Below are 57,671 nucleotides of genomic sequence, written 5' to 3' on the forward strand. Positions count from 1 at the left end.
CCATTTTCATTTTACGGCCGCAAGCTTCACGGACCGCTTTAATATGCTGCAAATGAAATCTTTTAACATCTCCACCAGTCATCTCTTCGATATGGTCTGTTACTGTGGGTTGCTTTTCTATTTTGATGATTGTATGTAGTTCCATTATTTATTTTTTATTTGGTTTGTAAAGTGTTATTCCTTTTGCTGCGGCAAATAAGGCCAAGTTCAACTTATCGGATTGTCCAGTTTTCTCACGAATATTCTGCAAATGCGTGGAAATGGTTTCCGGTGACCGGTTTAGCTTTTCAGCGATCGATTTATCAGGAAGGCGGATATATCTGAGAACTTCAAGCTCTGCTTTGGTTAGATAGCCATTCTTAACCTGAATAGAATCACAAATTTTGCCTTCAAATTTGCAGACACCTCGCCTTCCACAGTCATAAAACTCCGACCTATGAACTGTCCCGTCTTCGTCGAAATCGGGTGAATCGTCAAGGCCACCGAAGTTGCAAAGTGTGTACTGCTTTATCTGTTGGTCCTGTCTAAGGTTTGGCCACTTTGCCAGATGCTCCAATTTTTTAGGATTGTTAAGCATATCTTGCTTAATCATTTCCATTACATTACTTGGAAAATTAGGCCACATGGTTTGACGCATATCATGACTACAGTAAAGAATACGCGTTTCGATGTCTTCAAATATTTCGACTGTTTTGTCGATCATCCCTCCTATAATTCGCTGTTTACTCATTTGGTACTATTTTGGGATTGCCTGTTTTAAACTATTGTATTACCTTTGTTTTGTTCGTATGGTACAAATGTAAATATAATATTTACACTGTCAATATGTAATTTACTTACATTTATTTATTTTATTGTATATGCCTGATTATAAGGGAGAAAAATTTCAAAGATTTTTAAAACTTAAAGGTATTGGCGCGGGAAAAGCAGGAGAAACATTGGGTGTTAGCAGACAGACCGTGTACCAATATTTTAAATCTCAATCGTTAGAAAGAGAAACAGTAAATAATATACTTACAAAATTCTCAACTACAGAAGAGGAGGTTTTTGGAACGGGTTCAAATACTAAATCAATTTCAAACGCAAAGGATATTGGGAACCCGGAAATTTATGATGAAGATGGGGATCAAAAATTCACAGAAATTTCACCAGGTCGTTACCGCATGGGGACGGAACTAGTACCTGTCTATGCACAAGCTGGATATTTAACTGGATATGCCGATAAAGAATTTATAGAAGAGTTGCCGAAACATTATATAACCGTTGATAAGTACGTTCGAGGAAAATACAGATCATTTGAGATCAGTGGTCACAGCATGGATAATGGAGATGTTAAAGAGGCCATGCCGGATGGGACCATTGCTACAGGAAGAGAAGTAAAACGTGAGCTATGGAAAAGTAAGCTTCATAATCATCAATGGCCTAATTGGATTTTTGTGCACCGAACTGAAGGTATCGTCGCAAAACAGATCGCTCATCAGGATCTTGAAACGGGGCAACTAATTTTAAGATCTCTTAATCCTGATAAAGACAAGTACCCAGATATACAGGTATTCATGGACGAAATCGAGCAAATTTATAATGTTATAAAAAGGGAGCTCCGTTAATGCCTTATAATGCCGACTACTCCCCTGCTGAACTGAAGGTTTTCAAAATTATAAAGAAACATATTCTTGAAAGTTCTTTGTCAGAAAATGGAATATTAGCTGGCGGAATACATATTAAGCCAAAACCTAAAAATTTACGGCTTAAACTGATCGAGATGAATAGCTTTGGCACCAACAGGGCAAGGATCTTAAGTAAGATAGCAATGTGTGTAAACATAAATTATCAAGATGAAGATGAGAACCTGGTGCGAGAAGTGACAGATTTCATTTATGACCTTTTCGACCAGTCGTTTTTAAGTAATTTATATTTCAAGTCAACTTTAAAGCAAGTTGGCCGTTGCTCGCCCTACCTATGGTTAGGTAACAATTGTTTCGAAGTTTTACATAAAAATCTAAATAATAAAATAAAGATATATGGCTACACAGACTGAAAATAGAGATAGTAATTTAGCTTTGATCGGTCAAAGATTTAAACAATTCAGAAAAGAAAAAGGAATTACTCAAGAAGATTTGAAAGAAGTTGGCAATGCAGTAGTGATGTCCAGAATAGAAAACGGGCACCGATTTCCAAATCCTGAGATTCTAATCTATATGGCTAATAAATACTCAATGGATATCAATTGGCTTTTAACTGGCATAACAACGAAAAAGAGCACGTCAGAAAATTCCGAAATCTTAGCCAGATTAGGCTTGGCGGAAGCTCGATTATCAGAGCTAGAAAAAGCTGCAGGCATTAAGACGCAAAGCTAATTCTCACCGTATACTTAATCGTGGATGCCGGCTTCATCCTTGAGTAGATCCAGTACTGCACGCTGGATCTCGTCAATTTTGGACCAGTCTCGTGCTGTATATACAGCGGCCATAGTGTTTGTCTTTTGATTTAATGCGCGTTGGATATCAAAATCATCATAGCCACAAAATCCTGCTAAGGTTGCAAAGAAATGTCGAGCGTGATAATAGGTGAAATTTGGGATTCCAAATACATCTCCCAATCGAAGTTTGAAAGAATCCGAAAGCCTGTTGTTTATTGCCTTAGGCAGAGCATATCGTTCCTGCAGATAACCAGCATATTTTTCAACTAATGGCTTTGCTTCCTCTGTGACCTTAATGCTAATAAAAGCTTTATCTTTTCTCTTCCCTCTTGTTTTATTTCTGTTGTAGCCAAATCGTTCGATATTCTTGTCTAGTAAATAAGCATGAAAATCGTTAGCATTAGTCCCACACATATAAAAAGACAGCATAAATAAATCCCTAGCTATAGAATCTGCTGTATTTTCGATATGCACATCTCTAATAAATTTAATAGTATCGACAATCTCTTTTAGGTCGATTTCGACCATATTAGAAGAATTGGATTTTGCATGTGTGGAAATTTCCAATCCCTTTTTCCGACTTTCGGGAGATTCCGGAGGTGAATATTTAGAAAATGGCGAATTATGAATTCTAACAATACCTAATTCTTCATTGTTATAGACATCTTTTGCTTCATTGAAGATTGCTCTTATATCTGCCATCGTATTTCGAACAGTATTAACAGCATATTTATTATCGAATAAATATTTTTCAAACTCGCGAAGTAATTTAGAAGTAATAAGATCTACACTAAATTGAGTTTTATTTAAAAACCTTTTAAAGAACGTGACACTGGTTTTCCGTCTTAAGCCGGTACTCTTTCTATTACTTTGTATTAATCCCTGGACGTTTTCATCTGCAAACTTAATAAAATCGATAACCTCATCTTCCAATGAAAAATACTCTTTAATATCAGATGCTGACATGTAGTCAACTTTAGCCCCCAAGGCGTTTAATTTCTTCCGGTAATCATTCACTGTAGAAGTCAAGTATGTGTCGATAAATACCTTTTTTAATCGTATCTTTGTATCAACATCAGACTTGCCGGCGTAGATGTTTGTATCTATGTAAACAGTAGATCCTTTATGGGTAATTCTAATTTTTACATTAAAAGTGCCGTCTTGTTTTTTATGATGTTTAAGTATAACTGCTGCGACAGTAGCCATTGTTCTTTGTAAATGATTTGTAAATTATATGTTTCAAATATACACAAATATTATTGTACAATCGTGTACAGTACATCAAAAGAACTTCTTACTTTAACAACATAAAACACTGATAAACAGAATATTTACAATCAAAAATACAAAAAATTCATTGCTGAATGATTAATGTGTCAAATCTCTCCCTTCGTTTTGGTAAACGTGTACTATTCGAAGATGTCAATCTAAAATTCACACCTGGAAACTGTTACGGTATTATTGGCGCTAATGGAGCAGGTAAATCTACTTTCTTAAAAATTATCTCAGGGGAAGTTGATCCTTCGACAGGTTCAGTGGCATTCACGCCAGGCGAACGCATGTCTGTTTTAAGTCAGGATCACTATGCTTTCGACGAGTTTACTGTTCTTGAAACTGTCATGATGGGTAACCAAGAGCTTTACAAAATCATGAAAGAGAAAGATGCCATTTACATGAAAGAGGATTTCTCTGATGCCGACGGCGAACGTGCCGGCGAATTGGAAAGTCTTTTTGCTGAAATGGATGGATGGAATGCCGAATCAAATGCCGCAACTTTATTGAGCAGTTTGGGTATTAAAGAAGAACTACATTATAAGTTGGTTTCTGAAATCGACGGTAACCAAAAAGTGCGCGTACTTTTAGCGCAAGCATTATTCGGTAAACCCGATATTTTGATTCTCGATGAGCCTACCAATGATTTGGATATTAATACCATTGCATGGTTAGAGGATTTTTTAGCGAGTTACGAAGCAATCGTCCTCGTTGTATCCCACGACCGTCACTTCTTGGATGCTGTATGTACGCATACAGTGGATATTGATTTTGGTAAGATGACAATCTATACGGGTAACTACTCATTCTGGTACGAATCTTCTCAATTAGCGTTAAAGCAACGTTCTGATCAAAACAAGAAGATGGAAGATAAAGTAAAAGAACTCCAGGAATTTATCCGTCGGTTCTCTGCCAATGCTTCCAAATCCAAACAGGCTACGTCTCGTAAAAAAGCCTTGGATAAGATCAATATTGACGAGATTAAACCATCCAACCGAAAATATCCTGCCATCATGTTCAATACCATGAATCGTGAACCAGGAGATCAAACGCTACAAGTTGAAGGATTAAGCAAAACGGTCAATGGCGAGGTATTCTTTAAGGATATCACGTTTATGATTAATAAAGGCGATAAAATCGCTGTTCTAGGTCCAAATTCATTGGTTACCACAGCATTTTACGATATTATCACTGGTAGAGACACCGATTTCGGCGGCGAATTCAAATGGGGCGTTACCATCACTCCTGCCGATATGCCGATTGAAAATGCCGCGTTCTTTGAAGGAAAAAGTGATAATTTGGTTGAGTGGTTGAGAGAATATACAACTAACCCAGAAGCAGATGAACAGTTTATACGGGGATTTTTGGGGAAAATGTTATTTTCCGGTGAAGAGGTTATGAAGAAAGTATCTGTGCTTTCGGGAGGAGAAAAAATGCGCTGTATGTTCTCCCGTATGATGCTTCAAGGTGCCAACTTCCTGATCTTCGATGAACCAACCAATCACTTGGACTTGGAATCTATCACTGCATTGAACAATGGAATGTCTGATTTTAAAGGATCCATGTTGTTCACATCCCGTGACCACGAATTGACTGAAACTGTTGCCAATAGAATCATCGAATTGACGCCGAAAGGTATCATCGACAAATTGATGACTTACGATGAATACATTAATAGCGATGTAGTGAAAGCACAACGTGAAGAAATGTATAAATAAATAAGATAATTTATCCCAATTTAATAAAGGCTCCATAATTCATTTTATGGGGCTTTTTTGATGTCCATTAAAAAAGCACTGAGGGGTTCAGTGCTAATCGCGATTGATATGAAAGAATTGAGAAAGTTTTTATTTTACTGAACCGACGGTTTGACAATACGCCAGCCTAATTGTAAGGACACTGCACAATGATCGGATAAATCTTGGCCCTTTTCGTTTTGAAAAAGCTTTTTTTGAACCTGATAATTCTTTGCCTCAAATAGCAAATGATGATCGTTGCGATAGTAGATTTTATCAATACCTTCACAATCCTCTGTTAACTCCAACGCCGTTTTCGCTTCAAAGTTCGCTTGATGCGCAGGAATATCACCTTTGTTGCGTAAACTTACCCATGCATCTACCAAACCTAAGTCCTTCTGAAAAGAACCGATGTTATCCAGCTCGTAAGCATAATGTGCATTAAAGTCACCCATAATCAAAAGTGGTCTGCCAGCCGAATACTTTTTGATATAGGCTTTTAGCTGATTTATATTCTTCTGCCGGGCAATCGTTGCATTCTGATCATCCTGCGCTGTAGCATGTACATTATAAACATCAATAAATACTGCCTTGGCCAATTGAATTCGAGCATAAGAAAAGCCTTTAGGCGTCAGACAATCTGCACCATTGCAATCGGTCCAGCTTATTCGCTCAAACTCTACGATCGGATATTTTGAAAGTGTACTCAGCCCGTCCCCAAAAGGTACTCCACCCATATTTGCCGTTCGGTAGCTATGCTTATTTTCGCTGTAAAGAAACTTGTTGTAGTTAAAGTCCTCCTGTACATTGACAATATCAAACGCATTGATCCGATTGCCGATCGACGTAATACTGGAAGACCGCTCGGTTACAGCACTGGAAATCAATTCAGGAAGGCCAGCTATATTGTATGTTAACAAATTTAGCTTTCCGTATGTCGCCTCCGGCATAGCTGCATACACCGAATTACTAAACTTCGGCTGTTGTTTTGGCTTCAACTTAAAACCCAACATAACACCGGCAGACGCACAAATAAATAAGATGACAATCTTTCGAAAACCCTTGGGTCTAATTTTTTTTTCGAACAATAGATCTAATAGCATGGACTGAATATTTTGTTCACTCCAAAGGTACTCCACCAACATTAGCTCTATTATCATATTCAATTAATTCTACTTTTAATAATCATGCACAAATCATTAAAAACTAATAATTTATAAACACTATAATGACAAAAGGTTAATACCTGCATAGCATAGGGGTTACAGCTTTCAACTATTTTTATACAACCCCTAATAAGAATAACATGAGAAAGGTAGCCTTCTTTACAGAGATACTCGTCGAGGATTTTGACGGTGCATCACGGACAATGTTTCAGCTGATAAACCGTATAGACCAGCAGAAATTCAACTATTTCTTTATTTATGGCGGCGGCCCTACGCAATTTCGAACTTTCCATTCTTACAAGGTTCCCACATTCAAAATACCGGTCAATGACGATTATTGTCTCGCTATTCCACAGCTTATTAAAAAGAAACTTGAGCTCGCTTTAGATAAATTTGCTCCCGACATGATCCATATTGCGACTCCTTCCCTTTTAGGTTTTTTTGCATTGAATTATGCCAAACGGAAAGGTATTCCTGTCCTTACAATCTATCATACACACTTCATTTCATACATTGCCTATTATTTCAAAAACATATTACCCTTAGTCAAACCGACTGAACAATGGATGAAAAAAGCAATGAATAACTTTTACAACAAATGTGATATTGTCTATGTACCGACCAAATCCATTCTAAATGAATTACAGCAGATCGGCTTACAACAAGAAGGATTAAAACTGTGGCAAAGAGGAATAGACACAGCTCTGTTTAACCCCCAAAAAAAGAATCTATCTCAACTGCAGACCATCACAAAGAATGACAAACCAACAATCCTTTTTGTCAGTCGTATCGTCTGGGAAAAAAATATTAAAACGCTTATTGAAATCTATCAACAGATACAGGCTCAAAACCTCGACTATAATTTCATTGTTGTCGGTGAAGGAACAGCCAAAATAATTGCGATGCAAGAGATGCCTAAAGCTATTTTCTTAGGAAAGAAAAGCCATGATGAGCTCGCAATTTTATATGCTTCGGCCGATGCCTTTGTTTTTCCGTCGGTCTCAGAAACGTATGGAAACGTCGTCGTCGAAGCATTAGCATCCGGACTTCCTTGTGTTATCGCCAACGGCGGAGGCTCGGCCTCCTTGATTCAGCACGGAAAAAATGGATTTAAGTGTCAACCTGAAAATGCGGCTGGATATGTTTACTACCTCAAAAAAATTCTCTCCGACGCAAGCTTAAAAAAGAATCTCGTCATTGAAGGTCTATCCTATGTTGGGCAACTGGATTGGAATAGACTAGCTGGACGCTATTTTAATGACATTGAACTATTGATAGACAAAACACAGGAAGTCGATTTGGCATGGGCAAATTAACAAACCCAAGCCAACTCATCAAAGGTGTTTTTTTACTTTTGATTCTGGCGTCCATCACGATCTTTTTAGCGAAAAGCGATTTAAATGCGTTGAAAAAAGAGCTCTCCTCTGTTGGTTATCGCTTCATCGTTATTTTGTTTACAACTTGCGCGGCCTATTTTTTAGGTACATTAGCTTGGTGGATATGTTTAGGCCCTGCAAAAAAGAAGGTCAATCTGCTCGAACTCTTTGCCGTCCGTCAAATCGGGGAAACCGTTGGACTATTCAATCCCACCAGCATTATCGGTGGCGATTTATTAAAGGCACAATTGATAACCCGTTATGACATTCCTTTAAAAGAAGGATTGAATTCGGTTGCAATATCCCGTATTACTGCCGTACTGTCTCAATTGACACTCTTTTTGATTGCTATGATTTGGTTGATATTTTCTCCTTTAAAAAATGAAATTATACGCTACGCAGGCCCAGTAATTTATATGATCTGTATGTTCTTATTTCTTTTGATGATCTTGATACTTTACTGGTTAATAGCTGCAAAAAGTCCCTCACAAACCAAGGCTTCAACAGCAACACCTTTTGGAAAAACACAAGCGCATGTTCAGTCACTACTTTGGAGTGTAAAAGACTTTTATAAACATCAAAATAAGGTTTTTTGGTATTCTTACTTACTTTTTGCACTACATTGGATTATTGGCAGCCTTGAATTCTATTATATTCTAAAATTTTTGGGTGTTTCAGTACAACCAATACATGGTTTAATAGTAGATATGAGCGTCATTGTGCTAAAAAGCATCGGTGCTTTTATTCCAGGACAACTGGGTATTGAAGAAATCGCCAATAAGCTCCTACTCCATATGATCGGTATTACAGGAGGTAGTATTTGGCTCAGTGCTTCATTATTACGTCGCGGCCGACAGCTCACCTGGGTAGCACTGGGTTTTATATTTTATCTATGCATCAAAAAGAAACCAGTACATGTACCCCTCTGAAATAGAAATACTTTTTGTCAGCCACAAATATCCCCCAAGTGTTGGCGGTATGGAAAAACAAAGCTTTGAACTGATCAATACTGCGGCTCTTTACTTGAAGGTACACACCTTAGTCTATGACAATAGGGAACCTCTTTTAGCCTTCTTCTTCCTACTGAATCGCCGCATTCTAGCCAAAATTAACGATAACCCCGGCATCAAGCTTATCCACTTTAATGATGGATTAATTGCATCCTTCGCCTCTTTTCACAAAGGATATACCCATTTAAAACGTGCTGTCACGCTTCACGGTCTGGATATCGTTTTTCCACTTCGTTATTTTCAACGTAAGATTATACCGCGGTTTAACACTTTTGATCAGCTTATTGCCGTTAGCCAAGCCACCGCCGACGCCGCACAGTTACGCGGTATCGATCCATCCAAAATCATTGTTATACCCAACGGTGTAGATCCGATACACTGCTCCACTCAAAACAATGAACCAACCTGCGAAAGCAGGCCCTATTTTATCACTTTGGGACGCCCTGTTAAGCGGAAGGGCTTCTCGTGGTTGATGAAACATGTCATCCCCGCGATTCAGGGCGATTTCAAATTACTAATGGTGGGGCCATTCGATCAAAAACCGCAATGGAAAGAACGCCTATTGCAGCTTACACCAAAAAAGATAAATCATTTAATCACCCTATTCCTCGGATTTCCCACCGATCAAGGGGCCATCCGAAAATTACTGAAAGCATACCCCGAAAAAATTGAACATCTTGGAAAAGTTCCATTCGAACAACTGCAAAGCCTCCTGACCAACGCACAGGCCTTTTTGATGCCCAATATTGAAATGGCCGGTGATATGGAAGGCTTTGGGCTCGTCTGCCTAGAAGCTTCCACAGCAGGCACAATTGTTGTTGCCGCCGAATTAGAAGGAATTACAAGCGCCGTTACACACAATTACAATGGGCTTCTCCTGCCAAGCGAAAACCAAAACGCATGGATCGAACAACTTCAAGCCATTTTAGAAGATCCAGTCCACTATAAAAAGCTAAGCCTACAATTTAAACAGAATACCCTAAAACAATATAGCTGGGATATTATGGCCAGATCCTATTGCCAATCATTTGCAGACTTAATTACAGCAGCAGATAAATAATTGAATTTAATACCGCATCAAGTTGACTGCTTCTGTCATCCACGCGGAAAGCTCTTCAAAAGGCATTGTTTATAGAACTTACTTGCTTACTTGCTTGCTTGCTTGCTTGCTATACAGATAAAAGATCAATTAAATGATGAAATATGAAACAATAGATGCTTACTTCCAACGACAAGAACTCATACGGATAAATTCAACGTCTTTCAAGACGCAAAACTTTTTTATAGCGAACTGCTAACGGTCGATAAAAAATCAATTGAATCAAAGCGAAACATCCTACCAAAACAAGTCCCAATGGTGAATAAAAAGTTAGACCAATATACAGTAGTAATAAGAATAACCGCAGCATCTCAAGTGGAAAAACCCAGTCTTCATGTTCTAGAAGTCCTCCAATACAAATAACACTACAAAGAATAAATCCCCCGCCAATAACGAGTTGTNNTTTTTTTTTTTTTTTTCGGGGGGGGGGGGGGGAAGGGGAAGGATTCCAAAAAAAAAAAGGGGGTTTTTTTTTTTTTTTTTCTTTATTTTTTTAATTAAAAAAAAAAAAAAAAAAACAAAACAAAAAAAAAACCCCCCGCCAATAACGAGTTGTATCAGTTGCTGATAATTACCATAAAGCAGAAAGAAAAAAAGAAGTGTCATCGTCAACATGGACTGAAAAAAGATATAGCGGCTTAACGCCTGCGCATGAACTTGCGGCTTAGCTCCGGCAAATATGCGCTCTTCCAGTTCTTCGCGAATTTCAGGCTGTATATCGTCAGGCTTACCGAATATAGTCCGCATTTTGTTCCTAAATCCTTTCGCTCGCTTAAATGACAAACCAATTTCAAATAAATAATGAAAATGCTGCCATAGAAAAGTATAGCGGTGAATGGGCTTTGTGAGCCCATAGACACAAGGCTCCTCCTTTTGTTCCGATATAAATGTTCCAAACAGCTTATCCCAAATAATCAGGATATCCCCATAATTCTTATCCAGATAGATTTCGTTGCTGCTATGATGCACCCGATGATGGGAAGGCGTTACAAATAGCCGCTCCAAAATACCCAAATTTCCAACAGTCTGCGTATGGGAGAAAAATGGATATACGCCATGAATCAACAGAATAGCGGTCATCATAAAGGGCGGGAAACCCAAAAGGGGGATAAAAGCCCAAAATAGCGAACGGAAAACGGCTTGAAATATGGTGATCCGGGCCGCCACCGTAAAGTTATAATCTTCACTTTGGTGATGTACAACGTGCGCAGCCCACAATAGGTTTATTTCATGGCTATAGCGATGATACCAATACCAGAGAAAATCTGTAAATAGGAAAAGTACAACCCAGGTCCAAACATTAGCTTCAATGTGAAATATCGCAAAATTTTGATACACCCAAACGAAAAAAAAGTAAAATAAACTAACGGAAAACATATCACACATACGCTCAACGATACCAACATTAAGATTTGAGATCGATTCATCAAAAGAATAAAAACGTTTCTGTTTTTTGAGGCTATACCCATATTCCAACACCATCAGAATTAAAAATAAGGGAATGATAAATGCCAAAAAATTAAGTTTTTCCGTATACATCCATTTGCTATTTTAAAGACAAACAATCTACCTGAATCGCTATTTGATAAGATTCGTCTTTTCTGATGCCAAAAGATAAATTCTTTCAAACTCTTTATTATTAAACAATCAATTTTAAATCAGGTTTTTCAATTTATGGTTTTTCAATTGATCAAAGGTATGCTTGCTCCTGTTTAGACAAGACCAAACGCCAACCTTAAGGACTTTTCTATCGCAAAAGAAAATGCACAAAAAAATCCTCAAAAAGCTAAACACTTTTTGAAGACTTCTGACTGAACGAAACCAGTACTTTACTGACAAGTCACCGTGATACCAGCTTACCTGACTATTTAAATGCTAATGCACACTGGACATATCGATCTGCGTCTTTCCTTGTTTGATCATCAAAACAAAGGGGACACACAGCAAAAATACCACACCCAGATATAAAAACACATCCATGTAGGATAATACAGTAGCCTGTTTCATCACGCTCATATCGAGTATCTGGTGTGCTTTGGCCAAAGCTTCATTGGGCGAAAAACCTTTCGCCTGAAAGCTCATTTGCAATTGCTGCACCCGTTGTTGCACATCAAACTTGCTTGGATCTAAATTAGCCACCAGATCGACGCGATGTTTTTGGCTATCACGGGCAATAAATGTCGTAATTAAGGCTATACCAAACGAACCACCCAGCTGGCGCATCATCCCTGTAAAGGCAGCTCCTTCACCGATTGACTTACCATGTAATGTCGATAGGGAGAGTGTCATGACAGGTACGAACAACAATCCTAAGCCAACTCCACGGAGAATTAGGGGCCAAAACATGTGCTCTGCTCCCGTATCATTGGTCATGAGACTGTACATCCAAAAACAGAAGCCAAAAAAGATACTTAGTCCTACGGCAACCATATATTTTTGGGGAACACCATTTTGGATCATCTTCCCAATAAAAGGCATCATGATACCGGTCATGATTGAACTTGGCAACAATAACAAACCTGCGTCTGTGGCCGTCCATCCCAATATCGACTGTGTATAGATTGGAATAATAAAAGTCGATCCAAACAAGCCGAAACCAAGAATAAAACTCATCACTACACCAACCTGCAAATTCTTATCCTTCAATACCCGCAAGTTAACAATCGGTTTATCATAGACCAATTCCCGCCATATAAAGAATAATAGTCCGAAAACAGACAAGATTGACAAGCCTAAAATCAATGGATCGTCAAACCAATCATCCTGTTGTCCATGTTCCAATACAAACTGAAGGGAACCAATAAACATGATCAAAAAGATCATACCAAACCAATCCACTTCCTTTGCAGATTGCTTTTGGCTATATTTAGGACTGCGCACAAAAGATAAGGTCAACAAGGTCGCAATAATCCCTAACGGCACATTGATATAGAATATATATGGCCAGGAGAAATTATCGATAATATATCCACCTAACGGTGGGCCTAGCGTTGGACCAATAATTACCCCCATACCATAGATAGCCTGAGCCATACTACGTTTTTCTTTCGGATAACTCTCTGTAATAATGGTCTGCGCTGTTACTAACAACGCTCCCCCGCCCATCCCTTGTATAAAACGAAATGCAACAAGCTCCCAAATATTGGTCGCGTTACCACATAAAAATGAAGATACTGTGAATATGATAATAGACGCAGCAAAGTAATTTCTCCGTCCAAATTGTTGGGACAACCAGCTGGTCATCGGAATCACAATTACGTTGGCGATTGCGTAAGCCGTAATAACCCATGCCACATCTGTCAAGGTCGCCCCCAACGAACCTTTCATGTCGTTCAGAGCCACGTTGACGATGGTTGTATCCACGATTTCCAACAGCGCACAAAGCACCGCTGTAATCGTGATTACAACACGTCGAAAACCATATTCAACCAGACTATCTTGTTGATTTAAATTTTCCATAGTTATTGAACATGCACATCTACGTCAGCATTCATGCCCGGTCTGAGCAAAGCCACATTTTCTGCTTTATTGTCTTTTGTTAATTTGATTTTTACAGGTAAACGCTGAACAGTCTTCACAAAGTTACCAGTCGCATTATCTGGCGGCAATAAAGAAAAACGCGATCCTGTCGCCGGTGAGAAAGAATTTATTTCACCTTCAAATTCGATATTAGGATAAGCATCCACTTTGATCCCCACCTTTTGACCAGGCTTCATTTTTTCCAATTGCGTCTCTTTAAAGTTGGCTACTACCCAAGTTTCAATATTATCGACAATGTAGAATAAAGATTGACCTGGATTGACCATTTGTCCAGGCTGAACCTTAATGTTGGATACCTGACCATCCACAGAAGCCAGTACCGCGGTATAAGAAAGGTTCAATTTAGCCGCCTCAAGCTGTGCATTCGCTCTTTTTATATTCGCCTCAGCAACAGAAGTTTGTTTTGAAGCCACTGTAGTCTTACTGACGATTGCATTACGTTGCGACGCACTGGCATTGCGTTGCTGTTGCAAAATTTCAACCTGCTTGTCGGCTTCCAATTTCGCAGTCAATGCCTGCTCGTACTGCTGTTTCGTAATGGACTGGTTATTGTATAAGTTTTGGTAGCGGATATAATCATTGTTCGCTTGCTTAGCACGAATACGTGCCGCATCGATGCTGCCTAAATTAGATTGGATCGTTGCATCTGAGATCGCCACATTAGCCGAAGACGCAGATACATCTGCCTTTGAAACATCAAAGCTACTTTGAGCTGCTGCCAAGGCTGCTAATGCCTCGTCCACACGAACCTGATAGTCTTGACTCTCAATGGTAAATAACGTATCCCCTTTTTTAACCAAATCATTGTCCTTTACATAGACTTTAGCGATAAAACCACCCACCCGTGGAATGATCGGGCTCATGTTTTTCTCCACCTGTGCATCGTCTGTAGTCTCATGCGCCTGGCCATGCATATATTTATACGCCCCATAAGCCCCTCCGAAGATGACCAATGCAGCCAAAACAATTGTAAATTTTTTATTTGTACCTTTTTTTTCAGGTGCGTTTTCTACTGTATTTTCCATGTCTAGATTAATTGCTATTTAATGTTTAAAGACCCATTTGCTAACAGCAGGTCGTAATATTTTTCAATGGTGTTTGCTTTGCTGATTGCCAGATTGATCTTGCTTTGCAGCTGCTGTACGTCTGCGGTCAACAAGTCGTCGGTATCTGCGATACCATTATCGTACTTATCTTTGGTGATCCGATAATTTTCAACAGCCTGATCCACCGCCTGATGATAGACCACATCCTGCTTTTGTGCCAGCATATAGTTTTCATTGGCCTGTTGAACCTGCACTTTTACCTTGTCATTTAATAATTCAATATGCTCATCAATTTCCTTGATACGGTTTTTTGCCACATTCACTTCTCTTTTATTTTTGTAAAGCGAACCGATATCGTAAGAAACGCCGATGCCAACCATGGCAGCATTCGTCACGGTAACCACCTTTTGAAGACCAAAAGCATTGTATCCAGCTGTTGCAGCAACAGTTGGCATGGCAGCCGCTTTTGTTACTTTCAACTGATCTTCAGCAACCAAACGTTGCGATTCCATCGATTTTAGATCTGAGCGCGAGGTTTTTGCTGCATCATATGATGCTTTTAAGCCCAAATCCACACCTGTGACTTCGCCCAAATTGATCTGATCCAGTTGGGTATCTTCATCAATTTTCAAGAAATTAGCCAATTGATAATTCAGCACCTTGATATTTTTCTGTGCTTCCTGAAGCGAAACCTGATAGTTTGAAAGCTGCAGTTCTGCTTTTAATAAGTCATTACGTGCGATCAAACCATTATCCAACATCGCTTTAAAATCCGAAACACGTTGCTCCGACTGCTTAATATTTTCAGCAATCAACAAATTGGTTTGCTGAGCCTTATAAAGACTCAAATAAAGATTTACTGCACGTATAGCCAATTGTTCTTTGCTCGCTACAGCATTGTATTCCTCGGCTTTCAATACATCCTTTGCAATATCAATGCCGCCCTTAATTCTGCCACCGGTATAGATTGGCATACTCACCGAAGCCTGTCCTAACCACAATTGGTTTGCAGCGATATCTGGAGCAGATCCCCCCTCACCTAAAGCCAACTTTAAATTCACATTTGGTGTGGTCATAGCCATGTATTGTCCACTCAATTTTGCATCAGGAAGTTGTTTCGATTTGGCCGTTTCCACCTCGAGCTGCCTACCTAATATCTTGGTGTCGGCAGACTTCGCTTCCACGCTTTGATTTGCGGCCAAGTGAATTATTTCTTCCAAAGTCATGTGCTTGTTGTCCTGTGCCAACAAACCCATGGGACTTAAAAGCAATAAAGCACTCAAATTGGCCAACTTATTTTTCATATGTCAATAAAGCTTTAATTGTTGTCTGTATAAATTCTGTTAAAGTTGTTTCTATATAATTTGCATATTCTTCATCGTTATCGATATGCAACTGATCTTGCAAAAAGCAATGATTCATTTGGAAATTCATAAAAGTTCCCATCATCATCGAATGGATTAAAATTGGATCATATCCACCTTTGAACACCCCCTGTTCTACACCTTCATTGATCACGGAAGAAATAACCTCCAGGTTATGCAATTTGAGCTTTCTGAATGCTTCAGAGATCAGCATCCGCTGTTTTAGTGAACTTTCAATGGTAATAATATGATACAGCTTACGATGCGAATTCATCGATTTAATTGATCGATCTACCATCGCGTCTATTTTGTCCAGCGCATTGTCAATAAGCGCCAACTCATCCACATTGATCATAAAATCAGGAACACGCCACTCGAAAAACGTATCCAGCAACTTGTCCTTTGATCCAAAATAATAGTTGATCATTGCAACATTTACATTCGCTTCGTTGGCAATATCACGCACGGAAGTCCCATCAAACCCTTTTGTTGCAAAAAGACGCTCAGCTGCAAGTAAAATATCAATCTGTTTCTCGTTAAATTCCATTTTAAACCTCGATCTTTTAAAGATACCATCGCATATTCATAGCGATAATAAAAGACGTTCTCGCTAAATGCGCGACAAAGTTAAACAAACGTTTAATTTAAACAAGTGTTTAATTATTAAATTTGTGTAAAAAAAAACACCATTTCTGGTGTTTTTGCTGTTGGATGGAATTAGTTAAGTATCCGATAGATCATTTCTTTTAAAATCTCTTCACTATTGAAATTGCTCGGCACATTGACACCTTTGGATTTCAAGTCGGTCTCCTTCAACACATTAAGCACATCGAAAGTTTTCCGTCTATTGTAATTCCGTGCAGCAAGCTCGTATTCTTTTAGAAAGAAAGGATGTACCCCCAGTTCTTTTGCCGCGACGGATTTGTCTATCAGATAATGGTATTTGAGAATCTTCGTGAAGTAGGTGGCAATTTGTCCAATAACCATCACCAGTGGATTATTTTTGGGATTGGCGACAAAATAATCGACGATCTGATATGCTTTTAGGGCATTACGTTTAGCCAAAGCAGTATTTAATTCAAAAACATTATAATCTTTGGAAATACCTATATTCCGTTCAACATCTTCCATGCTTATCTCTTGGCTCTTCGGAACATTAAGCATCAGTTTGTCAAGTTCATTGGACACCTTGGACAGGTCATTACCGAGATAATCCGCAATCATCACCGCAGCTTGCGGATGAATGCGCCAGCCCGCATCTTTCACATACGTCCCAATCCAGGGGCCAACCTTATCGTCGTATAGTTTGGCCGCATCAACAACTAGTCCCTTTTTTTCAAAGACTTTATAGACCTTTTTGCGTTTGTCAAATTTCCCATGTTTAAAACAGAACACAAGAATGGTTGTCGGTGTAAGATGCTCCAGGTATTTAGTTAACAGTTCTTCCGTATCCGATTTCCATTTCAGCTCCTGCGCTTCCTTAATAATAATCACCTGATAATCACTCAACATGGGATACCGTTTTGCTGCATTGACAATGGTAGATATATCAATATCTTTTCCATAGAAAATCGATTGATCAAAGCCCTTTTGTGCTTCGTTCAACACCGTCGCTTCCAAGGCGTCAGCAATGGTATCAATGAAATAACTCTCCTCCCCTTGCAATAAATACACTGGTTTAAAAGACCTGTTCTTAATATCGGATAAGATCGGATTGATGTTCATATTTAAACTATCGATAGTATTTATTTTCCCTGGGCCCAATTAAGCTCTTTACACGCGGCAACTTGTCTAAAGTTGCTATGGAGTACCCGGTCTATTTATTTATTTTTTCACTGCAGATCGGTTGCCCCATTACTTTCCCGCATCCAAACAATCTGCTACAGTCTAAAATGTCCCATGTTATTGCATCTTCACATGGTGTATCTAGTTCGACTATGGACATTTTATAGGAAGCAAAATTACGATTTTAATGGCAATTTAAGCGAGTAACCTTGCCGAATTAACGCTTTTATAATTGATTCATGTACGACCATCACTTTAAGCTATTGGTTTAAAGCCATGAACATTTAGCACCACAACTTCCACAATTCTGGTCAAGCAATACGGCCACAAAAGCAGACCTGAGGTTTTTTACAAAAAATCATCTTCGTCAGCAAAAAAACACCATATTTCATGCCTGATGAATGTATTTTTTTTGCTAAAATTTTAGTATATTTGTGTATGTTTTCACCGACTCCACTGAACTTACCGCCGTATCAAGCTAAAATATCTAAAAAGAACAATGCGATTTATATATTTGATGAGCTCAGAAAAAAGGATCTGGTATTAACACCGGAAGAATGGGTTAGGCAGCATTGGATCAACTATTTGTCGCTCATGAAAAATTATCCCAAGGCACTGATGCACATCGAAGGCGGTTTGAAATTAAATAACCTGCAGAAACGAAGTGATTTGTTAATTTATAACAGCAGCGGGCATAAGGTGGTCTTAGCCGAATTTAAGGCACCTCATATAAAAATTACACAACAAGTATTTGAGCAAATTGCAAATTATAATACAGTTCACCGTATACCATACCTGCTAGTAAGCAACGGTATGAATCATTATTATTGTAAAATTGATTTTATCAAAAAGTCTTACGAATTTTTGGAAGACCTCCCCAACTACAACGAAATTGACTAAGGAGCTATGCATGAAATAGATAAAAATTAATCCGGAGATTCAGTCTCCCTTAGGTCTTGAACGGGGAGCACCGAAAAAATGTAAAGTAGATGTAAAACATCTTTTCAATTTATTTGATTTTTAAAATATAGTTTTATATTAGTCCTACAGAATAGAAAAAATAAAAAGATGAATATAGATAAAAACGAATTCAGAAAATATGCAGTAAAGCATCACCGTATTGGAAGTCAACATGTTGATAGCTTCATTGCGCGTACAGAGACTAGCATTCCGACAAACCTTACGCCTTACATCGTTGAAGAACGTCAACTGAACGTTGCACAAATGGATGTATTCTCACGTTTGATGATGGACCGTATCATATTTTTAGGAAGCGGTATTGACGATCAGGTTGCCAATATTATTCAGGCACAGCTCTTGTTCTTACAGTCTACCGATGCACAACGTGATATCCAGATCTACATCAATTCACCAGGTGGAAGCGTATACGCTGGACTAGGAATTTACGACACCATGCAATATATTACGCCAGATGTAGCAACCATCTGTACCGGTATTGCAGCATCTATGGGCGCTGTTCTTTTAGTTGCTGGTGCAAAAGGCAAACGTGCAGCCTTACGCCACTCACGCGTCATGATTCACCAACCTTCCGGTGGCGCTCAAGGAGTTGCAGCCGATATGGAAATCAACTTACGTGAGATGATGAAATTAAAAGAAGAATTATACACCATTATTTCAGATCATTCTGGACAAACTTACGAATGGGTAGAAAAATCTTCCGATCGCGATTACTGGATGCGGGCTAATGAGGCCAAAGAATTTGGTATGATTGACGAGATTTTACTTCCAAAGAAGGAGATTATTAAATAACAATGGCAAAGAATAACGATAGAGACATTCATTGTTCGTTTTGTGGCATAAGCAAAAATGAAGCCCAGATGCTTATTGCTGGCAACGGTGCGCACATCTGTGACCGTTGTATCCAGCAGGCAGGCGAAATCTTGGCAGAAGAATTAAAACAACGAAAAAGTAAAACTTTACAGACAGCTTTAAAGTTGATCCGTCCTTTGGAGATTAAAACCCACTTGGACCAATATGTCATCGGTCAGGATGATGCCAAAAAAGTAATTTCAGTAGCCGTTTATAATCACTATAAGCGTTTAAATCAGAAAGTGGATAAAGACGAGATCGAAATCGAAAAATCCAATTTGATTATCGTGGGGGAAACAGGCACTGGTAAGACCTTGCTGGCAAAAACTGTCGCCAAGATACTTAATGTACCTTTCTGTATTGTGGATGCTACAGTATTGACCGAAGCAGGTTATGTAGGGGAAGACGTCGAAAGTATATTGACGCGTTTACTGCAAGCGGCAGATTACGATGTGGCTTCCGCTGAGCGTGGTATCATCTACATCGATGAGATTGATAAAATCGCACGTAAAAGCGACAATCCTTCTATTACGAGAGATGTATCGGGTGAAGGTGTGCAGCAAGCTTTACTGAAGATTCTCGAAGGTACAGTTGTCAACGTTCCACCGCAAGGCGGCCGTAAACACCCTGATCAAAAAATGATCGCGGTTAATACAAGCAATATCCTATTCATCTGTGGTGGGGCATTCGACGGTATTCAAAAGAAAATAGCAAACCGTCTGCGTACCCAGACAGTAGGTTATAAAATGAACGAGGACGAAGAGGAAATTGACTTGAACAATCTGTACAAGTATATTACACCGCAAGACTTAAAGAACTTTGGATTAATTCCAGAGCTGATTGGTCGTCTTCCTGTATTAACTTACTTAAACCCGCTGGATAAGGAAACCTTGCTGAGTATTCTGACTGAGCCAAAGAATGCTTTGGTAAAACAATATAAAAAGCTGTTTGAATACGAAGGTATTGAGCTAAAATTTGATCCTGACGTTTATACGTTTATTGTTGATAAAGCTGACGAATTTAAACTTGGAGCCAGAGGCCTACGCAGTATATGCGAAGCCATTATGCTGGATGCCATGTTTGAAATTCCGTCAACGAAAGAGCAGACGGGACAGAAAGCATTGGAAATCACGCTAGACTATGCGAAGAAGAAATTCGAAAAGTCTGATTTAAAAAAGCTTAAAGTTGCTTAAAAAAATCCCGTTCGCTGAACGGGATTTTTTTTTAGAAAAGAATTAAAAATCTTATATTACAATAATAACATAGCCATAACGGAATGTTGACAGGAAGATAAGAGATTCAAGAAATTAAATTTAATGACTATGACAACAAAGAAAAGTGCAAAGAATACCGTAAATAGTCCGATCACACCAGGTTTAAAAACCAAAGAAGAAATCGTGAACAACTGGCTTCCCCGTTATACCGGAAGACCTTTGGAAGAGTTCGGGGAATATATCCTTTTAACGAACTTTTCGAAATATATACACCTATTTTCTGAAATGCATGATAATGCGCCTATTTATGGAGAAGATAAACCGATGCAATCCGTCACTGCCGGAGGCATCACCATTATCAATTTCGGGATGGGAAGTCCAATGGCCGCAACCATTATGGATTTATTATCAGCAATTGCACCAAAAGCAGTGCTATTTTTGGGTAAAACCGGTGGAATCAAGAAAAAAATTCCTGTAGGCGAATTGATTCTTCCAATAGCCGCTATCCGCGGTGAGGGAACTTCCAATGACTACTTTCCACCCGAAGTACCTTCATTACCCGCCTTCGCCATGCAAAAGGCCATATCCACGACAATCCGGGATCACCAACGTGACTACTGGACAGGAACGGTATACACCACCAATAGACGAGTTTGGGAACATGATAAAGCCTTCAAAAAATATTTAAAATCAATCCGTGCCATGTGCGTGGATATGGAAACCGCAACGATATTCAGTGTCGGATTTGCCAATAAGATTCCAACAGGTGCTCTGTTGCTGGTTTCGGATCAACCAATGGTACCCGAAGGAGTCAAAACGTCTGTCAGTGATGTAACAGTTACAGCAAAATATGTAGAAGCACATATCAGCATAGGTATTGATGCTTTAAAACAGCTTATCAATAACGGATTGACCGTGAAGCACCTTAAATTTTAAGCTGTATTTCAACCAACATCATATTTTCCCTTTCTAGGAAAATATGATGTATCCCTCTCCATAAAACCATAACTATCAACCCCTTAAAACTATTAACTATTATTTTTGATTAATAATTGAACGCTTATTAACTAAAATTTGAGGTGTTAACAAATGTTAATCTTCACAATAATTAAACGATTTGTCGTTTATATTGTAATATTCATATTACTCAACACATATATCGTAAAAATTAATCAAGCATTGTGAAGAAAAAAACATTATCTATTTTTAACGTAACCTTTTTGATTTGTTCAGCCTTAGCCACACAGGTAAGTTGTTCTTCAAGTTCTTCAAAAGAAAATAAAACCAAAGAAAAAAACGTAGCCTTGCCAGTCTATACCGTCACTAAATCTGATGCCACCACCATCAAGGATTATTTGGGAACCATAGAAGGTAAAGTTAACGTGGAGGTCCGCCCACAGGTCGAAGGGCTGCTTCAGGAAATTTATATCGATGAAGGCTCATTTGTTCAAAAAGGCCAGAAACTGTTCAAGGTAGACCCCTCTACTTACCAAGAAAATCTCAATAACATGGTTGCTACGGAGCAAGTCGCCAAAGCCAAACTTAAAAATGCACAGCTCGAAGTCGACCGGTTGAAACCGTTGGTTCAAAACGACGTTATCTCCGATGTCAGACTGGCGTCGGCAAAATCAGATTATCAAGTAGCCAAGGCGACGTTGGACCAGGCCATCGCAGCCGTACGTTCAGCGCAGATCAGCAAAGATTTTACAGTGATCACCGCTCCGGTAAGTGGTTACATTGGCCGCATTCCAAAGCGTATTGGAAATTTGGTATCAAAAGGCGATAAAGAACCCCTTACCTATCTTTCAGACATCCAGGAAGTGTATGTATATTTCTCCATGAATGAATCTGACTTTCTTTATTTTTCCAAAGCACAGGCAAAAAAAGATAGCTTGGAAGGGAAAAAATACAACCAGAATCAAAAGCTCGTATTTCCAGAAGTTACTTTAGTCCTTGCAGATGGTGAGGAATATTCAAAAAAAGGTATTGTCGACGCCGTCAATGGCCAGATTAACCGAACTACGGGAGCAATCTCTTTGCGCGCCACCTTCCAAAACCACGACAACATACTTCGATCCGGAAGTAGCGGCACCCTTAAGATTGCCGAAGTAAAAAAAGACGTTCTTCAAATTCCGCAGATAGCCGTCAATGAATTGCAGGATAAAACCTTTGTCTATATACTGGACCAAAACAATAAGGCGCAAAAACGAAATATCCAACTGATGGGCAAAAGTAAAAACAATTATATCGTCTATACAGGCCTCAAGGAAAACGATCGCGTTATTACCAGCGGATTTGACAAATTAACCGACGGTTCACCAGTGACCCCGATTTTACAGAAATAATTATCGATCATTTTTGCATACTACCCGGTGCCAGGCATACTATGCACCAAAAGTAGCGTGTTTAAAATTCTATGTATATGCTAAAAACATTTATAAATAGGCCTGTATTAGCTACGGTGGTTTCTATTATCCTGGTTATCTTAGGCTTGGTGGGCCTAAAACTCCTGCCTGTCTCGCGCTTTCCAGAAATTGCCCCACCAAGTGTGCTTGTTTCACTAAGTTATCCCGGTGCTAATGCGGAAACCGTAGCAAAAAGTGTTTTGCTGCCTATCGAAGAAGCCATCAATGGTGTAGAGGATATGACCTATATCAAGTCGTCTGCCTCCAATTCAGGATCAGGAAGTGTATCGGTGTACTTTAAGACAGGTACCAATCCTGATATTGCTTCGGTCAACGTACAGACACGGATTTCCAAAGCAATCAGTTCCATTCCTGCCGAAGTAAATGAAGCCGGCATCACGGTCATGCCTCGGCAAACCGGTGTCATCATGACCATCAATCTCTACTCCGATCACCAGGATAGCGCCTACGATGAAACCTTTCTCCAGGCTTATGCACAGATTAACCTGATGCGACCTTTGCTGCGTGTCGATGGCGTAGCTCAAGTTTCCCGTTTGGGGGCCAGGGATTATGCGATGCGCCTTTGGCTGAACCCAGAAAAACTAGCCCTTTATAACCTCGTTCCACAAGATGTTATGAATGCTATAAAAGATCAAAACTTTGAGATTGCCCCAGGCAAATTTGGAGAAACCTCGGATGAAGCTTTCGAAACAGTGATCCGTCATAAGGGGCGTTTCACCACACCGGAGGAATTCCAGAGTATTGTGATCAAAACCAACACCGACGGTTCAGTGCTCTATTTAAAAGATGTGGCCCGGGTAGAATTCGGAGCTACAAATTTAAGCAGCGACAACAAGGTGAATGGCCATCCCGGTCTTACACTCAACTTAACACAGACCAGTGGTTCCAACGCCCATGATATCGATATTGCTGTCAGAAAGGTTCTTGAAGAACAATCAAAAACATTTCCAAAAGGCCTACACTATGAGGTGACCTATTCAGTACGTGATCAGATCGACGAATCGATCAACCAAGTGGAGCACACCCTTTTTGAGGCGTTTATCCTGGTATTTATTATTGTCTTTATCTTCCTGCAAGATTTTCGATCCACCCTGATTCCGGCAATTGCAATCCCAGTTTCCTTGGTGGGAACCTTCTTTTTTCTGCAGCTTTTTGGATTTTCGCTCAATGTCCTCACGATGTTTGCCCTGGTGTTGGCTATTGGAATCGTAGTGGATGACGCCATTGTCGTCGTCGAAGCTATCCATGAAAAAATGCACAGCACAGGATTGAAACCCAGAGCCGCAACATTGTCGACGATGTCCGAAATTACGGGAGCCATCCTGTCAATAACCATGGTCATGGCTGCTGTATTTTTGCCTGTAGGATTTATGGAAGGGCCAGCAGGTATTTTCTATCGCCAATTTGCCTATACCTTGGCAACGGCGATTCTGATTTCAGCACTCAATGCCTTAACTTTAAGTCCAGCCTTATGTGCTCTCCTACTGAAAGCCCCGAAACAGCATACCAATCAAGAAAGCAGCAAAATCAATCAATTTAAAGATCGTTTCTTTAAAGCATTCAATACGTCTTTTGATCGGCTGACGGCCCGTTATGTCGCTATTGTAGAAATACTGATCAAGAATAAAAAAATAGCCTGGGCAGGCTTAATTTTAATTACAGCACTTGGCATCGTGTTCATGATTAAAACGCCCAAAAGTTTTATTCCGACCGAAGATGATGGCTTTATTACATATAACATTGCCCTCCCTCCCGGCGCTTCATTGAGTCGGACTACTGAGGTTCTTCATCGTGCCGATAGTATTTTAAAGAAAAGACAGGACATCAATGGCATGACAACAGTCTCTGGTTTTAATGCCCTGGACGGAAGTTCGAGCCCGGCATTTGCTGCTGGTTACATTACCTTAAAACCACATGCCAAACGCGAGCACATCAAAAACATTAATGCGTTTATGGATACCATTAGGCATGATCTATCCCAGATCAATGAAGCAACGTTTACGGTGTTCCCCCGACCTACCGTACAGGGTTTTGGAGACTTTGCCGGCATTGAAATGGTTCTTCAGGATCGGATGGGTGGTGACATTCGGGATTTCAACACCATTGCAGATACCTTTATTAACCAGCTCAATACGCTGCCTGAAATTCGCAGCGCCTACACAAGCTTTAAATCAAACTTCCCTCAATATGAAGTAAATATCGATGCCGTAAAGGCAAAATCGCTGGGCGTCGAAATCAAAGATCTTATGTCTACAATACGGTCTTATTTTGCACGTGTACAGGCGAGTGATTTTAACCGGTTTGGTCGCCAATACCGCGTTTATGTTCAATCGGATTTCGACTTCCGGAAGGATCCCGAATCCTTCAATTCTATTTTTGTGCGGAATAGTAAAGGCGAAATGGTTCCTATTAACACCATATTAACTTTAGAAAAGACGGTGGGTCCGGAAACTATTACACGCTACAATCTGTACAACGCGATAGCGGTTAATATTACGCCAGCGGAAGGCTACAGTACTGATGATGCCATGCAGGCAATCCAAAAATTGGCCGACAATAAACTTCCGGGTAATTACGGTTTTGAATGGACGGGCATGAGCTATGAAGAAAGTCAGTCCGGTTCGCAGACGATCTTGATTTTTGCGCTTAGTATCCTATTCGTCTACTTCCTGCTTTCGGCTCAATACGAAAGCTATATCCTTCCTTGGGCAGTACTATTGTCCATACCAGTCGGCCTGATCGGCGTTTTTACCGTGATCAACCTGGTGGGACTTCAAAACAATATTTATGTGCAAGTCGGACTCATTATGCTCATTGGCCTCTTGGCCAAAAATGCGATTCTGATCGTGGAGTTCGCTGTCCAGGAGCGAAAAAATGGCAAAAGCATTGTCGAAGCAGCCATTAGCGGTTCAAAACTTAGGTTAAGGCCAATCTTGATGACCAGCCTGGCTTTTGTTGCAGGGCTGGTACCCTTGATGTGGACGGTTGGCCCCTCGGCAATCGGTAACCATTCGATCAGCTTCAGCGCCGCCGGCGGCATGCTCTTTGGTGTAGCTTTCGGCATCTTTATCATCCCCGTACTCTTTGTTGTATTCAAAAGTCTGGATGAAAAACTACATGATAAACTAGCTAAAGAAGAGGAAGAATAATGAAAAACATACAAAAATACCTTTCGGGAATATCGATCATCATTGGCCTCTTAGGCCTGATGAATGCCTGTAAGATCGGCAAAGATTATGTGCAGCCCAAACTCAAACTTCCGGAAAACTTTCGTGGCGATACGCTGGATTACTTCGGAGATACCTCCAGTATGGGCCTGATCCATTGGAAATCCTTCTTTCATGATCCCACATTGAAGCTATTGATTGATTCTGCCTTAGCCAATAACTTTGAAATGAAAACTGCACTGCTCAACCTGCAGATTTCAACGCGAGTCTTAGCGCAGAATAAAGCCAACTACCTGCCGAGTGTAAATGCAACAATTGCCAATGGAAACCGTACCTGGCGATCAAAGGACTTTGGCAGTGGTCCTCTGACTAAATACTACGATCATAAGGATGAAAAAGCGCCGCAAAATATGTTCGTCTATCAATCCATGTTTGGCTCTGATATTAATTTTAGCTGGGAAGTCGATATCTGGAAGAAAATAGGAAGCAAACAAGAACAACTCTTAGCCGAGTATTTGGATACACAGGAGGCAAAAAATGCGATACAGACCTCGATCATAACAGCTGTGGCAAAAGGTTACTTCAATCTCTTGATGCTCGATGCCAAAATTGAAGTTGCCAAACGGAACGTCCAATTAAACGACAGCACTCTCCGCATGATCAAGCTCCAATATGAAGCTGGTGAAATCACCGCCTTGGCGATCCAACAAACACAATCACAACGCCTATTGGCAGCCTCCCTCGTTCCCGAAATCGAAAAGGAAATTGCCATCCAGGAAAATGCGCTGCAGACACTTACCGGAAAATTACCCGACAGCATCAAAAGAGGAACTTCTTACGAGCATCTCTTCGCGGAGAGCAAAGACATCTCCCTGGGGTCCCCAATCGAGATTGTCCGCAATAGACCAGATATCCGATCATCTGAATTTCAACTGATGGCAGCCAATGCGAATGCGAATATCCAACAGGCTATGCGTTATCCGTCATTGACCGTGGGCGGCGTATTGGGGGTAAATAGTATGCTCCCTAAAAATTGGTTTAATATCCCTGGCGCATTGCTTGGTGGAATAACTGGAAATTTAACCACGCCTATTTTCAAAAACAAAACATTGAAAACACAGTATGAGGTTGCTAAATTGGAACGTGATAAAGCCGAAATCCAACTGCAACAAAAAGTTGTCGAGGCAGTCGCCGAAGTCTCTAATGCAGTGGTCACAGTCGACAAGCAACGTGAACAATTAGCTTTGGCTAAAGAAAGGGTCGATAACGCGCACCTGGCAGTTAAAAACGCAGGTCTACTCTTTAAAAGTGGGTATGCCACCTATCTAGAGGTCATTACCGCGCAAAGTAATGCCCTTAATAGCGACCTGGATCTCGTCGAATTACGACAACAGCATTTAGATGCATTTGTAGACCTGTATCGTGCGCTCGGTGGAGGTTGGAGATAAGGATTTAAAACTTTATTTTTGTGGTATGACTCCAGAAGAATTACAACACTATTTTCAATCCAAAGACTTGCCCGAAACCCTGGAAATACAGCAAGATATGCAGGTCTTCGATGTTCAGCGTTTCTTGAGCACAAGCTTCATCCATGTAAGCTTATGGAAAAAAGATTTAAGCAAATGTCCATCCTGGATTAGACTGCTGAAATTCAAGGATGCCTTAGAAGCAAAAGAAGAAGCCTAACATCTGTTAGGCTTCTTCTTTATTTATACGTTCTATAGGCTGGGCGCAAGTTGTTTCATTAATAAAGGCATCTGTTCTTTCGAAAAAATCTCTTCTGCCCCGGCGTCCCGCAATTCCATCCGCTCATTCTCATCACTGCTCGAAGTCAACCCAAATATTCTGATCGAGGGAAATCTTTCTTTCACAATTTTAGCCGTTTCTATTCCGTTTAATACAGGCATATGCAGGTCTAATATACATATCTCAGGAAGCTCATGCTCGTTTTCATGGAGGTAGTCGATCAACTCCCTGCCATTGGATGCACAATAAACCAAATCCAATAAATGTGATTGAGCCATCGCTCGCATCAACACATGATGAATCATCGCATCATCTGCGTAGACAATCGTACATCTATCTTTGGTATCCATTTGAATAAGCTGTCATTTAGTAATTATAAAAACAATATTATATAAATATGTAATAAAATAAAAAATACAGAAAAAAGTTAGCAATAATTATGTTATTATACAAATTTTATTTCAAAATGTCCAATATTAACAATCCAACAAACTTTTAGTTTGATTTATACAATAAGAACATCATAGGTAGCAATCTCTTCGCGTCAACAACGCTAGAAAAGATGTGGTAAAGAGAAAAGAAGACCGGTAGATTATCTCCTAAAAATCATCTTCAATAATTTCGGCCACTCTTCCTATTTGGCCGTCCGTCAACCTGACTTTAATCCCCCTCGAATGATAAGAGGACGATGTTAGCAAGTCCTTCACAATGCCTTCTGTTAGATTTCCCGTACGCTGGTCCTTTTTTAAGATTATATTCACCAACATACCTGGCTTTACATCTGCTCTATTTCTTCCATCCATGGTCAAACTTAGATAAATAGTTTTTTAAATGCAATATAAAAAATCATTTATTGTTGGAAAGACCTTCATCCTGAATGCAGGAAAAAGCGTATTGAAGTGAATGCAGGGCTATTGCATACATAAATGTTACAAATCAAATGTAAAGACCTTTTCCTGCTAGCACTGTCATATCACAAAAAATGGTCGGAAGAAATTCCGACCATCGTTGGCTTTTAGCTTTTTTTTAGAAATAGTCACCGTCAGCATTGACCGGCGACCGTTGATTTATTTAAATAACTTAAAGATATCGTTTCCAAATATAAAGACCATCAAGGCCAAAAGAATGAAGAAACCGACCATTTGTGCTTTTTCTAGGAATTTTTCACTCAATGGCTTGCCTTGAATCATCTCAACCAACAAGAACAACACGTGACCGCCATCCAAAGCTGGAATAGGCAATAGGTTCATAAATGCCAATGCCATAGACAACATCCCTACTAAGGACCAAAAACGGATCCAGTCCACTTCCGTGCCAAACAGAGTTGCAATGCCAATAGGGCCAGATAATGCTTTATCAGCACGCACTTCGCCTTTGAAAATTTTACCAAATCCTTTGGCGTTATCGGTAATCACTGTAAACGCTTTCTTTGCACCGATCGGAAACGCCTCCATCAAGGTATATTGCGTTGTAAACGATTTGATGGAATAATCACGATTGATCCCTATTCCCAGCATGGCATCTGCAGGAACAATTCCTTGCAAGGAAACTTCGGCCCCTTTGCGTAAAACTTTAATCGCAACCGTTTTATTGCTGTTCGCTTTTATTTGCGCCTTAAATTGATCGAAGAAAGGAACCTGTGTCTCGTTTACGGCAATAATGCTATCGCCTTTCACAAACCCCATTTTACTTGCCACCGAACCGGGAGCTACTTCAGCAACACTGGTCGTTTTAACCCGTGGCTCGATAAACTTCTCTCCTTTTTTGTCGGAAAGCGTGTTTAATAAATCAGCGGGGACTTTGACTTCTGCTGTAGCTCCATCACGCTCAACTGTAAGTGCAACTCCCCCCATCAATACTTTAGAACTGATCAGCTCCGAGTAATTTTCGATACGGTGACCGTCTATTGCAATCACTTTATCGCCAGCTTTCAAACCAATAGATTCACCAATGGCCCCAGGCACAATACCGTTTACCAGCTGATCCATTTTAATGTCTGTATTGCCCATTTTAAAAGTCAGCATCCAAAAAACAACAACACCGACGACAATATTGACAATAATACCGCCTAACATGACGATTAAACGTTGCCAAGCTGGTTTTGATCTAAATTCCCAAGGTTGTGGCTCCCCCTTCAATTGCTCCGTATCCATCGATTCATCGATCATACCCGCAATCTTGACATAACCGCCTAAAGGCAACCAGCCAATACCATATTCACATCCTTTATAATTGAATTTAAATAATTTCACTCCCCAAGCATCAAAGAACAGATAAAACTTTTCCACCTTGATACCAAATGCACGTGCTGCTAAGAAATGTCCTAACTCATGTAGAACAATTAAAATTGACAAGCCTAAAATCACTTGTCCGACCATAATTAAAACACCCATGTATGCTTTTTAAAATTTAATCTTTGATTATTTCCTTTGTTATTAACCTTGCGGCACGATCCGTCTCCAGATAATCATCCAGCGTAGGTGTCGCAATGAATTCTACTTTATCTAATGTCTGTTCAATAATCTCACTCATCTCCAAAAAACCAACTTGATCTTTCAGGAAAGCATCCACAACCACTTCATTGGCCGCATTTAATACACAGCTTCTATTTCCGCCGGTACGAAGGCTTTCATACGCCAATGCCAAATTCCGAAAAGTTTCCATGTCTGCTTTTTCAAAACTGAGCGTCGGATAGTCCATGAAATTAAATCGTTCAAAACTGTTTTCAAAACGTGCCGGATAAGTCAGTGCATACTGGATCGGTAATTTCATATCAGGAATCCCCATTTGGGCCTTCATGGAACCATCCTGAAACTGAACTAACGAATGTACAATAGATTGAGGATGTACAATCACATCCACCTGATTTATGGACAGATTGAAGAGCCATTTTGCTTCAATCACTTCTAGCCCTTTATTCATCAGGGATGCTGAGTCAATCGTAATTTTGGCGCCCATCGACCAATTGGGATGCTTCAAGGCTTGGGCCTTCGTAACCTGAAGGAGATCGGCACGTTTTTTCCCACGAAAAGGACCGCCGGAGGCAGTCACATATATTTTCTCAATTGGATTATGCTCCTCACCGGTCAAACACTGAAAGATCGCCGAATGCTCTGAATCCACAGGAAGCATGCGTACACCATATTCTTTCACTAAGGCCATTATCAGCTCACCAGCGACAACAAGTGTCTCCTTATTGGCCAGTGCAATATCTTTTTTCGATTGAATCGCTTTAACAGTAGGTTTTAATCCCGCAGATCCAACAATTGCATTCAAAACGATATCAACTTCTTCCAACTGCACCACTTCAACCAATCCGGCTTCACCCAAAAGAACAGCGATATCATATCCTTTTAAAGCATCCTGTACCTGATTATAGTGTAGGGAATCTGTTACCACCACTGCTTTGGGCTTAAACTCCAAGGCCTGTTGGATCAACAGTGTGACATTGCTGCCACAAGTCAGAACAATTGCTTCAAATGTATTAGGAAAGGCTCTTATCACATCCAAGGCTTGTGTGCCTATACTTCCCGTTGCCCCTAAAATGGCAATTCCTTTTTTACTCAAAACCTTTGCTATTAATTAAAATATATTATTTAAAATCTTTGGGTCTTCTCCCCCATGGTAATCCGCCATCATGGATCGGTAAGCGACCGAAACAACAATACTAGCCAGAGGTACCACCAAAAACGAGCTCACGAGGTTCAAAATAATAAAAATTATGTAATATTCTAAATAATTAAAATACATCTGTAGTAACTGGAAAAAAGCAAATACAGCCAAAATCAATAATAGTTTGAATACATTGCCTTTTGTCAATGCAAAACTGAAGCGTAATGACCGTAATGTCCCCGCGTGTTTATCAATAATGAAAAACGGATAAAATGCCACTCGAATAATCAGGATGAACGTCAATATGGCCGCAACAAAGACAACAAACATCGTAAAGTTGCTCATCAGCTCCATCCGATTGTCACCATTTTCAAATAGGTAAAGGAATGGTAAAGAGACGGCCCCCAATAGCATTAGAAGTGCTATAGAAAGCACCATAATACTCAACATAGCGCCAAAAAAGTATGCAAGCTCTTTCGTACTCGGGATACATTGGACGAGTTTCTTCTCCTGGTTACCATCAATCAGGCTTAAAATATACTTAAACAAAGTCATGTTCAATCCAAAATACATCACCATGAAAAAAAATGCCATAAAGCCACTCAACACCACATTGAAATCACTGATGGTGGTCGCGAGATAATTAGACAGTCCGGAGGTTACAAATAGTAAAAAACAAAGCCCCGCCACTGAAAAATAATGCCTTTTCAGCAACTCCAATGACTTATTAAAAACCTCGTTAACGGCAAAAGTACTTTCCTTTAGGAATTGAATCATTTTTTCTTTGAATAAACTTCTACAAAGATGCCATATTTTTTAATTTTCAACAATTTACACACCTAGAAAAATCACTTTTTTTATCATTTTTAACATAAAAAGAACGGTTATGGAAAATCTGTTATCCCAGATAGATGAAAACAGGCTAAAAATAGAAAATCCCCTATCCGAATGGATAAGGGATTTTCTATTTTGACCTTAACTCTTCCTATTTAAATTCTTTGGGAAGCGGCTTCTCCAATAAGTATTGGTAGTAGAAACGCGCACGCTCATTAAAATCATATTTACTTTTCGAACGGTCAAATCCATGACGGCTTCCCGGATAGATCATCAATTCAAAAGGGACGCTTCGATCCGTTAATTTATCGACAAGTTGGGTTGTATTCTGCAAATGAACATTGTCATCCATATCGCCATGCATAATGCGCAACACGCCTTTATAATTATTAGCATAGGTCAACACAGAACCAGCTTTATATCCGTCTGGATTGTCTTGAGGCGTGTCCATCCATCTTTCCGTGTAATGGCTATCATACAGATCCCATGAGGTAACCGGTGCGCCAGCAATACCAAAATCAAATACATCTGCCGCCTTCGTCATCGCCAAACAAGTCATATAGCCACCATAGCTATGCCCTGTAATAAGTACTTTGTTTTTAGCGACCCAAGGTTGCGATTTTAACCATTTAACAATTGTCGAATAATCAATAATTTCCCAGTGACCAAGATTGCGGTGCATATAAGCAACACCTTGTTTACCAAAATGACCAGATGCCCGGTGATCTGCAGAGACTTGAATAATTCCTTCATTGGCCCAGTACTGATTGGCCGTTCCTTTCCAGGTATCTTTTACCGTTCCCGCGTCAGGCCCACCGTAAATACTGAAAACAACCGGGTAAACTTTTGATTTATCAAAATTTGTCGGATAAGTGATGGTCAATGGAAGATCGAACAGTCCGTCATCTGATTTAAGATGTAAGTATTCGGTTTTACCGTAGGTATACGAGGCAAAATCAGCAGCTTTACTATCCGCTAGCTGACGTAAGACCTTACCTTGATTATCCAACAAAGCGAACCGATCGGGTGTACTCACATTGGAGTATTTGGTAATAAAATACTTGCCGTCAGGCGATACATTCACATCGTGCGAGTATTCACCGAACGTCAGACGTTTTAAGTTTTTACCTGAATAATCCACGCGGTACAAATCAAAACGCGCTGAGTTTTCTTTACGTGCGGTAAAATAGATCACCTTATTTTTTTCATCAATCCGTTTTAATTCCGTCACCTGCCATTCGCCGGTAGTAATTGGATTGACCAATGTTCCATCCAATTTATAGAGGTAATAATGCGCCCAGCCTGTCTTATCCGATTTTAGGATATAATATTTGTTGTCCGCCAGATACGTGATACGCTCATCGTGATCCAAATTGATCCATGAAGCCTGACGCTCATCGTAGATTTCTTTTTTTGCACCAGAATTTGGATCCACCTGATAGAACTTTAAATTGTTCTGATCCCGGTTCATCCACTGTACCATCACATTTTTACTATCAAAGGCCCAATAAGGCTGGCCAAAATACTGATCGTCTTTCTCGTTGAAATCAGCCCAGGTAACGTTGCCCCCTTCGAGGTGAACAATTCCTACCTTCACTTCCGGATTTGGGTCACCGGCTTTGGGATATCTTGTCTCCTCCAGGTAACCATGCTGGCCTTTGGACGAATAAATCGGAAACATCGGAACCTTGGTATCATCGAAACGCATAAAAGCGATCTTCCGGCTGTCGGGAGACCACCAAAAAGCTTTATATTTTGTTGGGCGCCCAAGAATTTCTTCGTAATATACCCAGGATGACCAACCATTGTAGATCACATCAGTACCATCCTTTGTATATTGCATTTCTTTTCCTGAAGTCACGTCCACGCTATACAGATTGCTTTTACGCGTAAAGGCTACATATTTACCATCCGGTGATAAGGTCGGATTCTGTTCAGCAACATCAGGAGAGTTGGTCAGCCTCTTTGCTACACCATCGGTACCTTTCAGGAAGATATCATTGTTCTCGACATAAACAACCGTCCCTTCTTTAGCGGGAACTGTATAAATGCTTCTGTGACCTGATTTAATGTTAACCTGATATAAACGACCATCATTTACATCATTTTCCAGATAAGCTGTCCCGTCTGCCCAGCCAGGATACTGATTGGTACGAACTGTCAACGATGACTTTTGCCCCCAGGACTGTGCAAAATCCAATTTCTTTTGTGCGAAACCAACCTCGTGCACAAAAAAAACGATAGACGCACCTAAGAGTACTCTTGATACCGTATTCATTAATTTTTGGATATGTTTATTAATTATTTTGGCTAAGATAAAGAATTGTGACAAATAACGACGATTTTGCCTGTAACAAGCTTAATTCACATATCGCGTACCATATGATTTAGCAAGGGCTCGATTAAACCAGATGATTCCTTACTAAGGATGTTGCTCGAAAAGTGCAAGCTGTATGCCTTCCTTTGGAAAATCAGCTTCTTCCACAAAATTTGATATCGAAACGCCCAACAACCTCACTTTGTTCACCAGCTCAACCTTGCTCAACAAACTATGAGCTGTGGCGTAAATTTTGTCTTCCGAATCAAAACTATTTTCTAGGGTGATACTTCGTGTCAACTGAACAAAATCGGCATATTTAATTTTTAAGGTTAAGGTTCGCCCAGATATTTCCTTTTTCCCAATACGTGTCCACAACTGTTTGCAGAGCCGTTGCAAAATGGTATTTAATTCTTCAAAAACTTCTACATCCTCACCAAAAGTATCCTCAATCCCGACCGATTTGCTGCTGCGATTGGGAACAACAGGACGGTCGTCTATCCCGCGTACGATACGGTAAAAAAAATGCCCCGTCTTTCCAAACCAACGTACGAGATCCTCTTCACGCTGTTTTTTTAAATCAAGCCCAGTAAACAGTCCCAGTTCATGCATTTTTTTTGCTGTCACCTTACCTACGCCAAAAAACTTGTCCACGGGCAATGACTCCATAAACTTGACAATTTTAGAAGGACCTATAAATGTTAAGCCGTTGGGTTTGTCCATATCCGAAGCAATCTTTGCAACAAATTTATTCACGGAAACGCCCGCCGAGACGGTCAAATTCAGTTCTTCTTTGATTGCTTCTTTAATGGCTTTGGCGATATCAATAGCCGAACCAATGCCCTGCTTGTCTACAGTTACATCCAAAAAAGCTTCATCGAGGGAAAGCGGTTCAATTAAGTCCGTATAACGGAGAAAGATCTCCCGGATTTGATATGAAACCTGACGATACACGTCAAAACGAGGATAGGTAAAGATAATATGGGGGCACAACTGAAGAGCCTTTCGGGAGCTCATCGCAGATTTGACGCCAAATTTTCGTGCTTCGTAACTGGCCGTCGCAACTACTCCTCTCCCATCCGGAGAACCACCTACTGCAATCGCTTTCCCCCGATATTCGGGAAAATCACGCTGATCTACAGATGCATAAAAGGCATCCATATCCAAATGAATAATCTTGCGATGTACCTGTTCGGGATCCATGATCCAAATTTACAAAAATTAGCATTACAGACTAAGAAAACCGAAAAATAACTAATAGAATTAGCAACTACAGCAAAGCCCGCAAACGGTAGGCTCGGGAGTCTCTTACTCCAATCACGCTCGGCAACTTTCTAGGCTACATCTAAACCATTCGTTATTATGCCGTTAATTTTTTATCTTTAGGTGAAACTATAGGTTAGGCGAAAAAGCATCCAGTCCTGATAGTCTCATAAACCACAGTAAAAAGACTTAAAAATAGCACATTATGGAAAATATGCCTGAACAAAAACCGAAAAAATCCGGATTTAAGAAGTTCTTACTTCTGCTGATCCTTTTTCTACTTGTGGGGGGTGGATCCTACGTTTACTGGAAGTATTACTATGTATTCGGTGAAGGCGTAAAATCTGGTTATCTTAATTATGCTGTAAAAAAGGGTAATATTTTCAAGACATACGAAGGTAAACTCATCCAGGAGGGGTTTGGAAGTATCAAAACGGGTGGTATCGCCAGCAACCAATTTGAATTTTCTATTGAAGATGATTCTATATTCCGTCAATTGGAGCTCAATAGTGGAAAGTACTTCGATCTGCGCTACAAAGAATATCATGGCGTTCTTCCCTGGCGTGGAAACACGGTTTATATTGTTGACAAAGTTGTCAATATGAAATAGAAATTTACGTTCCCGATTGAAGATTTTTCGACACAGCCTGCTTATGCAGAAAGCACATCACGCACGATCAATTTTTCGTTAAAAAAACTTTTTAAAATGGTCCCGTCACCGTGTAGTGTCCAAACTTCCTGGGGATTTACCATCTTAATGTAGTGAAGAATGTCATTCCAGTCCACATGATCTGAAATATACAATTCGATATCATTCTGTGCCTGTAAACGTTTCCAGCCTGAAGCAAATGCACGTAACACTTTGGTCGCCCTAAAATAACTGTTAAAAGTCATCGGCGGTACCAAATAAACTTTATTCTGTTCGCCCTGTTTCATTTCTTTTCTGTTGTAGGGCTCATAGTCTAATTTCTTCAGCCCGTGTTGGTCGTAAAAGCGATGGTAGGGCAATATTCCACTATGCACAAGCACTTTTCGCTCCGGACAGTATCTGTTGATCAAATCAGTAATCCGCTGCGCCTTGCCCAACACATAAGTACCTAATAAGATATTGCTGGCATGTCCGTCGAGTTTTTTTATCTCCTCCGCAGGATCTGGGTGTATAATATCCGGATTTGCAAATGTGCTTTCTGTAATAAGGACATCGGCTTGCTGCACTTCGATCGGCTCGCAAGTCTCATCAGCTTGCATTTTGTAATCGCCCGTGTATAGGTAGCGCACTCCCCGGTATTCCATCAGAATTTGTGCCGAACCCAATATGTGACCTGCTGGTAAAAATGTGATTTCGACCGCACCCATTTTAAACGGACTATTGAACAATTTAACCTGATATGAATCTTTGCGGTTTTGTTTATAGCGATAAGTCATAAACAATGAAGTTGCCTGCGTTGTATACACATAATCGTGTCCCGAACTGGCATGATCGCCATGGGCATGAGATACGACATTGTGCATGACGGGATTGCTCGCATCAATAAAAAAATCACCATAACGGCAATAATAACCTTCTGGTTTTCTGACCAAGAAGTCAGCTAATATGATCGACATAGTTTTATTTTAGAAATTTTTGATGTAAAGTCCACACTTGCGGCAATAGCGGAGTGGTTCCATCATTAATGATGACGAAGTCTGCCAGTTTTAATTTTTCTTCATCAGTTAGTTGCTTATTTATTCGCTCCATGACCTGTTCTTCAGTGACGCCATCACGCTCCATAACACGTTTAACACGTATGTGTAAAGGCGCAGTAACCAGGATGGTATAATCAAGATCCTTGTAAGAGCCACTTTCAAAAAGCAAAGCAGCCTCCTTGAGTGAATAACGGGATTTTTGTTGTTCGGCCCAGTCTTTGGCCGCCTGGATAACGATGGGGTGTACAATGCCATTTACAAGTTCGAGCTTCGCCTTGTCGCTGAATATCTGTTCGGCCAAAAAAGCCCGATCTAATTTCCCATCCTTATAGGTCTCTTTACCGAACTCCGCAATCAAGCGTTCTTTGATCCGTAAATCGGTATTCATCAATTCCTTCGCCTCATCATCTGCATTATAAACAGGTACAGCCATGGCTTTAAAAAGCTGACAGATAAATGTTTTACCGGATCCAATTCCGCCTGTTATTCCAATCTTCATGAAAATAGTGTTATTTACGTACAAAAAAGTCCACGTTTTGAGGTACAACGCTGATTACCTTACAAAAGTCAGGTACTTTGGTCAGCAAAACAGGCAAATATTGCACCCCGTTTTTCTCCCAGTCAGCCAGATCTACCACAGCTTCAAAATCTCGCGATGTATAGTTATTATAATCCTTAACGGACATCAGTACGGTGACGACCACTTTGCTTGGATTAAGCCTAACAGAACTATAGCGCTGGCCATTTTCAACCTTCACGGGTAATTCAATCACTTTCTCGGTTAACTCCCCTACAGGCATCAGAACCTCGACCGAAGTCGGATAAACATTGATATTCGCTTTTTGGTTACGTGCCAGGTTTGCCACTGTTCGAACATCGGTCTCCACTTCCTTCCCGCGAACGGTATCGGTCTCCCAATACTCAATCGCCGAAACATCCTCATAGGGCCCTGTAATCGTCACATAAGCCGGGGTAATCTTGGTATCAGCAATAAAACCATACCCACGCTTAAAGCCAATATTGGACAAAGGTTTGACGGGCACTTTACGCTGCGTCTGTTTGGAAAAATCAAAAAACAAGGTATCTGGGCTCACCGAGACTACCCGTTGTTCATGTGGAAACTGCCGGTTGATAAAGCCCAATTGATTGGAAAAAACAATCCAATCTTTGGTTTTTAAAGAGCTTAGGTCAACCTGCACCTTTGGGGTTTCCAAAGCAGCTTTGGAAAATAGGAATTGCCATCCCGTCATCTCCAATTTCACCTTTACCGTATCGGATTGCTGCGGGTGAAATGCGCGTTTCTCGGGAAGATTGACATATTCAATTGCTGCCTTAACGGACACAGTATATTGATTGGAAATCGAAAACAATAACCAAGCTAACAACGAAATTCCAACACAACGCACGAAGACATTAATCTTACGCCGTTGGGTCTTATTTATTCGAACTGCATTCGCCATGATACAAACTTAATCAATTTGCGCAAAAATTAGCGTTCTTATCTGCATTTCATCACAAAGACGCCAATATTTCCATTGCATTTTTCTCTTTTGTGGCAAGGGTTTTGAAAATTGCTGATGCCTGTTGGACAGCATCGAAACTGGCCGTCTCAGCAATTTGACTAAACAATTCCGACAGGGATGTCCACAATAATGCAATCTGTACAAACTCATGATGAACCACCGCGAGTTGTTCTATTCCGAGGAGATCGTAACTTTCCTTGATAAAGTCGCGATACAGATTTCGAAACAAAGCACCCCCAGTGCCCGCTTTTTCCATTAGACTTGCAGCCATCTTAAACTCGCTTTCAATAGCTTGACTTGTCTTGAACCAATTCATCACTTCTTCACTGGTCTTCAAAATTCCTTTATATGAAATATTGTTGATAGGTGGTGCAAGATATTGCTTTGCATTATTGACCATTGCGGCAATCAGCACTTCTTTCAGGTCAACGTTCTCCATATTACCTGCTATGGTATAATACAAATTTTTGGACGACATAGGCCCTTTCTCTGCCCGCGCTAAAGCTAAACTCGCAAGCGACGTCTTCACACTACCGCCTTGCTGCCTCGTATCCACCAAATAGGCATGCTCATCGTCATAGCCATATATAGCGACATAATGTCCCGCAAAATGAAATGGCTTAGTAAAATATTCCAGGTAATAGGCATCGAGTTTTAATCCCACAGGTTGCCCCTCATCCAAGAGCTGTCGTACAGCCTGCCAGGCTTTTACTTTTGAAGAGGTTTCATGAACATTGAGTTCGAGACCGAGATTTTTGCAGATATGCTGCGTCAGGAGATCCGTTTTTATTCGTCCGCCCAAAAATGGAAAGTCCATGGTTTTCATTTTCCAATAGATAAAACTAAGTCCCTCCCCTAATCCAAAAAGCATCGGTTCAGAAAGTTCAATGCCAATATGCTTCATTAAAGTACCTGTTGCGGTAGTTTCACAATGTAGCCCGTCAAACGGTTTAAGATTTTCCATAGCATTCTTTTTCACAAAATTAGAAGCTCGATTGACAGCTTGGTGTCAGCAGGAAAAGAGCGTCTAATAAATACTTCTTGCGACACACTTTTTTGTTACAGAGTGTAGTCCCTTCCCTATTGTCTCATTTAATTTTTTAGCTGCAACAAAAGAATATCAGTTGGTAACCAACTTATCCCTTTTTCCAGTGATTGTTCAGTGATTGTTCAGTGATCGTTCAGTGATTGTTCAGTGCAGACTGAATAAACAATGACTGATTACTGTCTAAACATAGACTAAAAATTGTGTTTAGGGATTGCCTGGTATTAGCATATTTCCTTTTTAATGCTTATCTTAATTATCTATAAGCTAATCAATACATTATGGCAATCATCAAAAATGGCGTTAATGGGACTGTTTCCGGGAAAGCAGGCTCTGTTGTATTTGTGTCGACTAAAACAGGAAATTATGTACGCTCTCTCCCTCGCGTTAAAAAACGAGAGCCCACACCTGAACAGCTGCTGAGTAGAACACGCTTCAAAACTATGAGGTCGCATATAAGCATGTTAAACCCGATCATCACTATAGGCTACAAGGCATACAGTTATCCGAAACGGGCCTATGATGTCGCAATGTCTTATAATTTGAACCATGCGCTTATTCAGGAAGAGAACGGTTTTGTGGTGGACTGGCAAAAATTTATGATTGCCAAAGGAAGTCCCAATCCCATCACTTCCTACACGATGGATTTCGATCAAGAAAATCAGGTATTTCTGGTTACCTGGGAATACGACCCCTATCTGGAGAAGAAATTTGACATGGGAACTTATGATTCGTTCTTATTCCTGTATAATGCAACGTATAATGGGGCTGAATATCCATTTTTGACGAATGAGGCGAAAAATAGCTTAATAACGGGTAGACAAAACATTGATATACCGAAACATAAAAAGCAAGTGACCTATGAAGTGTATATCTTTTTTGTAGAGAGCTATGGTGGAGGTAATACAGACAGTATGCACTTAGGTAAGATAAAGATTTGACCGGTACATAAAAAAAGCCAGTTTTCCACGAAAACTGGCTTTCATTTCTTTCCCAAAAAAGCTTAAGAAGCGCTCTTCTCCGTGTTGTTAGCAGCTTTAGAAGCATCTAAAGCAATGGCTGATTTGTCAAAACGGATTTTTACACCTGAACCTACATCAACTAAGAAAGTCGTGTCTGATACTTCTACAATGCGTCCGTGAATACCAGCTGTAGTTACTACCTTTGAATTTACACCTAATTGCTCTACATATTTTTTATGGTCTTTTTGTTTTTTCATCTGTGGTCTGATCATGAAGAAATAAAATACCACAACTAGACCAACCATCATTATCAGTTGACCATAACCGGCGCCACCTGCTGCTTGTAATAATACTGTATTCATTTGTTATTATATCGTTTAATAATGTGTTATTTTGCTAATACTTCGCCCTTTAGCTGTACTGTTGTTAAGCCATTGGAAGCATTCGATTGAATCGTAATGATCTTCTGCTGTTTACCAACTTGTCCCTCACTATTGAAAGTTACATGGATCTCAGATTTTCCACCTGGCAAAATAGGGCTTTTCGAAAACTCAGGTTGTGTACAACCACATGAAGCAGTCACTTTCGAGATAATAACAGGTGCATCACCAGAATTTTTCAGCACAAAGGTATGCTTTACCTGTGCGCCTTCCTTTACCTGACCGAAGTCAAATGCAGACTCTTCAAATTCTACTTTTCCCAATTGTGCTGCCGCCTTAGAAAGGCTATCCGCAGCTGCTGTTTCAGTCGCTGTCTTGCTTCCTTCATCTTTTCCTTTTTGTGCATTTCCACAAGAAAATAAAAGTACTGCCGACAAAGCTAAAACCGAATATTTGCCAAAGTTTTTCATTCGTATAAATTATTTATGCGTTTGGTTTTAATCTCTTAAACCACGACCTGCCTTCTGGATTCTTCCTTGTTGATTCAGATCGTTTAATATTTTATCCAAGATACCATTGATAAATGTATTACTTTTCAATGTACTGAATACCTTAGAAATTTCAATATACTCATTTATTGTCACTTTCACAGGAATAGATGGAAAATTAACCAACTCACATATGGCCATACGCATCAATAAAGTATCCATTAGCGCAATACGATCTGACTCCCAGTTCTTCGTTTTCTCCGAGATAAGCTTTTGATATTCATTTGTATTGCGAATAGTTTTACCTAGCAATGCAATGACGTAGTCGCTATCATCATTCCAGTTTTGCGTAATCTCTGCCAGTTTATTTTTACGTGGATCTTCTGAACTAAAGTTCTTAAAAGTCTTCGCAATCAACGCTTGCAATACTTCTTTATCGACAGGCCAGTTGATGAATTTCTCCTCAAAAACCTGCTCAATAACCGGTGATTTCAAGATAATCTTTTTAAAGATATGCTTGATGATATCCTTTTCCGTACCGATCGAACGATCCTCTTGTTGCAAGTACTCCAAATAAGCCTCGGAATCCTTTAATTGCAAAAATACCGTACGCACGATCTCCGGATCGAAACTCCAAGAAATTTTATACTTTTTGACACCTTCTCCATATTGTGGATTTTGTCTCAATGACTCAATAAAAGTGTTAGTACTTAACTTGGTCGTTAAAGACAAGTCTTTTTCAGTTGGTAAAAACTTATTAGCTCTACCCTCTGCATCTATTAAGACATAATCAGATACTTCATCTAATAGATTCAGTGTCCACATATACATCTCATAGACTTCATCCACATTTTTTAATAGTGCTTTTTCAAATGTTTTGATGTCTTTATCTTCTGAAAGACTGTACGCATAAAGCGTTTGCACTACTTTTACCCTCAGGTGTCTCCTGTTTAACATAGTAATTTAAAGAACGATTTTTTTATAAAATAATAAGTAAGAACGATTTTGGGATGAAGACTACCGCTTGATTTTTTTAATATCTTGGATACGCTTCTCCGCAATGCGATTAGCCGCTTCAAAAGTAGAAATATTCTCTTCTTTTGATTTTTTCAAGACGTCTCTAGTCGCATTATAAATATTTTTGATCACAAATTCAGTGTGATCTACGCCGTAATTTTGAATTTCTGAATAGCAGCCGATTAATGCACCAGCGTTGATCAAATAGTCAGGCGCGTATAATATACCTCTTTCATGCAGAATAGAACTTGTAACAAGTTCATCTTTCAATTGATTATTGGCAGAACCAGCAATAATTTTGCATTGCATTTTCTGTGCGGATTCCGGATTTACCGTACCACCTAACGCACAAGGAGAATATACATCAAATTCGTGATCGAATACTTCATTGTAAGGTATTGGCTCAGCTTTGTACTTAGCCGCCACTTTCAGCATTTTCTCTTCCGTAATATCGCTGACATATACACGTGCATTCTCTTCACGTAACATCGCGATCAAACGTTCACCAACACCACCTACTCCATGTACAATAACTTTTTTACCAGCAACATTTTCCGATCCGTATAATTCCTTTAAACAGGCTTTTATACCAAAATAAACACCTTGTGCAGCAAAAATGGAAGGATCACCGACACCGCTACCATGAATAGCCTTTGGTAGACCAGCAACGTGGTCAGTCTCGGTATAAATATGTTCTAAATCACGTTGTGTCGTACCTACGTCTAGTGAAGCAATGAAATTACCATTCAATCCTTCAATAAACTGGCCCAAACGGCGCAATAAAACCTCAGATTTGTCCAAACGGCTATTACCAATAATAACAGCACTTCCCCCGCCTAAATTCAATCCAGTGATGGCAGATTTGTACGTAATGGCCTTGGATAAACGTAAAGCATCCTCAATAGCTTCTTCTGTACTTTCGTATGGTAACATACGAACTCCTCCTATCGCAGGCCCCAAGGTTGTATCATGGATCGCAACGATAGCTTTCAAGCCCACTAATTCATCATTACAGAAAAATAAGTTTTGATGGCCAGACTGGCTCATCAATTCAAAAATAGAATTTTGAGATGTTGACATAAAATGTACTACTCTAATTTGTTTTAATTTTTTAAGGTACTTGATGCAAAAGTAGGAAAATTATTCGTTGTGCATAACAACTTTTTTTATCCAAGACTTAACATTTGATTTCCGAATGACAGTAAATTCGCTTAAATCGTAAAGCATTTTGATGAATTAGTCCTACTTTTGTATTCGTAATATGAAGGATCTCGCCTACTTAAATAAGTACTTTTATAAATACCGCTGGAAACTGATTCCAGGGGTTATTTTCGTTATCATATCCAACTATTTTGGGGTATTGCCTGCAAAGGTAATTCGCGAAGCATTTGATTTGGTTCAGGAAAACATCTATCTATACCGTCTATTTGATGGTTTCGACAGACAGGAACTCATCTATCAGGTATTTGGCACCAGCCTCCTGTTTTTTGGTTTCGTCGTGCTCCTACTTTCACTGCTGCGGGGCATATTTTTATTCTTTATGCGTCAGACGATCATTTTAACCTCGCGTTATATTGAATACGACCTCAAAAATGAGATCTATAATCATTACCAGGATCTAAACTTTGGTTTCTTTCGGAAAAACAATACCGGAGATCTCATGAGCCGCGCGACTGAAGACGTCAATCAGGTGCGTAACTACCTAGGACCTGCCATCATGTATGCGATCAATACCGTAGTTTTATCGATCATGGTCATCTATGCGATGTATAGCGTCAACGGAAGATTGGCCACTTATGCATTGGCGCCAATCCCTGTCCTATCGGTTATTATTTTATTTGTTAATAAAATCATTAACAAGCGTAGCTTAAAAATACAGAAACAACTGGCGAACCTTTCTTCTTTCGTCCAGGAGACTTTTGCTGGCATCCGCGTCATCAAAACCTACACCAGAGAACAAAATAAAATGCAGGAATTTGAGAAGGAAAGTACCATTTATCGGAACACGGCTCTTGATCTCGTCAAAGTACAGGCTGTTTTCTTCCCGCTTATTCTATTGCTTATTGGACTTAGTACAGTCATTACCATTTATATTGGTGGAATCGAAGTTGCCAAAGGAACAGTGACTGCCGGAAATATCGCCGAGTTTATCATCTATGTCAACCAGTTGACTTTCCCTGCCATGTCTTTGGCTTGGGTCACGTCATTGGTGCAACGTGCTGCCGCGTCACAAAAACGCATTAACGAATTCCTTCAAACCGAATCTCCTATCGTTAACGGCACAGCTGCCAAGGAACTGGAGGGCGAAATCAAGGTTAATGGGATCTCCTTTACGTATCCGGAAACCGGCATTCAGGCGATAAAAAATATATCGTTCCAAATCCCGATCGGCAAAACACTTGCTATTATCGGAAAAACGGGATCCGGAAAATCTACGCTGGCCAACTTACTCCTTCGGATGTATGATATCGACAAAGGAAGTATTCATTATGATGGTCTTGAAATTAAAAACCTTGATTTCAAAAGCTTACGCCAACAGGTCGGATTTGTCCCACAAGATGTTTTCCTATTTTCGGATACCATTGCCAATAATATAGGCTTTGGTTTAGACCACTTTACACAGGAACAAGTGGAACAGGCTGCCAAAGATGCCGCTGTATACGACAATATTATCGCTTTTGAAGATGGATTTGAAACCGCTGTTGGAGAACGTGGGATTACCCTCTCCGGGGGGCAAAAGCAACGGGTATCCATCGCACGCGCTTTAATTAAGGAACCCAAAGTATTGATTTTTGATGACTGTCTTTCAGCCGTGGATACAAAAACGGAAGAAACCATTCTCCGTTCGCTAAGCCGCATCATGAAAGGTAAGACCTGTATTTTTATTGCCCATCGCATCTCGACAATCAAGAATGCAGACCATATATTGGTGATGGATCAAGGGGAAATTGTAGAACAGGGTACACATGCTGAATTGATGGATAAAAGAGGTGAATATTTTGAACTCCATGAAAAGCAATTACTGGAAAGTGTGGAAGGATAAATAAAATATCCCTGAATTCAGCTAAAGGATTCAAGGGATATCTCTCCTAAATTTGTCTTAAATATTTAAGTCAAACATTTTACATTAAAGGATCATGGAGAGAACCCCTATTCAAAAGGCTACGTCAAACGACGGAAAAACAATTGCTATTATTTCTTACTTAACCATCATCGGCCTTGTTGCAGCCATCATTATGAACAACAAGGAAAAGACTGCTTTAGCACAGTTCCATATCCGACAAAGTATAGGTATCTCCGTGACAGGAATGGCCTTGGGGCTGTTACGTTTTGTTCCAGGTATTGGCGGAATTGTCCTTAGTATTGTTGGATTGCTCCTACTCATTGCTCTTATATTGGGATTAATGTCTGCATTTGCCGGAGAGCAAAAGCCACTCCCTTTCATCGGTGAAAAATACCAGGAATGGTTTAATATGATATAATAGGCCTATAAATAACATGGAGCACCTCCCCATCAAAGATGCTCCATGTTTTAATTTTTTCTGAAATCCCTGTTTTTAATTGACCAAAGGCATCTTTAACGAGCTTTCACATCCGGCAGCGCTTTCTCCTCTTTAAAAAATACGGCAAATAACACAAGACAAAAACCAGAAATACCTGCAGGAATAAACCAAAGATATTCCCAAAATTGAGCAGCATAAGCTGTTTTTAGATAATCTGAAACTGCACCGGCAACCCAAAATCCGATTAACATCCCTACACCATACATCGCAATGGTAATAAGCCCCTGTGCAGAAGCTTTGTATTTTTCGCCGGCAATTCTATCGGTATAAATCTGGCCGACTACAAACATAAAATCATAGCAGATGCCATGTAATAATATTCCGAATAGCAATAAGAATGAACGTTCCTGTCCGTCGCCGTATGCAAAAAACAAATAACGGAGTGCCCAGGCTGCAATCCCCAATAAAATCATCTTTTTATACCCCAGGCGTCTAAAGAAAAATGGAATCAACAACAGGCAGATGGCTTCGGAAAATTGCCCCAATGCCATTTTTGCTGTGGGATTCGGTATTCCGGCGTTGACCAAAAATGGATTGGCATTTTGATAATAGAACGAAATAGGTATACAGATGACAATTGCTGTCACAAAAAAAATCAGAAAGCTCCGCTGTTTTAAAAGCTTCAGTGCATCCAAACCGATCGCCTTGCCAAAATCAAATTTTTCATCCCTAAGTTTCACCTGCGGCGGAGTTTTTGGGAGAGCCAGACTAAAGAATGCCAGTAACAACGAGCAGACCGCCCCCATAATAAAGGTGTTGTGCAGAGCACCTGCCCGTATCGATTCGGGCGCATCCCAACGGAACAAATAACTGATGACAAGTCCCGAACAGATCCAACCGATCGTTCCCCAAACACGTATCCCCGGAAAATACTTCTTCGCATCTTCTATATGCCGGAATGCTATTCCATTGGACAAGGATAACGAAGACATGTAAGCCATAAAGTAAACAAACACATAGGGATAAAAATGTGTTGCATCAGGTGCTTGAGACATCCCGTAAAGTAGTCCAGCTCCAATGAGATGCAAAGCTGAAAGCACCCGCTCGGCATTAAAGTATCTGTCGGCGACAAAACCCACAAAAAAAGGAGCAAATACAGCACCAAGGGATTGTGTCGCAAAAATATTCGCTACCTCCATTCCTGAGGCATTGAGCGATTTAATCAAGTATGTTCCCAAAGTGACAAACCAGGCCCCTTTGATAAAATACTCTAAAAACATCATCAGGGACAATTGCACGCGTAATACTGGTTTCATCTATTCAGTTGTGTTGGAGGTTTTTGTTTTGATTCGGGCAATGCATTTCGCATAAAATTAAGCCAGTTCTTGCTAGCAATCTTTTCAAGATCGGTCTTATCATACCCTCTTTTTGACAGGATACCAAATACTTTTTGGATATCAGCAATAGTTTCCAGATCATAAGGACACTGCTCTCGGCCAAATGCTCCATCTAAATCGCTCCCTACGCCGACATGATCAACATTTCCTGCCAATTGACAAATATGATCAATATTGTTGGCCATGATTTCCATGGAGCAATTGCTTGTTTTAGGGTCGGATACACCGCGGACCCAATTCGGTACCATCATCCAAGCATCGAGCGCTACACCGATCACTGCTTTTTTCGCAACAAGAGTCTTGATCATTTCGTCACTGAACTGCCTATTATGGTCGACAAACTTGCGACAATTATTATGGCTTGCCCAAATGGCACCGTTATAACGTCCAACAGCGTCCCAAAACGCATCATCATTGAGGTGTGTTGCGTCTAATATCATCCCCAATCGCTCCATTTCCCGCAACAATAGGACGCCCTGTTCATTAAGCTTGCCCGATGAGTCGGTTCCGTTGGCATATCGCCCCGGTCCGTAATGCGCTGGTCCGACAGCTCTCAAACCATAATTATAAGCTGTTTCAAGAAAACTGATATCTACAATTGAATCGGCACCTTCCAGACTCAGCAGATATCCGATTGGCTTATCTACATGATCGCTGCCATTCGACCAAAATGCTATATGTTGATCCAGATCAGCTTTTGTACAAATCATTTTCATTTGCCCATCGGCTTCCATTGCCTTATACCACGCAAGCTGCCCCTGCGTCTGCGCCCAAGCCTGTTCCGGGGAGTACCAGCCTGGTAAAGAGCTTTCGGGTTTTACGAATCGAGCGATTTGTGTGGCAACAACCAAACCAATATGACCACGACGCAATTCGTCAAAAGTGACTGTTGCCTTAGCCCGATCGGGCTTGTCATCCATTCCCTTTTCCCTGCGGTTGAGTTCTGTAATTGGCAATCGAAGATCCCGATTCCATTCCATGGCATTCATACTCAAATCCAAATGTGCATCGACCAAAAATGGCATTTCAAATTCGTACATATCAATAATTTATCTTTTTATTTCGTGCATAAACAGTCCACGTTTGATCTGCATGCCGTTCATGGACTACTTGAAGTTCGCCATAACAGGCTACGGTAGGGCAGATATGGCGTGGTACAGCATACACCGCATCCCCTAAGTGGAACTGCGCACTATCTGTCACCTCAACAACCAGATGTTCTTCACTCTGCATTTTTATTTCACCTATACGTGGATCGAAAAACTTGACGCGAGGCTGCGGCGATTCGCATGCAACGGATTTATACCCTAAGTCCAAGCACAGGTGTTTGTGATCAACAATAGAAACGACACGCGTTAGAAGTACCGCGGCAAGCATAAAATCTTGTTCTGCATAATTTTCGGCATAGCCAAAATCCCAAAACACAAAGGTTCCTGGGCTGCATTCTACGTCGCTGCGTTCGGCATGAAAAGGGAAACTCGGTGAACCGCCAATCACTTTAGTCAATGGTTTAGAGGTGGATGTCTGCGCCATCAGGTAGGCCGTTTCAAGTATACCGTATGCATGTTGGCATTGTTTTTCGCGAAGCTGATAATCCTTATCATGAATATGACCATCGTAGCCATGCACACCGACCAACTGAATACCATTCAGGAGATTTATATCCATAACGAGACGCTCAATCCCGTCTAAAGCTATCCCTGTACGTCCCATCCCAATATTAACATCCAGATAAACAGCGCTTCGCAAACCTTTCGACAGACTCCGCGCTGAAATTTCCTCTGCTGCATCAACATGATCCACAAGACAGGCAAAATGTGTTTGGGGAAAGGCGCTCACCAGATTCAAGAAACGATCTATCTTTGGCCCTACGGGCTGGTACGCCAGCAAAACATCTTTTGCACCGATAACCCCCAATAGTTCTGCTTCTGCAATGGTTGCACACTTAAACTTTGTAATCCCCCTATCCATCATCAGCTGGCATACTTCACGGCACTTGTTCGTTTTGATATGCGGCCGCAATCGGTCCGCCCGCCCATGCACAATGTGTAAAGCGCGGTCTATGTTCTTGACAATGCGATCAGGGTAGACCAGCAAGGCCGGCGAATCGACTTGATCGACATTTTGTATGTGACACCAAGTTTCCATACTATTCGGTTTAATATAACTCAAATAATGCTTCGATTTCCACTGGAATATTATCGGGCAAAGAACCGAATCCTACTGCGCTACGTGTTCCAATACCATTCTCTTCTCCCCAAACTGCAGCAAATAGTTCACTACAACCGTTAATCACACCGGGGTGATAAAGAAAATCCGAGGTACAGTTGACCATACCCAATACTTTGATTACACGTTTGATTTTGTTCAAGGAACCCAAGTTGGTTTTAATGGTCGACAGCATGGTCAAACCGACTTGACGCGCGGCAAGTTTACCTTCTTCGGGGCTGATATCACTTCCAATTCGACCTATAATCAATGTGGCATCATCTTGTACAGGACCATGACCGGAAACATACAGGTACTTACCATCAATGACGTATGGTTTATAAACACCTTTTGGTGCCGGCGCTGGCGGTAATGTCAAACCTAATTTTTCGAATTGTTCATCTGCGTTGTACATCTTTAACGATTTTAAAGTTTAAAATAATAGCTAATATAAAATTAATTGCAATAGTAAAACAGCAAGCAGCCCAACAATGGAAACAATAGCCTCCATGATCGACCAGGAGAATAACGTATCCTTTACGCTAAGGCCAAAGTACTCTTTAAACAGCCAAAATCCGGCATCATTGACATGGGAGAACATCAGACTTCCGGCCCCTATCGCCAGTACCATGAGATTGGGATCCGCTTCTCCCCCTGTAACAATAGGGAGCAGCACGCCAGCGGCTGTCAACGCGGCGACTGTGGCCGAGCCGACACAACCTCTGATAACAGCTGTAATTAACCAAGCCAACAGTAAAGGTGAAATGGAGAGCTGCTGTAAGGTGTTGGCCAAAAGGAGACTGACTCCACTGTCTTCCATCACTTGTTTAAAGATTCCCGAACCAGCAATAATCAACAGAATCATGGCAATATCTTTCACAGCAGACTCATAAATTGTCATCACATTGGCCATCGATCGGCGCAATTTCAATCCTAAGAAATAGGTTGCTGCACTGAGCGAGATAACCATAACAACAGTGGGGTTGCCGACAAACTTCACGCCCTGCTGCAGCGCTATATTACTTGTATGGTAGCAATAAGGAAGCAGTGTAAATAGTACAATGAGCAATACCGGTAGCAGGGCTACAGCCAAACTTACCCCAACTGTCGGGCGCAGATACTGCGCTGATTCCGAGCGATCTTGCTCCCGAAAAATTGATTCTTGACTCGCCCGTATGTTTTTCAGGCATCTTCCAAAAATAGGGCCACCTAAAATAATAGCAGGTATGGCAATCAAAAGACCATAAATAAGTGTCAATCCCATATCGGCATGGAACAGGGCAACGAGAGCAACGGGAGAAGGATGCGGCGGAATAAAGCCATGCGTTACAGACAGGGCTGCCAACATCGGCAATCCAATATATACTGCCGGCAACTTATACCGGTAGGAAATCGAAAATATCAAGGGGACTAATAAGACAAATCCGATTCCATAAAATAGCGGTATCCCAACGATAAAACCCGTCAACATAAGCCCCCACTGAAGGTATCGCTCTCCCATTAAGCGGACCATTTGCTCAGCAATAATCTCAGCGGCCCCACTTTCAGCTACAATTTTCCCCAACATTGCGCCCAAAACAATGATCAACGTTAGGCTCCCCATAACGCCGGCAACACCTTTTTCAACGGTGCCTACCAACTGTGCCGGTGGAATTCCCAAACAAAGTCCACTTAGCAAGGAAACAACCAAAAATGCGAGAAAGGCATTGATCTTAAAATAAGTTATGCAAAGGATAAGCAAACAAATGCTGATTACAATGAGGATTATGGTCATTATATCACGATTAGGTTTTCCCTCAATTTGAGAGCTTGTATAAAATTTGGTCTATTAAATCATTTTTTCATCCTGAAAGTAAGGATATTTTTCATTTTTTGCAAGAAAAATGAAAAAATGATACAAACAAAAACGGGTATAGCTCAAGCCATACCCGTTTTTGTTTACTCGCCGATGACTTTGATTTCATGGCCTGTCGTTCAGAAATAATGCAACCGTCTGCTGTTGCGACTTATTTTTTGGGGATCTCTTTGAGAATATCAAGCACAAAACTCCAAAATTTCTGCACCGAAGAAATGGAGACACGCTCTGCCGGCGAGTGCGCCCCTAAGATTGTTGGTCCAAAAGAAATCATATCCATTTCAGGATAGTTTGTCCCCAAGATACCGCATTCCAATCCGGCATGGCACGCCACGACTTCCGGAACTTCGCCATGTTGTCTCGTATAAATGGATTTGAGGACTTCTAAAATTTCAGAATTCGGATTAGGAGCCCATCCGGGATAATTGCCCGAAAAATCTACCTTAAAACCGCCCAGTTCAAATGCTGCCTGTAACGATTGGGCTAAATCAAATTTAGAAGTTTCAACAGAAGATCTGGTTAGACATTTGATGGAAACCTTTTCCCCGCCTACTTCTACTTTGGCAATATTATTGGAGGTTTCTACCAAGTCTTCAAAATCGGCACTCACACGATATACACCATTTAAGGCCGCATAAACGCTGTTGATCAAGTTTTCCTGCACGTTTACGGGAACGACTGTAGCATAAGAAGCATCAGTTTGCTTCACCACAATTTCCATAGCTGGTTCTGTCGTTGCAAATTCCGATTTAATATCCTGAGCCAATTGTGTTAGCTGCTGAACAAAGTCAGTTGCTTTATCCTTAACCACCACCACTTTGGCAACGCTTTCTCTCGGGATGGCGTTGCGGAGGCTTCCACCCAATAACGACGCAATACGCAATCCAAAATGTTCATAGCCTCTATAGAGCAGGCGATTCATTACCTTATTGGCATTGGCAAAACCTTTATGAATATCCATTCCAGAGTGCCCCCCATGTAGTCCTTTTACGGTAATTTCAAAAGATAGCATATCAAAAGGACAAGGTTCTGCGCTATAGGACTGCGTTGCCGTCACATCAATCCCGCCGGCACAGCCAATATCAATTTCAGTATCATTCTCTGTATCCAAATTGAGCAAGATTTCGCCCGAAAGTACACCGCCTTTTAAACCTAAAGCTCCTGTCATACCTGTTTCTTCATCAATGGTAAACAAAGCTTCAATAGCAGGGTGTACAATACTGGATGATTCCAGAATCGACATGATTGTCGCAACGCCAAGACCATTATCTGCCCCTAAAGTGGTACCTTCTGCTTTTACCCAATCGCCATCAACGTACATCTTAATACCTTCATTATCGAAGTCAAAAACAGTATCGTTATTTTTTTGGTGCACCATATCTAAATGCGACTGCAAAACAATCGTTTTGCGATCCTTCATTCCCGGAGTAGCGGATTTTTTAATGAGCACGTTACCAATCTCATCAACGCTTGTTTCTAAACCCAAGGATTTACCAAAGTCTACCATAAAGGCAATCACGCGCTCTTCTTTTTTTGAAGCTCTGGGGACCGCATTCAATGCTGCGAAATTTTTCCAAATTGCTTTTGGTTCTAACTGATCTAAACTATTATCAATCATATCTATAATTTTTCCTTGGCCAAAGTTACTCGATTTTTATCAGATATCCGTTGATTATTGCCGGGGAATAAAACAAAAGACAATCGCTGATCGTTCTAATAAATGTGTAAACATGAACATAAAATTATGCATAAACCAGTACAAGTTGAACGAAAGGATATTTACTTTAAACCGGATAAGAAAAGAGTTCTCGCACGTTTTTTTTTCCTTGGCGATGACCGTACAATAAAAATTATCAGGCGCATTTTATCCCTTAACGAGTCGGAACGGAAAGAAGTCTTTGGACAGGTTTTACGAAGCTATACGAAAAGACATCGCAGCATTGCCCATATCTTTGAACGGAATTTTGACAGGGTAAGCCACCTTTTGGAGAAGATTCCATTTTCAAAGGAGAAGCTAAGTCATATCGACAAGTTGCTGATCGGCTCTTACTTTACCATGGAATATTCCATTGAATCGGCAGCGTTATTTAATCCCTCCATTATCGAACATCCGGATCAGACCGAATTATTCAAAGGTGAAAAACGGGTTATTTTAAGCTTCAGGGCCACCGGAGAAGGTCATGTCTCTTCGATCGTTTTTCGCTCGGGCACCTTGGATGTCGACAATAATATCCATATCGACTATATCGGTAATCTATTGGATAAACCCATGCAAGTTAAAAACCACCGGTATCACAAGGAGTCCTTCTTAAAGAAGATGAATGAGCTACATGCGGAACCAACGGAAGTTAAGTCCAAACTCGAGGAAAAGCTAACGGAGACATTTACGTATGAGGAACTTAAGCGGTACATCGATGAAGTGCGGCGGGAGAGTGAAGAAAATCTTGAAAATGTGACATTTTTACAACAGGCGCTCTGGCTCGCTTCCTCGCATTATGAAATGACTTTTTCATTGGACACTTCCATTTCGGAACGCGTGATATTTCCGCTCGCCGACACAGAAAAAAGAGGGATAGAAGACGCCCGTTTTGTCCAGTTCAAAACTGAGAAGAATGAGAGCATCTATTATGCTACCTACACAGCCTACGACGGATTTAGTATCCTTCCTAAACTGCTCACCACAAAAGATTTTTATCATTTTAAGGTGAAACCCATCTATGGTGAAATTGCCAATAAAGGTGCGGCACTATTTCCAAGAAAAATAAATGGCCGCTACGCCATGCTCTGTCGCATTGACGGTGAAAACAATTATATTGCTTACTCCAACAATATCAACATATGGCAGGAAACGGCAATCCGCATTCAAGAGCCTGAATATCCCTACGAATTTGTCCAGATCGGCAATTGTGGCTCACCGATTGAAACTCAATATGGCTGGCTGATCCTGACCCATGCCGTGGGCCCGATGCGCGAGTATGTTTTGGGGGCCTCCCTTCTGGACCTGGACAACCCCCATGTTGAAATTGGACGACTACATAGCCCATTGATGACCCCAAACGATGAAGAACGGGAAGGCTATGTACCAAACGTCATTTATTCCTGCGGTGCTCTGGTCCACAATGAACACCTCATTTTACCGTATGCAATGTCTGATTATGAGTCGACTTATGCCACCATCAAGCTTGAAGACTTATTGCTGGCTATCTTGAATCCTGATCGCTATCATTAAAGGCACGAGAAACCACAATATAGGCCAAATAGAAACAGAGGGTGCTTTCAGCCCCTTGGTTTCTATTGATGCCATAAGCCTCCAGTCCATCACAGCAACCTTTGGTTTCCTCATCGTAGAGTCCGAGTCTAAGATCATTCTCGCCCAAGAACCAGCGGAATGAGGCTATCATTCGGGTAAAATAAACCTTTTTATTCGTCAGTCGAAAAGCTTCGCGATACATAAATACCATGGCTGTAACATCGAGCGGCTGCTGACCAAACTTGCTGACATGCTTGCCCTGCTTGGCCCATTCCTGGTTTCCAACCAACGAAAGCGCACCATTTTGGATCGTAATGCTTTCGAGAAACTTTAATGTCGTTAGCCCCAATTGTTTTATTGTCTCATCATTTAAAAAAGGATATGCAGTCAAAAACGCATAAGGTAATATTGCATTATCATACGCCAATACGGATTCAAACCATTGCCAGTGTTCATCTGAACTCGCTTCGTATTCCCGCACAAGTTTGCCGATAAGCGTCCGCATCAGCTCTATCATGACCTCGTCATTGGATTGATGATGCAAATATTCGGCAATTCCCAGCACAGTATACGCTATCGCCCGGTTGGAGCGCAACTGACCGAAATTCGGCACAGCTCTAAAAAATAACTCGTGTCCCAATTGATAATAACTGGTTAATTTAGTTTTACGAAGAAGCACCCCCAGGGCCCATATCGTTCGTCCAAAGGAATCCTCCGAACCGACTTCATCCAAGAAATTATGCTGGAAATCCATAAAATTATGAAAAAGACCGTCTTCGCGCTGATGATAATAAATATAACTCAGGTAGGTGGAAATACGGCGGTCTAACTTCTTATCAGCAAAATTATCCTGGGCTAATAAAGCAAGTAAAAGTGCCCTCGCATTATCGTCGAGACAGTAGCCTTCTTTATAATTGGGCAAAGAATAAGTTGCGTGCTGTAAGATACCGACCTGATTGGTCAACCTATCGATATGCTTCCAGCTGAATTTAGGCATCTCATCTTTACTAAATCCTGCGTTTTCTTTAAGGCCGTCGTAGGTAGGTATGATTTTATTTAAAATCCGTGTATACCGGAGGCCAATATTTTTCCAGGTGAGCTCCTTTCCAAATGCACTGGCATTGTCCCGCAAGGTGGTACGATAATCCAAATTTGAAAACAAGTTTTTAAGCGCTTCAGCCATCTTGGCTGAATTTTTAAATTCGACCAATACCCCCCTTCCATCAGCCAGCAGTTCCTTGGCGTGCCAGTAAGGCGTAGAGACCACCGCAGCTCCGGCACCAATGGCGTAAGATAACGTTCCACTCGTAATCTGCGCCTCATTAACATAAGGGGTGACATAAACGTCACAGGCACAAAGATACTCTACCAGATCGGCCTGGCTCACAAAGGAATTAACAAATTGGACGTGCTCCTGCAACTGATAAGCTTCCACGAGACTGCCTAGATACTCCCGATACTCCTCTCCCGAATGCGCCAACACATTAGGGTGTGTTTTGCCAACGACCAGGTACAACAGATCTGGTTCATCTTTAACGACTTCAGGCAAGGATTCAATCACCATTTCGATGCCCTTGTTGCGTCCCAGGAAACCAAATGTCAATAACACTTTCTTGCCAGAAAGACCTTTTTTAAGCTTTGCAAGTTCATGTTCCAAGGTAAACTCGGGCACACCATGGTGTATCAGTCTAACTTTCGTGGTATTGACCCTATAAATGGATTTGAGTAAAGTAACCGCATAATTACTCATGACGATTACAATCGAAGCCCTTTTTACAATTTCAATGAGAATAGCCTTTTCATCGACATTCGGTTTCTCAAGAATGGTATGAAAATTAACTAACAATGGAATATGCAATGCGTTAATCAACGATAAGATATATATCCCACTATTACCACCGAAGATGCCATATTCGTGCTCCAATATCACACAGTCATAGCCATGTTCATTAATATAGTTGGCTGCTTCAATATAGGACAATTGATCATACTGGTCTATTTTAAAGACAACTTCACTGGGATAATCATAGTCCCGGTCAGCGACAGCAAAAACGTGCTGTGTTAATTCCTGATTATGCAACGCAACAGCATGCAACAAATCCGATGTAAAAGTGGCGATGCCACATTCTTTGGGC

General features: G+C 40.6%; 51 protein-coding genes (2 of these 51 cut by a window edge). 19 read left to right on the top strand and 32 right to left on the bottom strand.

The genetic code is table 11. The annotated features are described in order from the left end of the window. Positions 1-145 carry the 5' portion of a hypothetical protein gene (locus tag B3P16_RS09760; RefSeq protein WP_286842785.1) on the bottom strand. It extends 113 nt beyond the left edge of the window, so 145 of the gene's 258 nt are visible here — the first part of the coding sequence; its start codon is at positions 143-145; the stop codon falls past the left edge of the window. Between the two features lie 3 nt (positions 146-148). Continuing rightward, a complete protein-coding gene (locus B3P16_RS09765; RefSeq protein ID WP_153846342.1) occupies positions 149-730 on the bottom strand; it encodes a helix-turn-helix transcriptional regulator in 582 nt (193 codons plus the stop codon). 130 nt (positions 731-860) lie between these two features. Between B3P16_RS09765 and B3P16_RS09770 the strand changes: the two genes are divergently transcribed. Continuing rightward, the gene (locus B3P16_RS09770) at positions 861-1,607 is read left to right on the top strand and encodes a S24 family peptidase (RefSeq protein ID WP_286842788.1); all 747 of its coding nucleotides are present in this window, start codon (positions 861-863) and stop codon (positions 1,605-1,607) included. Between the two features lie 414 nt (positions 1,608-2,021). Then, positions 2,022-2,357 carry a helix-turn-helix domain-containing protein gene (locus tag B3P16_RS09775; RefSeq protein ID WP_286842790.1) on the top strand — a complete coding sequence of 112 codons (336 nt, stop codon included), beginning with the start codon at positions 2,022-2,024 and terminating at the stop codon, positions 2,355-2,357. A 14-nt stretch (positions 2,358-2,371) separates the two neighbouring features. On the opposite strand, the gene B3P16_RS09780 is transcribed toward B3P16_RS09775, so the two are convergent. Continuing rightward, on the bottom strand, positions 2,372-3,625 hold the full coding sequence (locus tag B3P16_RS09780) for a phage integrase SAM-like domain-containing protein (protein ID WP_286842793.1): 1,254 nt from the start codon (positions 3,623-3,625) through the stop codon (positions 2,372-2,374). A 158-nt stretch (positions 3,626-3,783) separates the two neighbouring features. On the opposite strand from B3P16_RS09780, the gene B3P16_RS09785 reads away from it, so the two are divergent. Next, on the top strand, positions 3,784-5,409 hold the full coding sequence (locus tag B3P16_RS09785) for an ABC-F family ATP-binding cassette domain-containing protein (protein WP_115045736.1): 1,626 nt from the start codon (positions 3,784-3,786) through the stop codon (positions 5,407-5,409). 134 nt (positions 5,410-5,543) lie between these two features. On the opposite strand, the gene B3P16_RS09790 is transcribed toward B3P16_RS09785, so the two are convergent. Beyond that, positions 5,544-6,587, bottom strand: a complete 1,044-nt coding sequence (locus tag B3P16_RS09790; RefSeq protein WP_115045734.1) for an endonuclease/exonuclease/phosphatase family protein — start codon at positions 6,585-6,587, stop codon at positions 5,544-5,546. A gap of 146 nt (positions 6,588-6,733) precedes the next feature. Here B3P16_RS09790 and B3P16_RS09795 point away from each other — a divergent pair, with 146 nt between their 5' ends. The 3 genes from B3P16_RS09795 to B3P16_RS09805 are packed head-to-tail and all read left to right on the top strand — an operon-like array spanning position 6,734 to position 10,039. Then, positions 6,734-7,909: a glycosyltransferase family 4 protein gene (locus B3P16_RS09795; RefSeq protein WP_115045733.1), complete on the top strand. Its 1,176-nt coding sequence runs from the start codon at positions 6,734-6,736 to the stop codon at positions 7,907-7,909. Beyond that, entirely contained in the window at positions 7,897-8,898 is a 1,002-nt protein-coding gene (locus B3P16_RS09800) for a lysylphosphatidylglycerol synthase transmembrane domain-containing protein (protein ID WP_115045731.1), read from the top strand. The genes B3P16_RS09795 and B3P16_RS09800 overlap by 13 nt, the downstream gene beginning before the upstream one ends. A gap of 49 nt (positions 8,899-8,947) precedes the next feature. Then, positions 8,948-10,039, top strand: coding sequence for a glycosyltransferase family 4 protein (locus B3P16_RS09805; RefSeq protein WP_236560225.1), 1,092 nt, complete (start codon positions 8,948-8,950; stop codon positions 10,037-10,039). 378 nt (positions 10,040-10,417) lie between these two features. On the opposite strand, the gene B3P16_RS09810 is transcribed toward B3P16_RS09805, so the two are convergent. The 6 genes from B3P16_RS09810 to holA form a co-directional block, all read right to left on the bottom strand. Next, the gene (locus B3P16_RS09810; RefSeq protein ID WP_286842796.1) at positions 10,418-11,617 is read right to left on the bottom strand and encodes a sterol desaturase family protein; all 1,200 of its coding nucleotides are present in this window, start codon (positions 11,615-11,617) and stop codon (positions 10,418-10,420) included. Positions 11,618-11,953: 336 nt separating this feature from the next. Then, a complete protein-coding gene (locus B3P16_RS09815; RefSeq protein ID WP_070565506.1) occupies positions 11,954-13,537 on the bottom strand; it encodes an MDR family MFS transporter in 1,584 nt (527 codons plus the stop codon). A 2-nt stretch (positions 13,538-13,539) separates the two neighbouring features. Continuing rightward, positions 13,540-14,643: an HlyD family secretion protein gene (locus tag B3P16_RS09820; RefSeq protein ID WP_201639015.1), complete on the bottom strand. Its 1,104-nt coding sequence runs from the start codon at positions 14,641-14,643 to the stop codon at positions 13,540-13,542. A gap of 14 nt (positions 14,644-14,657) precedes the next feature. Continuing rightward, positions 14,658-15,968, bottom strand: coding sequence for a TolC family protein (locus B3P16_RS09825; protein ID WP_112376165.1), 1,311 nt, complete (start codon positions 15,966-15,968; stop codon positions 14,658-14,660). Beyond that, positions 15,958-16,575 carry a TetR/AcrR family transcriptional regulator gene (locus B3P16_RS09830; protein WP_070565512.1) on the bottom strand — a complete coding sequence of 206 codons (618 nt, stop codon included), beginning with the start codon at positions 16,573-16,575 and terminating at the stop codon, positions 15,958-15,960. The genes B3P16_RS09825 and B3P16_RS09830 overlap by 11 nt, the downstream gene beginning before the upstream one ends. Before the next feature lie 170 nt (positions 16,576-16,745). Continuing rightward, on the bottom strand, positions 16,746-17,753 hold the full coding sequence (gene holA / locus B3P16_RS09835) for a DNA polymerase III subunit delta (protein ID WP_070565514.1): 1,008 nt from the start codon (positions 17,751-17,753) through the stop codon (positions 16,746-16,748). A gap of 498 nt (positions 17,754-18,251) precedes the next feature. Here holA and B3P16_RS09840 point away from each other — a divergent pair, with 498 nt between their 5' ends. The 8 genes from B3P16_RS09840 to B3P16_RS09875 all read left to right on the top strand — a co-directional run bounded on the left by B3P16_RS09840 (position 18,252) and on the right by B3P16_RS09875 (position 28,136). Beyond that, on the top strand, positions 18,252-18,713 hold the full coding sequence (locus tag B3P16_RS09840; RefSeq protein ID WP_070565516.1) for a type I restriction enzyme HsdR N-terminal domain-containing protein: 462 nt from the start codon (positions 18,252-18,254) through the stop codon (positions 18,711-18,713). A gap of 168 nt (positions 18,714-18,881) precedes the next feature. Then, positions 18,882-19,583 carry an ATP-dependent Clp endopeptidase proteolytic subunit ClpP gene (clpP, locus tag B3P16_RS09845; protein ID WP_046674530.1) on the top strand — a complete coding sequence of 234 codons (702 nt, stop codon included), beginning with the start codon at positions 18,882-18,884 and terminating at the stop codon, positions 19,581-19,583. A 2-nt stretch (positions 19,584-19,585) separates the two neighbouring features. Further along, the gene (gene clpX, locus B3P16_RS09850; protein WP_070565518.1) at positions 19,586-20,836 is read left to right on the top strand and encodes an ATP-dependent Clp protease ATP-binding subunit ClpX; all 1,251 of its coding nucleotides are present in this window, start codon (positions 19,586-19,588) and stop codon (positions 20,834-20,836) included. 123 nt (positions 20,837-20,959) lie between these two features. Continuing rightward, positions 20,960-21,793 (top strand): AMP nucleosidase, encoded by an 834-nt coding sequence (locus B3P16_RS09855; protein WP_070565520.1) that lies wholly within the window; start codon positions 20,960-20,962, stop codon positions 21,791-21,793. 245 nt (positions 21,794-22,038) lie between these two features. Further along, the gene (locus B3P16_RS09860) at positions 22,039-23,202 is read left to right on the top strand and encodes an efflux RND transporter periplasmic adaptor subunit (RefSeq protein WP_236586034.1); all 1,164 of its coding nucleotides are present in this window, start codon (positions 22,039-22,041) and stop codon (positions 23,200-23,202) included. A gap of 77 nt (positions 23,203-23,279) precedes the next feature. Then, positions 23,280-26,432 (top strand): efflux RND transporter permease subunit, encoded by a 3,153-nt coding sequence (locus B3P16_RS09865; RefSeq protein ID WP_201639014.1) that lies wholly within the window; start codon positions 23,280-23,282, stop codon positions 26,430-26,432. Further along, positions 26,432-27,898: an efflux transporter outer membrane subunit gene (locus B3P16_RS09870; RefSeq protein WP_115045728.1), complete on the top strand. Its 1,467-nt coding sequence runs from the start codon at positions 26,432-26,434 to the stop codon at positions 27,896-27,898. The genes B3P16_RS09865 and B3P16_RS09870 overlap by 1 nt, the downstream gene beginning before the upstream one ends. A 25-nt stretch (positions 27,899-27,923) precedes the next feature. Beyond that, complete coding sequence (locus B3P16_RS09875; protein WP_070565692.1) at positions 27,924-28,136, top strand: DUF6965 family protein; 213 nt, start codon at positions 27,924-27,926, stop codon at positions 28,134-28,136. Positions 28,137-28,168: 32 nt separating this feature from the next. Here B3P16_RS09875 and B3P16_RS09880 read toward each other — a convergent pair whose 3' ends face one another. The 7 genes from B3P16_RS09880 to dinB all read right to left on the bottom strand — a co-directional run bounded on the left by B3P16_RS09880 (position 28,169) and on the right by dinB (position 36,162). After that, entirely contained in the window at positions 28,169-28,546 is a 378-nt protein-coding gene (locus B3P16_RS09880) for a response regulator (protein ID WP_070565524.1), read from the bottom strand. Positions 28,547-28,795: 249 nt separating this feature from the next. Continuing rightward, the gene (locus B3P16_RS09885) at positions 28,796-28,999 is read right to left on the bottom strand and encodes a YwbE family protein (RefSeq protein ID WP_070565526.1); all 204 of its coding nucleotides are present in this window, start codon (positions 28,997-28,999) and stop codon (positions 28,796-28,798) included. A 264-nt stretch (positions 29,000-29,263) separates the two neighbouring features. Beyond that, positions 29,264-30,589: an RIP metalloprotease RseP gene (gene rseP / locus B3P16_RS09890; protein ID WP_201639013.1), complete on the bottom strand. Its 1,326-nt coding sequence runs from the start codon at positions 30,587-30,589 to the stop codon at positions 29,264-29,266. Positions 30,590-30,605: 16 nt separating this feature from the next. After that, positions 30,606-31,763: a 1-deoxy-D-xylulose-5-phosphate reductoisomerase gene (locus B3P16_RS09895; RefSeq protein WP_201639012.1), complete on the bottom strand. Its 1,158-nt coding sequence runs from the start codon at positions 31,761-31,763 to the stop codon at positions 30,606-30,608. A gap of 15 nt (positions 31,764-31,778) precedes the next feature. Then, complete coding sequence (locus tag B3P16_RS09900) at positions 31,779-32,585, bottom strand: beta-carotene 15,15'-monooxygenase (RefSeq protein ID WP_070565532.1); 807 nt, start codon at positions 32,583-32,585, stop codon at positions 31,779-31,781. 208 nt (positions 32,586-32,793) lie between these two features. After that, a complete protein-coding gene (locus B3P16_RS09905) occupies positions 32,794-34,920 on the bottom strand; it encodes a S9 family peptidase (RefSeq protein WP_286842801.1) in 2,127 nt (708 codons plus the stop codon). Positions 34,921-35,064: 144 nt separating this feature from the next. Then, entirely contained in the window at positions 35,065-36,162 is a 1,098-nt protein-coding gene (gene dinB / locus B3P16_RS09910) for a DNA polymerase IV (RefSeq protein ID WP_046674520.1), read from the bottom strand. A gap of 265 nt (positions 36,163-36,427) precedes the next feature. Here dinB and B3P16_RS09915 point away from each other — a divergent pair, with 265 nt between their 5' ends. After that, positions 36,428-36,832, top strand: coding sequence for a hypothetical protein (locus B3P16_RS09915; protein ID WP_197084053.1), 405 nt, complete (start codon positions 36,428-36,430; stop codon positions 36,830-36,832). Between the two features lie 41 nt (positions 36,833-36,873). Here the strand turns inward: B3P16_RS09915 and B3P16_RS09920 are convergent, their stop codons facing one another. The 4 genes from B3P16_RS09920 to B3P16_RS09935 are packed head-to-tail and all read right to left on the bottom strand — an operon-like array spanning position 36,874 to position 40,395. Continuing rightward, positions 36,874-37,827 carry an exonuclease gene (locus B3P16_RS09920; protein WP_313553026.1) on the bottom strand — a complete coding sequence of 318 codons (954 nt, stop codon included), beginning with the start codon at positions 37,825-37,827 and terminating at the stop codon, positions 36,874-36,876. Positions 37,828-37,831: 4 nt separating this feature from the next. After that, on the bottom strand, positions 37,832-38,407 hold the full coding sequence (gene coaE / locus B3P16_RS09925; RefSeq protein WP_197084052.1) for a dephospho-CoA kinase: 576 nt from the start codon (positions 38,405-38,407) through the stop codon (positions 37,832-37,834). Positions 38,408-38,417: 10 nt separating this feature from the next. After that, positions 38,418-39,368, bottom strand: coding sequence for a hypothetical protein (locus B3P16_RS09930; protein WP_046674519.1), 951 nt, complete (start codon positions 39,366-39,368; stop codon positions 38,418-38,420). A 52-nt stretch (positions 39,369-39,420) separates the two neighbouring features. Continuing rightward, positions 39,421-40,395, bottom strand: a complete 975-nt coding sequence (locus B3P16_RS09935; RefSeq protein WP_201639010.1) for a BtrH N-terminal domain-containing protein — start codon at positions 40,393-40,395, stop codon at positions 39,421-39,423. 362 nt (positions 40,396-40,757) lie between these two features. Between B3P16_RS09935 and B3P16_RS09940 the strand changes: the two genes are divergently transcribed. Next, positions 40,758-41,417 (top strand): DUF6266 family protein, encoded by a 660-nt coding sequence (locus B3P16_RS09940; RefSeq protein WP_286842805.1) that lies wholly within the window; start codon positions 40,758-40,760, stop codon positions 41,415-41,417. Positions 41,418-41,479: 62 nt separating this feature from the next. Here B3P16_RS09940 and yajC read toward each other — a convergent pair whose 3' ends face one another. Genes yajC through B3P16_RS09960 form a run of 4 tightly spaced genes read right to left on the bottom strand, consistent with a single transcriptional unit; the run spans position 41,480 to position 44,403 of the window. Continuing rightward, positions 41,480-41,800 carry a preprotein translocase subunit YajC gene (gene yajC, locus B3P16_RS09945; protein WP_201639008.1) on the bottom strand — a complete coding sequence of 107 codons (321 nt, stop codon included), beginning with the start codon at positions 41,798-41,800 and terminating at the stop codon, positions 41,480-41,482. A gap of 26 nt (positions 41,801-41,826) precedes the next feature. Then, complete coding sequence (locus B3P16_RS09950) at positions 41,827-42,288, bottom strand: DUF1573 domain-containing protein (protein ID WP_070565544.1); 462 nt, start codon at positions 42,286-42,288, stop codon at positions 41,827-41,829. A gap of 27 nt (positions 42,289-42,315) precedes the next feature. Next, the gene (gene nusB / locus B3P16_RS09955; RefSeq protein WP_070565546.1) at positions 42,316-43,263 is read right to left on the bottom strand and encodes a transcription antitermination factor NusB; all 948 of its coding nucleotides are present in this window, start codon (positions 43,261-43,263) and stop codon (positions 42,316-42,318) included. Positions 43,264-43,323: 60 nt separating this feature from the next. Beyond that, on the bottom strand, positions 43,324-44,403 hold the full coding sequence (locus B3P16_RS09960; RefSeq protein WP_046674513.1) for a Glu/Leu/Phe/Val family dehydrogenase: 1,080 nt from the start codon (positions 44,401-44,403) through the stop codon (positions 43,324-43,326). Between the two features lie 181 nt (positions 44,404-44,584). On the opposite strand from B3P16_RS09960, the gene B3P16_RS09965 reads away from it, so the two are divergent. Continuing rightward, complete coding sequence (locus B3P16_RS09965) at positions 44,585-46,366, top strand: ABC transporter ATP-binding protein (RefSeq protein WP_286753797.1); 1,782 nt, start codon at positions 44,585-44,587, stop codon at positions 46,364-46,366. Between the two features lie 94 nt (positions 46,367-46,460). Then, complete coding sequence (locus tag B3P16_RS09970) at positions 46,461-46,805, top strand: hypothetical protein (protein WP_201639006.1); 345 nt, start codon at positions 46,461-46,463, stop codon at positions 46,803-46,805. A gap of 95 nt (positions 46,806-46,900) precedes the next feature. Here B3P16_RS09970 and B3P16_RS09975 read toward each other — a convergent pair whose 3' ends face one another. From B3P16_RS09975 to B3P16_RS10000, 6 genes are all read right to left on the bottom strand, one after another. Then, positions 46,901-48,142, bottom strand: a complete 1,242-nt coding sequence (locus B3P16_RS09975; RefSeq protein ID WP_201639005.1) for an MFS transporter — start codon at positions 48,140-48,142, stop codon at positions 46,901-46,903. After that, entirely contained in the window at positions 48,139-49,263 is a 1,125-nt protein-coding gene (locus B3P16_RS09980; protein WP_236586033.1) for a dipeptidase, read from the bottom strand. The genes B3P16_RS09975 and B3P16_RS09980 overlap by 4 nt, the downstream gene beginning before the upstream one ends. A gap of 1 nt (position 49,264) precedes the next feature. Then, on the bottom strand, positions 49,265-50,371 hold the full coding sequence (locus B3P16_RS09985) for a D-TA family PLP-dependent enzyme (RefSeq protein WP_286768631.1): 1,107 nt from the start codon (positions 50,369-50,371) through the stop codon (positions 49,265-49,267). Positions 50,372-50,381: 10 nt separating this feature from the next. Next, positions 50,382-50,846 (bottom strand): RidA family protein, encoded by a 465-nt coding sequence (locus tag B3P16_RS09990; protein WP_286842808.1) that lies wholly within the window; start codon positions 50,844-50,846, stop codon positions 50,382-50,384. A 30-nt stretch (positions 50,847-50,876) separates the two neighbouring features. After that, entirely contained in the window at positions 50,877-52,205 is a 1,329-nt protein-coding gene (locus B3P16_RS09995; protein WP_286842811.1) for a gluconate:H+ symporter, read from the bottom strand. A gap of 232 nt (positions 52,206-52,437) precedes the next feature. Beyond that, positions 52,438-53,904: an aminoacyl-histidine dipeptidase gene (locus B3P16_RS10000; protein WP_286842813.1), complete on the bottom strand. Its 1,467-nt coding sequence runs from the start codon at positions 53,902-53,904 to the stop codon at positions 52,438-52,440. Positions 53,905-54,030: 126 nt separating this feature from the next. On the opposite strand from B3P16_RS10000, the gene B3P16_RS10005 reads away from it, so the two are divergent. After that, positions 54,031-55,515, top strand: a complete 1,485-nt coding sequence (locus B3P16_RS10005; RefSeq protein WP_070565560.1) for a glycoside hydrolase family 130 protein — start codon at positions 54,031-54,033, stop codon at positions 55,513-55,515. On the opposite strand, the gene B3P16_RS10010 is transcribed toward B3P16_RS10005, so the two are convergent. Beyond that, positions 55,487-57,671, bottom strand: partial view of a glycosyltransferase family 4 protein gene (locus B3P16_RS10010; RefSeq protein ID WP_201639001.1) — the 3' portion only. Its footprint extends 29 nt past the window's final position; only the last 2,185 of its 2,214 coding nucleotides appear in the window; the start codon falls outside the window, past its right edge; its stop codon occupies positions 55,487-55,489. The genes B3P16_RS10005 and B3P16_RS10010 overlap by 29 nt on opposite strands.

Origin of the sequence: Sphingobacterium sp. UBA7631 (assembly GCF_002483935.1) — a bacterium.
GTDB lineage: Bacteria > Bacteroidota > Bacteroidia > Sphingobacteriales > Sphingobacteriaceae > Sphingobacterium > Sphingobacterium multivorum.

Coding starts and splice junctions, on each gene's coding strand:
- B3P16_RS09880 (WP_070565524.1), bottom strand. CDS start 28,546: ATGGATACCAAAGATAGATGTACGATTGTCTACGCAGATGATGCGATG.
- B3P16_RS09970 (WP_201639006.1), top strand. CDS start 46,461: ATGGAGAGAACCCCTATTCAAAAGGCTACGTCAAACGACGGAAAAACA.
- B3P16_RS09855 (WP_070565520.1), top strand. CDS start 20,960: ATGACTATGACAACAAAGAAAAGTGCAAAGAATACCGTAAATAGTCCG.
- B3P16_RS09875 (WP_070565692.1), top strand. CDS start 27,924: ATGACTCCAGAAGAATTACAACACTATTTTCAATCCAAAGACTTGCCC.
- B3P16_RS09825 (WP_112376165.1), bottom strand. CDS start 15,968: ATGAAAAATAAGTTGGCCAATTTGAGTGCTTTATTGCTTTTAAGTCCC.
- B3P16_RS09940 (WP_286842805.1), top strand. CDS start 40,758: ATGGCAATCATCAAAAATGGCGTTAATGGGACTGTTTCCGGGAAAGCA.
- B3P16_RS09915 (WP_197084053.1), top strand. CDS start 36,428: ATGGAAAATATGCCTGAACAAAAACCGAAAAAATCCGGATTTAAGAAG.
- holA (WP_070565514.1), bottom strand. CDS start 17,753: ATGAACATCAATCCGATCTTATCCGATATTAAGAACAGGTCTTTTAAA.
- B3P16_RS09785 (WP_115045736.1), top strand. CDS start 3,784: ATGATTAATGTGTCAAATCTCTCCCTTCGTTTTGGTAAACGTGTACTA.
- B3P16_RS09770 (WP_286842788.1), top strand. CDS start 861: ATGCCTGATTATAAGGGAGAAAAATTTCAAAGATTTTTAAAACTTAAA.
- B3P16_RS09980 (WP_236586033.1), bottom strand. CDS start 49,263: ATGTACGAATTTGAAATGCCATTTTTGGTCGATGCACATTTGGATTTG.
- B3P16_RS09795 (WP_115045733.1), top strand. CDS start 6,734: ATGAGAAAGGTAGCCTTCTTTACAGAGATACTCGTCGAGGATTTTGAC.
- B3P16_RS09995 (WP_286842811.1), bottom strand. CDS start 52,205: ATGACCATAATCCTCATTGTAATCAGCATTTGTTTGCTTATCCTTTGC.
- B3P16_RS09900 (WP_070565532.1), bottom strand. CDS start 32,585: ATGATTCAATTCCTAAAGGAAAGTACTTTTGCCGTTAACGAGGTTTTT.
- dinB (WP_046674520.1), bottom strand. CDS start 36,162: ATGGATCCCGAACAGGTACATCGCAAGATTATTCATTTGGATATGGAT.
- B3P16_RS09870 (WP_115045728.1), top strand. CDS start 26,432: ATGAAAAACATACAAAAATACCTTTCGGGAATATCGATCATCATTGGC.
- B3P16_RS09815 (WP_070565506.1), bottom strand. CDS start 13,537: ATGGAAAATTTAAATCAACAAGATAGTCTGGTTGAATATGGTTTTCGA.
- yajC (WP_201639008.1), bottom strand. CDS start 41,800: ATGAATACAGTATTATTACAAGCAGCAGGTGGCGCCGGTTATGGTCAA.
- B3P16_RS09935 (WP_201639010.1), bottom strand. CDS start 40,395: ATGGAAAATCTTAAACCGTTTGACGGGCTACATTGTGAAACTACCGCA.
- B3P16_RS09840 (WP_070565516.1), top strand. CDS start 18,252: ATGTTTTCACCGACTCCACTGAACTTACCGCCGTATCAAGCTAAAATA.
- B3P16_RS09800 (WP_115045731.1), top strand. CDS start 7,897: ATGGGCAAATTAACAAACCCAAGCCAACTCATCAAAGGTGTTTTTTTA.
- B3P16_RS09775 (WP_286842790.1), top strand. CDS start 2,022: ATGGCTACACAGACTGAAAATAGAGATAGTAATTTAGCTTTGATCGGT.
- B3P16_RS09865 (WP_201639014.1), top strand. CDS start 23,280: ATGCTAAAAACATTTATAAATAGGCCTGTATTAGCTACGGTGGTTTCT.
- B3P16_RS09820 (WP_201639015.1), bottom strand. CDS start 14,643: ATGGAAAATACAGTAGAAAACGCACCTGAAAAAAAAGGTACAAATAAA.
- clpP (WP_046674530.1), top strand. CDS start 18,882: ATGAATATAGATAAAAACGAATTCAGAAAATATGCAGTAAAGCATCAC.
- nusB (WP_070565546.1), bottom strand. CDS start 43,263: ATGTTAAACAGGAGACACCTGAGGGTAAAAGTAGTGCAAACGCTTTAT.
- B3P16_RS10000 (WP_286842813.1), bottom strand. CDS start 53,904: ATGATTGATAATAGTTTAGATCAGTTAGAACCAAAAGCAATTTGGAAA.
- B3P16_RS09975 (WP_201639005.1), bottom strand. CDS start 48,142: ATGAAACCAGTATTACGCGTGCAATTGTCCCTGATGATGTTTTTAGAG.
- B3P16_RS09985 (WP_286768631.1), bottom strand. CDS start 50,371: ATGGAAACTTGGTGTCACATACAAAATGTCGATCAAGTCGATTCGCCG.
- B3P16_RS09780 (WP_286842793.1), bottom strand. CDS start 3,625: ATGGCTACTGTCGCAGCAGTTATACTTAAACATCATAAAAAACAAGAC.
- B3P16_RS09905 (WP_286842801.1), bottom strand. CDS start 34,920: ATGAATACGGTATCAAGAGTACTCTTAGGTGCGTCTATCGTTTTTTTT.
- B3P16_RS09950 (WP_070565544.1), bottom strand. CDS start 42,288: ATGAAAAACTTTGGCAAATATTCGGTTTTAGCTTTGTCGGCAGTACTT.
- B3P16_RS10005 (WP_070565560.1), top strand. CDS start 54,031: ATGCATAAACCAGTACAAGTTGAACGAAAGGATATTTACTTTAAACCG.
- coaE (WP_197084052.1), bottom strand. CDS start 38,407: ATGAAGATTGGAATAACAGGCGGAATTGGATCCGGTAAAACATTTATC.
- B3P16_RS09885 (WP_070565526.1), bottom strand. CDS start 28,999: ATGGATGGAAGAAATAGAGCAGATGTAAAGCCAGGTATGTTGGTGAAT.
- rseP (WP_201639013.1), bottom strand. CDS start 30,589: ATGGGTGTTTTAATTATGGTCGGACAAGTGATTTTAGGCTTGTCAATT.
- B3P16_RS09965 (WP_286753797.1), top strand. CDS start 44,585: ATGAAGGATCTCGCCTACTTAAATAAGTACTTTTATAAATACCGCTGG.
- B3P16_RS09765 (WP_153846342.1), bottom strand. CDS start 730: ATGAGTAAACAGCGAATTATAGGAGGGATGATCGACAAAACAGTCGAA.
- clpX (WP_070565518.1), top strand. CDS start 19,586: ATGGCAAAGAATAACGATAGAGACATTCATTGTTCGTTTTGTGGCATA.
- B3P16_RS09790 (WP_115045734.1), bottom strand. CDS start 6,587: ATGATAATAGAGCTAATGTTGGTGGAGTACCTTTGGAGTGAACAAAAT.
- B3P16_RS09920 (WP_313553026.1), bottom strand. CDS start 37,827: ATGTCGATCATATTAGCTGACTTCTTGGTCAGAAAACCAGAAGGTTAT.
- B3P16_RS09830 (WP_070565512.1), bottom strand. CDS start 16,575: ATGGAATTTAACGAGAAACAGATTGATATTTTACTTGCAGCTGAGCGT.
- B3P16_RS09930 (WP_046674519.1), bottom strand. CDS start 39,368: ATGGCGAATGCAGTTCGAATAAATAAGACCCAACGGCGTAAGATTAAT.
- B3P16_RS09990 (WP_286842808.1), bottom strand. CDS start 50,846: ATGTACAACGCAGATGAACAATTCGAAAAATTAGGTTTGACATTACCG.
- B3P16_RS09960 (WP_046674513.1), bottom strand. CDS start 44,403: ATGTCAACATCTCAAAATTCTATTTTTGAATTGATGAGCCAGTCTGGC.
- B3P16_RS09805 (WP_236560225.1), top strand. CDS start 8,948: ATGGAAAAACAAAGCTTTGAACTGATCAATACTGCGGCTCTTTACTTG.